52 protein-coding genes (2 of these 52 running past the window's edge) are annotated in these 55,844 nt (G+C 61.0%); 34 read left to right on the forward strand and 18 right to left on the reverse strand.

Going from position 1 to position 55,844, the window contains the following annotated elements:
• From ACS5RD_RS05935 to ACS5RD_RS05950, 4 genes are all read left to right on the forward strand, one after another.
• A protein-coding gene (locus tag ACS5RD_RS05935) for an SDR family oxidoreductase (RefSeq protein WP_489930415.1) crosses the window boundary here: on the forward strand, positions 1–458 show its 3' portion. Its footprint begins 319 nt before the window's first position; 458 of the gene's 777 nt are visible here — the last part of the coding sequence; the start codon falls outside the window, past its left edge; its stop codon occupies positions 456–458.
• A gap of 310 nt (positions 459–768) precedes the next feature.
• The gene (gene uvrC, locus ACS5RD_RS05940; protein WP_489930416.1) at positions 769–2,625 is read left to right on the forward strand and encodes an excinuclease ABC subunit UvrC; all 1,857 of its coding nucleotides are present in this window, start codon (positions 769–771) and stop codon (positions 2,623–2,625) included.
• Positions 2,626–2,851: 226 nt separating this feature from the next.
• Positions 2,852–3,934, forward strand: coding sequence for an alkene reductase (locus ACS5RD_RS05945; RefSeq protein ID WP_489930417.1), 1,083 nt, complete (start codon positions 2,852–2,854; stop codon positions 3,932–3,934).
• Between the two features lie 285 nt (positions 3,935–4,219).
• The gene (locus ACS5RD_RS05950) at positions 4,220–4,810 is read left to right on the forward strand and encodes an FMN-dependent NADH-azoreductase (RefSeq protein WP_054005408.1); all 591 of its coding nucleotides are present in this window, start codon (positions 4,220–4,222) and stop codon (positions 4,808–4,810) included.
• Positions 4,811–5,048: 238 nt separating this feature from the next.
• On the opposite strand, the gene ACS5RD_RS05955 is transcribed toward ACS5RD_RS05950, so the two are convergent.
• The 6 genes from ACS5RD_RS05955 to argH all read right to left on the reverse strand — a co-directional run bounded on the left by ACS5RD_RS05955 (position 5,049) and on the right by argH (position 10,980).
• Positions 5,049–5,255, reverse strand: coding sequence for a cold-shock protein (locus ACS5RD_RS05955; protein WP_054005407.1), 207 nt, complete (start codon positions 5,253–5,255; stop codon positions 5,049–5,051).
• Positions 5,256–5,439: 184 nt separating this feature from the next.
• Positions 5,440–7,887 carry a DUF4175 domain-containing protein gene (locus ACS5RD_RS05960; RefSeq protein ID WP_489930418.1) on the reverse strand — a complete coding sequence of 816 codons (2,448 nt, stop codon included), beginning with the start codon at positions 7,885–7,887 and terminating at the stop codon, positions 5,440–5,442.
• A 14-nt stretch (positions 7,888–7,901) separates the two neighbouring features.
• A complete protein-coding gene (lysA, locus tag ACS5RD_RS05965) occupies positions 7,902–9,167 on the reverse strand; it encodes a diaminopimelate decarboxylase (RefSeq protein ID WP_489930419.1) in 1,266 nt (421 codons plus the stop codon).
• 85 nt (positions 9,168–9,252) lie between these two features.
• Positions 9,253–9,387 carry a hypothetical protein gene (locus tag ACS5RD_RS05970; protein ID WP_489930420.1) on the reverse strand — a complete coding sequence of 45 codons (135 nt, stop codon included), beginning with the start codon at positions 9,385–9,387 and terminating at the stop codon, positions 9,253–9,255.
• A 9-nt stretch (positions 9,388–9,396) separates the two neighbouring features.
• Entirely contained in the window at positions 9,397–9,546 is a 150-nt protein-coding gene (locus ACS5RD_RS05975) for a hypothetical protein (protein ID WP_156317383.1), read from the reverse strand.
• A gap of 33 nt (positions 9,547–9,579) precedes the next feature.
• Positions 9,580–10,980 (reverse strand): argininosuccinate lyase, encoded by a 1,401-nt coding sequence (gene argH / locus ACS5RD_RS05980; protein ID WP_489930421.1) that lies wholly within the window; start codon positions 10,978–10,980, stop codon positions 9,580–9,582.
• An 18-nt stretch (positions 10,981–10,998) separates the two neighbouring features.
• Between argH and ACS5RD_RS05985 the strand changes: the two genes are divergently transcribed.
• On the forward strand, positions 10,999–11,529 hold the full coding sequence (locus ACS5RD_RS05985; protein WP_489931339.1) for a TlpA family protein disulfide reductase: 531 nt from the start codon (positions 10,999–11,001) through the stop codon (positions 11,527–11,529).
• Between the two features lie 65 nt (positions 11,530–11,594).
• On the opposite strand, the gene ACS5RD_RS05990 is transcribed toward ACS5RD_RS05985, so the two are convergent.
• Together ACS5RD_RS05990 and trpS are read right to left on the reverse strand one after the other, a co-directional pair.
• Positions 11,595–12,671 (reverse strand): hypothetical protein, encoded by a 1,077-nt coding sequence (locus ACS5RD_RS05990; protein ID WP_489930422.1) that lies wholly within the window; start codon positions 12,669–12,671, stop codon positions 11,595–11,597.
• Positions 12,672–12,684: 13 nt separating this feature from the next.
• Complete coding sequence (trpS, locus tag ACS5RD_RS05995) at positions 12,685–13,728, reverse strand: tryptophan--tRNA ligase (RefSeq protein WP_489930423.1); 1,044 nt, start codon at positions 13,726–13,728, stop codon at positions 12,685–12,687.
• Here trpS and ACS5RD_RS06000 point away from each other — a divergent pair.
• Positions 13,727–14,545: a rhomboid family intramembrane serine protease gene (locus tag ACS5RD_RS06000; protein WP_489930424.1), complete on the forward strand. Its 819-nt coding sequence runs from the start codon at positions 13,727–13,729 to the stop codon at positions 14,543–14,545. The genes trpS and ACS5RD_RS06000 overlap by 2 nt on opposite strands.
• Here ACS5RD_RS06000 and murJ read toward each other — a convergent pair.
• Entirely contained in the window at positions 14,542–16,080 is a 1,539-nt protein-coding gene (gene murJ / locus ACS5RD_RS06005; protein WP_489930425.1) for a murein biosynthesis integral membrane protein MurJ, read from the reverse strand. The genes ACS5RD_RS06000 and murJ overlap by 4 nt on opposite strands.
• A gap of 303 nt (positions 16,081–16,383) precedes the next feature.
• Between murJ and ACS5RD_RS06010 the strand changes: the two genes are divergently transcribed.
• The 4 genes from ACS5RD_RS06010 (at position 16,384) to ACS5RD_RS06025 (ending at position 18,566) form a co-directional block, all read left to right on the forward strand.
• Positions 16,384–16,878, forward strand: a complete 495-nt coding sequence (locus ACS5RD_RS06010) for a Dps family protein (RefSeq protein WP_489930426.1) — start codon at positions 16,384–16,386, stop codon at positions 16,876–16,878.
• A gap of 280 nt (positions 16,879–17,158) precedes the next feature.
• A complete protein-coding gene (locus ACS5RD_RS06015; protein ID WP_489930427.1) occupies positions 17,159–17,410 on the forward strand; it encodes a GlsB/YeaQ/YmgE family stress response membrane protein in 252 nt (83 codons plus the stop codon).
• 38 nt (positions 17,411–17,448) lie between these two features.
• Positions 17,449–17,940 (forward strand): YidB family protein, encoded by a 492-nt coding sequence (locus ACS5RD_RS06020; protein WP_489930428.1) that lies wholly within the window; start codon positions 17,449–17,451, stop codon positions 17,938–17,940.
• Between the two features lie 149 nt (positions 17,941–18,089).
• Positions 18,090–18,566 carry a YciE/YciF ferroxidase family protein gene (locus tag ACS5RD_RS06025; RefSeq protein ID WP_054005580.1) on the forward strand — a complete coding sequence of 159 codons (477 nt, stop codon included), beginning with the start codon at positions 18,090–18,092 and terminating at the stop codon, positions 18,564–18,566.
• 107 nt (positions 18,567–18,673) lie between these two features.
• Here the strand turns inward: ACS5RD_RS06025 and ACS5RD_RS06030 are convergent, their stop codons facing one another.
• Together ACS5RD_RS06030 and ACS5RD_RS06035 are read right to left on the reverse strand one after the other, a co-directional pair.
• Positions 18,674–21,457, reverse strand: coding sequence for a [protein-PII] uridylyltransferase (locus ACS5RD_RS06030; RefSeq protein WP_489930429.1), 2,784 nt, complete (start codon positions 21,455–21,457; stop codon positions 18,674–18,676).
• Positions 21,458–21,477: 20 nt separating this feature from the next.
• Positions 21,478–22,653 (reverse strand): penicillin-binding protein activator, encoded by a 1,176-nt coding sequence (locus tag ACS5RD_RS06035; protein WP_489930430.1) that lies wholly within the window; start codon positions 22,651–22,653, stop codon positions 21,478–21,480.
• A gap of 82 nt (positions 22,654–22,735) precedes the next feature.
• On the opposite strand from ACS5RD_RS06035, the gene rsmI reads away from it, so the two are divergent.
• Genes rsmI through gshB form a run of 3 tightly spaced genes read left to right on the forward strand, consistent with a single transcriptional unit; the run spans position 22,736 to position 24,958 of the window.
• Entirely contained in the window at positions 22,736–23,608 is an 873-nt protein-coding gene (gene rsmI, locus ACS5RD_RS06040) for a 16S rRNA (cytidine(1402)-2'-O)-methyltransferase (protein ID WP_489930431.1), read from the forward strand.
• Positions 23,605–23,958: a YraN family protein gene (locus ACS5RD_RS06045; protein WP_054005395.1), complete on the forward strand. Its 354-nt coding sequence runs from the start codon at positions 23,605–23,607 to the stop codon at positions 23,956–23,958. The genes rsmI and ACS5RD_RS06045 overlap by 4 nt, the downstream gene beginning before the upstream one ends.
• A gap of 55 nt (positions 23,959–24,013) precedes the next feature.
• Complete coding sequence (gshB, locus tag ACS5RD_RS06050; RefSeq protein ID WP_489930432.1) at positions 24,014–24,958, forward strand: glutathione synthase; 945 nt, start codon at positions 24,014–24,016, stop codon at positions 24,956–24,958.
• A 72-nt stretch (positions 24,959–25,030) separates the two neighbouring features.
• Here the strand turns inward: gshB and ACS5RD_RS06055 are convergent, their stop codons facing one another.
• Together ACS5RD_RS06055 and ACS5RD_RS06060 are read right to left on the reverse strand one after the other, a co-directional pair.
• Positions 25,031–26,545 (reverse strand): YifB family Mg chelatase-like AAA ATPase, encoded by a 1,515-nt coding sequence (locus ACS5RD_RS06055; RefSeq protein WP_489930433.1) that lies wholly within the window; start codon positions 26,543–26,545, stop codon positions 25,031–25,033.
• 69 nt (positions 26,546–26,614) lie between these two features.
• Positions 26,615–27,484 (reverse strand): glutathione S-transferase N-terminal domain-containing protein, encoded by an 870-nt coding sequence (locus ACS5RD_RS06060; RefSeq protein WP_489930434.1) that lies wholly within the window; start codon positions 27,482–27,484, stop codon positions 26,615–26,617.
• Between the two features lie 199 nt (positions 27,485–27,683).
• Here ACS5RD_RS06060 and ACS5RD_RS06065 point away from each other — a divergent pair, with 199 nt between their 5' ends.
• From ACS5RD_RS06065 to ACS5RD_RS06085, 5 genes are all read left to right on the forward strand, one after another.
• Positions 27,684–28,559: an RNA polymerase factor sigma-32 gene (locus ACS5RD_RS06065; RefSeq protein WP_489930435.1), complete on the forward strand. Its 876-nt coding sequence runs from the start codon at positions 27,684–27,686 to the stop codon at positions 28,557–28,559.
• A 74-nt stretch (positions 28,560–28,633) separates the two neighbouring features.
• Complete coding sequence (gene coaBC / locus ACS5RD_RS06070; RefSeq protein WP_489930436.1) at positions 28,634–29,830, forward strand: bifunctional phosphopantothenoylcysteine decarboxylase/phosphopantothenate--cysteine ligase CoaBC; 1,197 nt, start codon at positions 28,634–28,636, stop codon at positions 29,828–29,830.
• Between the two features lie 104 nt (positions 29,831–29,934).
• Positions 29,935–30,429 (forward strand): dUTP diphosphatase, encoded by a 495-nt coding sequence (gene dut, locus ACS5RD_RS06075; RefSeq protein WP_489930437.1) that lies wholly within the window; start codon positions 29,935–29,937, stop codon positions 30,427–30,429.
• Entirely contained in the window at positions 30,426–31,460 is a 1,035-nt protein-coding gene (locus ACS5RD_RS06080; RefSeq protein WP_489931340.1) for a HesA/MoeB/ThiF family protein, read from the forward strand. The genes dut and ACS5RD_RS06080 overlap by 4 nt, the downstream gene beginning before the upstream one ends.
• 141 nt (positions 31,461–31,601) lie before the next feature.
• On the forward strand, positions 31,602–31,976 hold the full coding sequence (locus ACS5RD_RS06085) for a DUF1761 family protein (RefSeq protein ID WP_489930438.1): 375 nt from the start codon (positions 31,602–31,604) through the stop codon (positions 31,974–31,976).
• Between the two features lie 42 nt (positions 31,977–32,018).
• On the opposite strand, the gene ACS5RD_RS06090 is transcribed toward ACS5RD_RS06085, so the two are convergent.
• Positions 32,019–32,813 carry a DODA-type extradiol aromatic ring-opening family dioxygenase gene (locus tag ACS5RD_RS06090; protein WP_489930439.1) on the reverse strand — a complete coding sequence of 265 codons (795 nt, stop codon included), beginning with the start codon at positions 32,811–32,813 and terminating at the stop codon, positions 32,019–32,021.
• Between the two features lie 179 nt (positions 32,814–32,992).
• Between ACS5RD_RS06090 and ACS5RD_RS06095 the strand changes: the two genes are divergently transcribed.
• The 5 genes from ACS5RD_RS06095 (at position 32,993) to ACS5RD_RS06115 (ending at position 38,005) form a co-directional block, all read left to right on the forward strand.
• Entirely contained in the window at positions 32,993–33,496 is a 504-nt protein-coding gene (locus ACS5RD_RS06095; protein ID WP_489930440.1) for a hypothetical protein, read from the forward strand.
• 100 nt (positions 33,497–33,596) lie between these two features.
• Positions 33,597–34,388, forward strand: coding sequence for a transporter substrate-binding domain-containing protein (locus tag ACS5RD_RS06100; RefSeq protein WP_489930441.1), 792 nt, complete (start codon positions 33,597–33,599; stop codon positions 34,386–34,388).
• 36 nt (positions 34,389–34,424) lie between these two features.
• On the forward strand, positions 34,425–35,216 hold the full coding sequence (locus ACS5RD_RS06105) for an amino acid ABC transporter permease (RefSeq protein ID WP_489930442.1): 792 nt from the start codon (positions 34,425–34,427) through the stop codon (positions 35,214–35,216).
• A 206-nt stretch (positions 35,217–35,422) separates the two neighbouring features.
• Positions 35,423–37,435: a M3 family metallopeptidase gene (locus ACS5RD_RS06110; RefSeq protein WP_489930443.1), complete on the forward strand. Its 2,013-nt coding sequence runs from the start codon at positions 35,423–35,425 to the stop codon at positions 37,433–37,435.
• Positions 37,436–37,495: 60 nt separating this feature from the next.
• The gene (locus tag ACS5RD_RS06115) at positions 37,496–38,005 is read left to right on the forward strand and encodes an MgtC/SapB family protein (protein ID WP_489930444.1); all 510 of its coding nucleotides are present in this window, start codon (positions 37,496–37,498) and stop codon (positions 38,003–38,005) included.
• Here ACS5RD_RS06115 and ACS5RD_RS06120 read toward each other — a convergent pair.
• Positions 37,943–38,920 carry a GlxA family transcriptional regulator gene (locus ACS5RD_RS06120; protein WP_489930445.1) on the reverse strand — a complete coding sequence of 326 codons (978 nt, stop codon included), beginning with the start codon at positions 38,918–38,920 and terminating at the stop codon, positions 37,943–37,945. The two genes, ACS5RD_RS06115 and ACS5RD_RS06120, sit on opposite strands and share 63 nt — an antisense overlap.
• 73 nt (positions 38,921–38,993) lie before the next feature.
• On the opposite strand from ACS5RD_RS06120, the gene bcoG reads away from it, so the two are divergent.
• The 7 genes from bcoG (at position 38,994) to ACS5RD_RS06155 (ending at position 46,850) form a co-directional block, all read left to right on the forward strand.
• Positions 38,994–39,908: a 3-dehydrocarnitine:acetyl-CoA trimethylamine transferase BcoG gene (gene bcoG, locus ACS5RD_RS06125; RefSeq protein ID WP_489930446.1), complete on the forward strand. Its 915-nt coding sequence runs from the start codon at positions 38,994–38,996 to the stop codon at positions 39,906–39,908.
• A gap of 446 nt (positions 39,909–40,354) precedes the next feature.
• Complete coding sequence (locus ACS5RD_RS06130; protein ID WP_489930447.1) at positions 40,355–41,821, forward strand: carnitine 3-dehydrogenase; 1,467 nt, start codon at positions 40,355–40,357, stop codon at positions 41,819–41,821.
• Positions 41,818–42,570, forward strand: coding sequence for an SDR family oxidoreductase (locus ACS5RD_RS06135; protein ID WP_489930448.1), 753 nt, complete (start codon positions 41,818–41,820; stop codon positions 42,568–42,570). The genes ACS5RD_RS06130 and ACS5RD_RS06135 overlap by 4 nt, the downstream gene beginning before the upstream one ends.
• A gap of 9 nt (positions 42,571–42,579) precedes the next feature.
• Entirely contained in the window at positions 42,580–43,743 is a 1,164-nt protein-coding gene (locus ACS5RD_RS06140; protein ID WP_489930449.1) for an acyl-CoA dehydrogenase family protein, read from the forward strand.
• A 15-nt stretch (positions 43,744–43,758) separates the two neighbouring features.
• Entirely contained in the window at positions 43,759–44,061 is a 303-nt protein-coding gene (locus ACS5RD_RS06145; protein ID WP_054005253.1) for an Rdx family protein, read from the forward strand.
• 3 nt (positions 44,062–44,064) lie between these two features.
• Positions 44,065–46,053, forward strand: coding sequence for an acetate--CoA ligase family protein (locus ACS5RD_RS06150; RefSeq protein WP_489930450.1), 1,989 nt, complete (start codon positions 44,065–44,067; stop codon positions 46,051–46,053).
• Positions 46,054–46,055: 2 nt separating this feature from the next.
• Positions 46,056–46,850: a carnitinyl-CoA dehydratase gene (locus ACS5RD_RS06155; protein ID WP_489930451.1), complete on the forward strand. Its 795-nt coding sequence runs from the start codon at positions 46,056–46,058 to the stop codon at positions 46,848–46,850.
• A gap of 1 nt (position 46,851) precedes the next feature.
• Here the strand turns inward: ACS5RD_RS06155 and ACS5RD_RS06160 are convergent, their stop codons facing one another.
• Both ACS5RD_RS06160 and sugE read right to left on the reverse strand, forming a co-directional pair.
• Positions 46,852–47,217, reverse strand: a complete 366-nt coding sequence (locus ACS5RD_RS06160) for a YciI family protein (protein WP_489930452.1) — start codon at positions 47,215–47,217, stop codon at positions 46,852–46,854.
• Between the two features lie 54 nt (positions 47,218–47,271).
• Positions 47,272–47,592 (reverse strand): quaternary ammonium compound efflux SMR transporter SugE, encoded by a 321-nt coding sequence (gene sugE / locus ACS5RD_RS06165; protein ID WP_054005249.1) that lies wholly within the window; start codon positions 47,590–47,592, stop codon positions 47,272–47,274.
• Positions 47,593–47,820: 228 nt separating this feature from the next.
• On the opposite strand from sugE, the gene ACS5RD_RS06170 reads away from it, so the two are divergent.
• Positions 47,821–49,434: a GMC family oxidoreductase gene (locus ACS5RD_RS06170; protein ID WP_489930453.1), complete on the forward strand. Its 1,614-nt coding sequence runs from the start codon at positions 47,821–47,823 to the stop codon at positions 49,432–49,434.
• Between the two features lie 257 nt (positions 49,435–49,691).
• On the opposite strand, the gene betC is transcribed toward ACS5RD_RS06170, so the two are convergent.
• Positions 49,692–51,200 (reverse strand): choline-sulfatase, encoded by a 1,509-nt coding sequence (betC, locus tag ACS5RD_RS06175; RefSeq protein WP_489930454.1) that lies wholly within the window; start codon positions 51,198–51,200, stop codon positions 49,692–49,694.
• Between the two features lie 181 nt (positions 51,201–51,381).
• Between betC and ACS5RD_RS06180 the strand changes: the two genes are divergently transcribed.
• The 3 genes from ACS5RD_RS06180 to ACS5RD_RS06190 all read left to right on the forward strand — a co-directional run.
• Positions 51,382–53,415 (forward strand): CocE/NonD family hydrolase, encoded by a 2,034-nt coding sequence (locus tag ACS5RD_RS06180; RefSeq protein WP_489930455.1) that lies wholly within the window; start codon positions 51,382–51,384, stop codon positions 53,413–53,415.
• 105 nt (positions 53,416–53,520) lie between these two features.
• The gene (locus ACS5RD_RS06185) at positions 53,521–55,110 is read left to right on the forward strand and encodes an ABC transporter substrate-binding protein (protein WP_489930456.1); all 1,590 of its coding nucleotides are present in this window, start codon (positions 53,521–53,523) and stop codon (positions 55,108–55,110) included.
• 7 nt (positions 55,111–55,117) lie between these two features.
• Positions 55,118–55,844 carry the 5' portion of an ABC transporter permease gene (locus tag ACS5RD_RS06190; protein ID WP_054005244.1) on the forward strand. The gene runs 230 nt beyond the window's last position, so the window shows 727 of its 957 coding nt (coding positions 1–727); the start codon lies at positions 55,118–55,120; the stop codon falls past the right edge of the window.

Below are 55,844 nucleotides of genomic sequence, written 5' to 3' on the forward strand. Positions count from 1 at the left end.
TGGAAAGCAACCTGCGCGCGCCCTTCGTGCTGATACAGGCGTTTGCCGCCCAAGTTCCCACGCCGAAACTCGACGATCATGGTGAACCTGTGGCCAGCGGCATGGTGCTGAACATGATCGACCAACGTGTGCATAAACTGACGCCCGAATTTCTGTCCTACACTTTGGCGAAAATGGGCCTCTGGGCGCTGACGCGTACCACGGCGCAGGGTCTTGCCCCGAGGGTTCGGGTGAACGGCGTCGGGCCGGGGCCGACCTTGCAAGGCAGCCGTCAAAGCGCCGAAAGCTTTGTGACGCAACGCAGCGCCACGATCCTGAAACGCGGTGCAAATCCTGCCGACATCACCGCAGCGCTAGGGTTTTTTCTCGATTCACCCGCTGTGACAGGGCAAATGATCTCCGTCGATGGCGGCCAGCATCTGGGTTGGAAAACCCCCGACGTGATGGATTTCGACTAGGCAAAATTTGGCCTCCCGTGAAAGTTGTCCACTTTTTGCATTTGCTTCACAGATGCGTTACAAAAAGTCCTGACTTATCAGGGATTTGCCAGATGGTCAGAAATCTTTCCATTGTTATCAATGCGTTATTATTTCGCCTAAAAAATAGGCAATACAGCGAATGGGGCCAAAAACAAGGGAAATTTGGCGGTTCTGAAATCTTCTCCGCAATGTTATCCACAGAAAGCGGGGATAGCTTTCCTCTTGTCCCAGCCTGACTATCATTGCAGGCAGCGTTAAGAATCAACGAATCCGAGGGCGATGTTTCTGCATGAGTGAAGTCAGTCTAACCGGGCACGATCTGATTCAGGATTACCTGAAAACGCTGGATGGCAGCCCCGGCGTTTACCGCATGTTGAACGCGGCCTCGGAAGTGCTTTACGTCGGCAAAGCCCGCAATCTGCGGGCGCGGGTGTCGAATTATGCCCGCCCCTCGGGTCATTCGGGCCGCATCGCGCGGATGATTTCCGAGACCGTCTCGATGATGTTCCTGACCACGCGGACGGAAACCGAGGCGCTGCTGCTGGAGCAAAACCTGATCAAACAGCTAAAGCCGCGTTACAACGTGCTGCTGCGCGATGATAAATCCTTCCCGAACATCTTGATCAGCACCGAGCACCCCTTCCCGCAGTTGAAAAAGCACCGTGGTAAGCGATCAGAGAAGGGCAGCTATTTCGGCCCGTTTGCCTCGGCTGGCGCGGTGAACCGCACGCTGAACCAGTTGCAAAAGGTGTTTTTGCTGCGCAACTGCTCGGATTCGATGTTCGATAGCCGCACCAGACCGTGCCTGCAATATCAGATCAAGCGCTGCTCTGCCCCCTGCACTGGGCGGATTGACGGGCCGGGCTATGCGGTTCTGGTGGCCGATGCCGAGCGATTTTTGCAGGGCAAGACCACCACTGTTCAATCCAATCTGGCCGCAGAGATGAACATCGCCTCGGACGCGATGGAGTTTGAGCGCGCAGCGGCTTTGCGCGACCGGATCAAGGCGCTGACCCAAGTGCAGCAATCGCAGGGGATCAACCCGGCGGGGGTGGCTGAGGCCGATGTGATCGCGCTGCATCTGGAGGGCGGGCAAGCTTGCGTGCAGGTGTTCTTCATCCGCGCCAATCAAAGCTGGGGCAACCGCGATTTCTACCCGCGCACCGGGGCGGGGGCGGAGGAGGCCGAGATTCTGGAGGCTTTCGTGGCGCAGTTCTATGACGACAAAGAGCCGCCCCGGCTGATCTTGCTGTCGCATCCGGTGGAGAACGAAGACTTGGTCAGCAATCTGCTGGCCGAGCGGGCAGGTAGGAAGGTCGAGCTTGCCGTGCCACAGCGGGGGGAGAAGGCGGAACTGGTCGAAAATGCGGTTAGGAACGCGCGGGAGAGCCTTGCGCGGAAAATGTCGGAAAGCTCCACCCAGAACAAACTACTGGCGGGGCTGGCCGAGGCATTTGATCTTGATGCGCCGCCAACCCGGATTGAGGTCTATGATAACGCCCATATTCAGGGTTCGGACGCTGTCGGCGGCATGATCGTCGCGGGGGCTGATGGCTTCCTGAAATCGCAGTATCGCAAGTTTAACATCAAGTCGGCGGCGGGGAAGAATTCGGACGATTTCGGCATGATGCGCGAGGTGATGACGCGGCGGTTTGAACGGTTGTTGAAGGAGGATCCTGACCGCAGTTCGGGGTCTTGGCCGGACCTGCTGCTGATTGATGGCGGGGCGGGGCAGGTGTCGGCTGTGGCGGGGATTCTGGCGGAACTTGGCGTCGATGATATCGCGATGGTAGGGGTTGCGAAGGGAATTGATCGCGACGCCGGCAAAGAGGAGTTTTACCGCACGGGGATGCCGGTGAAGGCGTTGCAGCGTAATGATCCGGTGCTGTATTTTATCCAAAGGCTGCGGGATGAGGCGCATCGCTGGGCGAATGGGGCGCATCGGGCGAAGCGGGCGAAACAGGTTTCGATCACGCCACTGGATGATATTCCGGGGGTGGGCGCGGTTCGCAAACGGGCGCTTCTGGCGCATTTTGGCTCGGCCAAGGCGGTGGCTCGGGCGGGGATTTCCGATCTGATGGCGGTGCCGGGGGTATCGGAGGCGATGGCGAAGGCGATCAGCGATTTTTTCAGTGCCAGGGGGTAGTGTCCACGCGTGGACATCTGTGCGGTCTTATATTTATCAATGATTTAGCGGGGGATCATTTACGAGTTGTTAAGATAGTCCGCCGCTTGACCTGCTTTGCTGCCACAGTTTCAAGGGCGCGCAGGCCTGCATTTCCGCACAGGGGGGAGGGCGGAAACAGGCGTGGTCTCTGCTGGGAAAGTGGCTAAACTTCCGGGTTCAGATTTCTGTCAAAGGACGCGAAACAATGACTGCTTCGATTTTTGACCCGACCTCGATGGGGCCGCATAAGCTGCAAAACCGGATTGTGATGAACCCGATGACCCGGTGCCGTGCTGACGTTGATGCGGTGCCAACGCCGATCATGGCGGACTATTATGGCCAACGTGGCGCGGCTGGTCTGATCGTCACTGAAGGCACGGCCCCCAGCCCGAACGGTCGCGGCTATGCCCGCACGCCGGGGCTGTGGAGCGACGCGCAGGTGGCGGCCTGGAAGCCTGTCACCGCGGCGGCACATGCCAAAGGCGCGGTGATTTTCGCGCAGATCATGCACACCGGGCGGGTCAGCCATCCGGGGAACATGCCTGCAGGCGCGAAGATCGTGGCCCCTTCTGCGCTGGCCTTGGCGGGTCAGATGTATACCGACGCCGAGGGCATGCAGGACTATCCGGCGCCGCAGGAAATGACCGAGGCTGATATTCAGCAAGCCAAGACGGAGTTCGTGACGGCGGCTAAGAATGCGATTGCGGCGGGGTTCGATGGGGTCGAGCTGCACGGTGCGAATGGGTATTTGCTGGAGCAGTTCCTGTCGCCCGATACCAACAAGCGGAGCGATGCTTGGGGTGGGTCGGTGGCGAAGCGGTTGCGCTTTGTGACCGAGGTCGCGCAGGAGGTTGTGGCGGCGATTGGTGGCGACAGGGTCGGCATCCGGCTCTCGCCCTATGGCACGGCGTCGGGGATGGCGGCTTATCCGGAGGTGGATGAGACGTATCTGGCGCTGATGGCGAGCTTGGCTAAGATCGGTCTGGTCTATGTGCATCTGGTCGATCATGCGGCGATGGGCAATCCGGCGATTCCGGCAGAGTTCCGGGCGAAGTTGCGCGCGGCTTGGCCTCGGACGTTTATTGTCGGTGGCAGCTTGGATGCGGCTTCGGGGCAGGCGGCTGTGGATGCGGGTGCTGCGGATCTGGTTGGGTTTGGCCGGGCATACCTTGCCAACCCGGATCTGGTGGCACGGATGAAAGCGGGGGCGGAGTTGAACGCACCGGATTTTGCGACGTTCTACACGCCGGGTGAGAAGGGCTATACGGATTATCCGGCTTTGGGGTGATTTTGGTTTTGAGTTTGGAGGGGCCGCGCAGGTTGCGCGGCCCTTTTTCTTTGGTCCCGACTCGGGACCAATTTGAGATACTTTAAGATCAACGACTTAGAAGGCAGCGTTCAGGAAGTTTTAACGAATGGGGGTGGGAAGCGGGGAAGGTGTCAGTGCGGGTGTGTCCCTTAGTTGTGTGCGTAAATGCGCAACTTAGGTGCGATTCCTCTAATTGCGCAGAGATAGGAAAAGGCGCATCTAAGGCGCATAGAATTCCTCCTCATCCTGAACTGGACCCTGAAAATGACCAATATCTTGCGCGTAGAATCCTCGATCAAACCCGCTGGCGCTGTGTCGCGCCGCCTGACCGATCGGATCATGGAGCGTGTGCTGGCTGCCAATCCGGGCGCTACTGTTGTGACCCGTGACCTGTCGGCTGGCGTGCCCGCGATTGACGGCGCTTGGCTGGGCGCTGTGTTCACCCCGGCGGACGCCCGCAATGACGATCAGAAAGTGACTGCAGCTTATGCCGATGCTTTGCTGGCCGAAGTCAAAGCCGCTGACCTGCTGGTCATCGCGCTTCCGGTGTACAACTTTGGCGTGCCGTCGCAGTTGAAGTCGTGGATTGATCAGCTGGCCCGCAAAGGCGAGACCTTTAACTACACCGAAACCGGCCCGATTGGCCTGTTGACCGGCAAACGCGCGATCGTGGCCTATACCTCGGACGGCACCAAGATTGGGTCGGAAATCGACTTCGCGTCGGGCTACGTGCGCCATATGCTGGGCTTCTTCGGCATCACCGACGTGCAGTTTGCAGCGGCGGACGCGATGGCTTACGGCGTGGATGCAGCGATTGCCAAGGGTGAAGCTGAAGTGGACGCACTGGCCGCTTGAGGTTTGCTTTGCTGGCCCCGGAGGGTTTCACACCCTCCGGACCTCCCGTGGGATATTTAGGCCAAGATGAAAGCAAATTTTAGACTAATTTGAAGGAAAGGCCCTGCGGTTTCGTGGGGCCTTTTGTTTTGGGGCGGAGTGCCTGCGCGTTGCGCGGATGGCTTGCAAAGCAAAACGGGGGCAGCTTGCGCTCCCCCCGTTTCAAATCTCGATGGGCGGTGTGAACCGCCCGGTTGGCTTATGCCAGAGCGAGGTTGATCGCCGACTCGCGGCCATCACGGCCTGCTTCGATGTCGAAGGTCACTGCTTGGCCGTCATTCAGTTGACGGATGCCAGCGCGTTCCATTGCGGAAATGTGCACGAACACGTCTTTGTTGCCGTTTGCCGGGGCGATAAAGCCGAAGCCTTTGGTTGCGTTAAACCATTTCACGGTGCCGTTAGCCATCGTGTGTCTCCTAGTTTTGGTGTGCCATCCGCGGAATGCGATGACGTGGCTCAGTCGTAGCAATCGAGAACTGAGGCCTAGAGAGGAGACAGATGTTCGATAGATAGCGTTTCGCCCTGCCTACATGCGCCATTTTGGCTGGCAAAACAAGGGGGGCGGAAAAAGAATCAGTCCGGTCGGCGGGTTAGAACAAATCAAGCAAGCGGTTGAGGTAGCTGCGTTCCTGATCGGTGCGGGATTGATCGGCGGAGCGTTTGCGAATCTGGTCGAGCAGTTCCTGCGCGCGTTTGTAGATGTCTTTGTTCTCGGCGAGGTTGCCATCCGAGCCGATGTGCAGGCCGTTTTCGCGGCCCAAGGGATCGCGCGGACCGCCGGACTGCGGGTCTTCGGTCTTTTGCGTGCCATCGGGGGATGCGCCCTGCTGGCGGTCTTGATCGGCCAAAGCATCGCCGAAATCGCGCAGACCTTCGCGCATTTTGTCCATCGCTTCGGCTTGCTTGTCCAACGCGCCGGGCAGATCGCCTTGTTTCAGCGCGTCTTCGGCGTCTTTCATCGCCTGTTCGGCGTCGTTCAGGGCTTGCTTGCCGTCTGCGTTCTTGTCGCCACCTTGGCCGGGGAGTTTGCCGCCCTCGCGCAGCTCTTTCAGCTTTTCGCGCAGCTCTTGCTGGCGTTGCGACAGCGTCTTGCCGTCTTTGCCGGGGCCTTCTTGGCCATCTTGCAGATCGCGGAAGCTGTCGTCGGACAGGCTTTGCTGGCCGCGCAAAGTGTTGCCGAGGTCTTTCATCGCCTGTTTGCCGGGGCTGCCTTTGCCGCCAGTGCCATCGCCTTGCTGGACCTTCATGTTGTTCATAAGGTCTTGAAGTTGCTTCATCAACTCGGCGGCTTCGGCGGTTTTGCCTTCTTCCATCAGCTTTTGCAGCTTATCCAGCATCTGGTCGATCTGGTCTTGGGTGATGCTCGGGCCTTTTTGCTGCGGCGAGGTTTCGTCGTTGGGATCAGCCGGGTTTTTCTTGGCTTCTTCCGCCATGTATTCATCCAACGCGTCGCGCATCTCATCCATCAGTTTTTGGATTTCCTCGGGCGAGGCCCCTTTGCGGATGGCTTCGGCGAGGCGTTCTTGCGCGCGCATCATGCGGTCTTTGGCGTTGTTCAGCTTGCCGTCTTCGATCATCAGCGAAATCGCCCAGAGTTCCTTGGCGATCTCATCCCGCGCTTTCGGGGTGAGGGTTTTTGCTTCGGCATCCAGCCGTTTGATCACGGCTTTCAGGCTGTTGTAGGAGGTGTCATCGGGGAAGATATCGCCGGGTTGGTTGGAGACGGCTTTGAGGATTTCCAGCGAGGTCGGGGCGTTGCTGCGCGACCACAGGATATCGCGGCGCATCTCGATCATCGCATCGGCGAGCGGGTCGAAGAAGCGTTTGCCAGGCAGGATCAGGTGGATCGGTTCGGCGGTGCCGGTGTTGCCTGCGGCGTCGGTGACGGCGTAGGTGAGGGTGACGGGCAGGTTGGAGAGCACGGATTCCGAGAGGTCATCGACGAGGGTGGTTTTAATGTCGGCGCGGCTGCCTTTGAACGGCAGCGGCAGATCAAGGGTGACGGGGGCGATGGAGTCGGGGTCGGTTTTCAACCCGTAGGTGCGGGTGACGGCGGCAAGGTCTAGGGCGATTGTGACTTCGCCTTTGGTGACGCCGTAATCGTCTTTGGCTGCGAATTTTTGCTTGAAGCGGCCTTCGCCGTCGCGGGTGATCTCGGCCGCCGGGGTGATGCTGGGAGCTTTGTCGGGGGTGGCGATGATTTTCCATGCGCGGCCCGCAGCGCCTTCGATGGCGAGTTTGCCGGAGGTGGTGACGGTGAAATCTTGGGTAGGTTGGCTGGCGGGGGGGGCGTCGGTGCGGCCCGAGACGGTTTCCGACACGATCAGCGCGCCGGGTTCGCCGTACAGCCTGATTTGCAGGCGGGTGCCGGTGGGCAGGGTCAAAGCGTCGGCGGTTTGGTCGTTGAGATACAGCGCGGGTTTGCCGGTATAGCTGGGCGGCTGTGCCCAGCCTTCCCATGCTGGGCCTGCGGCGGCGTTGGCGGTGCCGCCAGGGGTGAGGCCTGCGACGGAGGTGACGCGCCAGATCGAGCCGAACAGCAGCGCCATCACCAGCGCCGTCAGGGCGACGTAGCGCAGCGCGAAGGGGTCGCGGGAGGACAGTTGCAGGTCGGGCTGCACCGGTTTCGCGCCGGAAGCGCGGGCGGCCATGCGGGTGCGGTGGGCGGCCCAGACGGCTTTTGAGGCCTCATCCGTGATGCCGATGGCTTGGGTGTCGCGCAAAGCCGCGATGGGTTGGCCGGGGAGTTTGCTGTCAAGCCGGACCAGCGCCTCAACGCGGGTGGGGCGGCGGAAGGCGCGGATGCCGTGGATCACCCCCCAGATCAGGCCGAGGGTGGCTGTGACCATGCCGAACCATGCGGCCTCAATCGGTAGCAGGTCTTGCAGGCCGAAAGCGGCGGCGGAGAGGCTGGTGATGGCGATGGTCCAGAACGGCCAGAAGGCGCGGGTGATGCGTTCAGCCCAAAGCCCCGCCCACGTTATCCGCAGCGGGGTCTCAATGCGTTTTAATGCTTGCGCTTCGGTGCTTTCGGTCATCGGCCTCTACAGTTTCAAAGCCACAAAGGAATGGTATCGCGGTTCAGGATGTCTTCATAGCTGGGGCGGGCGCGAATGACGGCGAATTGATCATCTTTCACCAGCACTTCGGGGATCAGCGGCCTTGTGTTGTATTCCGACGCCATCACCGCGCCATAAGCGCCTGCCGAGCGGAAGGCGATCAGATCATCTGCTTTCAATGGGGCCAGCGGGCGCGCTTTGGCGAAGGTATCGCCGGTTTCGCAGACCGGGCCGACCACGTCATAGCTGTGGGATTCGGTGGCGGCTTTGGCTTCGGTAACCGGGATGATGTCGTGATGCGCGCCATACATAGAGGGGCGCACAAGGTCGTTCATCGCGGCATCGACGATCAAGAAATCGCTGATCTCGCCGTTTTTGACATAGATGACCTTTGAGACGAGCAGGCCGGAGTTGCCGGAAATCAGGCGACCAGGTTCGATCTCGATCTCGCAGCCGAGGTGGCCGACGGTGCGTTTGATCAACGCGCCGTATTCTTGCGGCAGCGGCGGGGCGGTGTTCGAGCGCTCATAGGGGATGCCCAAGCCGCCGCCGAGGTCGAGGCGGGAGATGACATGGCCTTCGCTGCGCAGGCGCAGGGTCAGGTCGGCGACCTTTTTGTAGGCTTGTTCAAAGGGTTCAAGCTCGGTCAACTGGCTGCCGATATGCACGTCGATGCCGATCACCTGAAGGCCGGGAAGCTTCGCGGCCTCGGCATAGACCTCAGAGGCGCGGCTTATCGGGATGCCGAATTTGTTGTCTTTCTTGCCGGTGGCGATTTTCTCATGCGTGCGGGCATCGACATCCGGGTTGACGCGGATGGTGATCGGGGCGGTGGTGCCCATCGCGCTGGCCACTTCGGAGAGGGCGCGCAGTTCGGGTTCGGATTCGACGTTGAACTGGCGGATGCCGTTCTCTAAGGCGAGGCGCATTTCCTCACGGGTCTTGCCGACGCCGGAGAACACGATGCGGTTGCCGGGAACGCCAGCGGCCAAGGCCCGGCGGTACTCGCCGCCAGAGACCACATCCATGCCCGCACCGAGGTCGCCCAGCAGTTTGAGGACAGCCACGTTCGACAGCGATTTGATCGCGAAGCAGACGAGGTGCGGCAGGGGGGAAAGCGCCTCGGTGAACAGGGTGTAATGCCGGGTCAGGGTGGCGCTGGAATAGACGTAGAACGGCGTGCCGACTTGCGCGGCAATATCGGCCACGGCCACATCTTCGGCATGCAGGATGCCGTCACGATATAGGAAATGGTCCATTCGGCGGCCCCTTATGAAATCAGTCGCTTGGGGTATAGCAGAAGCCGAAGCTTGCGCAATTCGACGCAGTCGGGCTTTGCGGTGATTACGGGGTTTCGTCCGATGAGATGCCAACGCGGGCATCGCCGGACATGGTTATCCCGGTTTCCGGGGCAGTGGGAGGGCCATCGGCTCCGCAGGCGGTGAGGACAAGCAGGGCGATCAGGGGAAGGAGTTTCATGTCTTGTCCTCAAGGCGAATAGCTGATGCGGCCGCCGCCGGGGATAGCGCCGGAAATCACTGGGCGGATGGTTGCGCCGTGCGGTCCGATGCCTATGCCTGCGCCAAGACGGGGCTCGGTGCAGGCGGTGAGCAGGAGGGCGAGGATCAGCAGGCGCATGTTTGCTTTCGGGGTTGCTGGCCGGAAGGTGCCTTAGGCCAGCAGGGTTTTCCAGCGGGCGACTTGCTCGGCGACGCGGGTGGGCGAGGTTCCGCCGTAGGACATCCGGCTGCGGACGGAGTTTTCGACGCCTAGGACGGAATAGACTTCTTGGATGATGCCGTCATGCACCGATTTCATCTCGGTGATGGACAGGTCGGGCAGATCGCAGGCTTTGGATTCAGCGAGGGCGACGAGGGTTCCGGTGACGTGGTGGGCGTCGCGGAACGGCAGGTTCAGGGCGCGCACCAGCCAATCGGCGAGATCGGTGGCGGTGGAGAAGCCACTCGCTGCCGAGGTTGCCAGCACGTCACGGTTGGCGGTCATATCGCCAACCATGCCTGTCATCGCGGCCAGCGCCAGCATCAGGGTGTCAGCGGCGTCGAAGACCTGCTCTTTGTCTTCCTGCATGTCTTTGGAATAGGTCAGCGCCAGACCCTTCATGATGGTGAACAGCGCGACGGTTGCGCCCAGGATCCGGCCAAGTTTGGCGCGCAGCAGTTCGGCGGCGTCGGGGTTTTTCTTTTGCGGCATGATGCTGCTGCCCGTCGTCCATTTGTCGGACAGTTTGACAAAGCGAAATTGGGCGGAGGACCAGATCACCAACTCTTCGGCAAAGCGCGACAGGTGCATGGCGCAGATGGAGGAGGCGGACAGGAATTCCAGCGCGAAGTCGCGGTCGGAGACTGAGTCGAGGCTGTTGGCGGTGGGGCGGTCGAAACCTAAGGCGGCGGCGGTCATGTGGCGGTCGATGGGGAAGGAGGTTCCGGCGAGGGCGGCGGCCCCGAGCGGGCATTCGTTCATGCGACGGCGGGCGTCTTCAAAGCGGGATTTGTCACGGGCGAGCATTTCGACATAGGCCAGCATATGGTGGCCCCAAGTCACGGGCTGCGCGGTTTGCAGATGGGTGAAGCCGGGCATCACCCAATCGGTGCCAGCCTCGGCTTGGGCGAGGAAGGCGCGCATCAGGGCATTGAGGCCTTGGATCGCGGCATCGCATTGATCGCGCACCCAAAGGCGGAAATCGACGGCGACTTGATCGTTGCGCGAACGGGCCGTGTGCAGGCGGCCCGCGGGCGCGCCGATCAGGTCTTTCAGCCGGGATTCGACGTTCATGTGAATGTCTTCGAGCGCTACGGAAAAGGTGAAATTCCCGGACTCAATTTCTGACAACACCGTGAGCAGGCCTTCCCCGATGGCCTCGGCATCACTAGAAGTCAGGATACCCGTGGCGGCCAGCATGGCAGCATGGGCGCGAGAGCCTGCAATGTCTTGTGCGTAAAGCCGTTGGTCAAAGCCAATCGAGGCGTTGATCGCGGTCATGATCGCGTCAGGGCCAGAGGCAAAGCGGCCGCCCCACATCTGGTTGGCGGTGGTTTTTGGGGAATTGGTCATGGAAGGGCCTTCGACATGATGCGCAAGATGCTGTTGGTGGCTCTGTATACGGCCTTTGCCTGTGGTGCAAATGCGGGCAGCGTTGAGGGGCTTCTGACGGGTGACATGAAAAAGCTGGCTCTGGTCGCGCCTGTGGCTTTGCCCGAGGCAGTGTTGCTGGATGGCGCGGGGCTTGAGACGTCACTGGCACCGTATCAGGGCAAATGGATGGTGCTGAACTTCTGGGCCACATGGTGCGCGCCGTGCCGCAAGGAAATGCCCGCGTTGCAGCGGTTGGCGGATGCGATGCCGGAGATTGCGGTGGTTCCGGTGGCGACCGGACGCAATGATGTGGCGATGATCGTAAAGTTCTATGGCGAGGCGGGGGTGACTTCGCTGCCGGTATTGCGCGATCCGAAATCGGGGCTGGCGCATCAGATGGGGGTGATGGGGCTTCCCGTGACGTTGATCGTCAATCCTGCGGGCGAGGAAGTGGCGCGGTTGATTGGCGATGCGGAATGGGATTCGGTTGAGGCTCAGGCGGTGTTGAAAGCGATGATGGCGGAGTGACGGGATGCGAGGCGATTTTCGCGCGAAAATCGTGGACGGAATTCGCGCGAATTCCGGGCGTGGGGTCAGGCGGTGCGTTTTATGCTGCGGCGCAGGCGTTTGATCAGGGCGTGTTGGATCACGCTGCTGATCAGGGTGGCGGTGGAGAGCAGCAGGCTGACGAGGCCCGCGCCTAAGGCCCAAGCGGTTTCGGAGAATCTTAGGGTGGCGCGGAACAGGCGGGCTTTGCCGAGGACTTCGGCGCGGCCGACGAGTTTGGGGCCGAGGGCTTCGGCGGCATTGGCAAGGCGGCGGGCGTCATTGGCATCATCAACCATCGGCAGCAGGTGCAGGGCGGTGGTGGCGTCTGTTGCGGTGTTCAGGCGGCTGAGGTCGGTGAGGGTGTTGGTCAGCGGCAGGAAGGCTTCGGTGCGGATCGCGGCGGTGAGATCGTCGAGACTGCGCACGGCGGGGAGGGCGGCCCAATTTACGCCTGCGCGGGCGGCGTCTATGGCCATTTCGACCAGCCGAGGCGACAGGCGATCCATTTTTCGGGCAAGTTTGGCGAGGCTTGCGCCTGCTTTGACCACTCCGCTGGAGCCGCCCGAGGCGAGGATGGCGGCGGTGGCTCCTAATCCTACGACCGAAAGAGCGAGGTCGATTTGGTCTACGTCGTCGCCGCTGGCGTAGGCCACTCCGGCGCGGGTGATGCCTGCGATATCGCCGATGGGGGTGAGGGCGATGGGGGCTTGGCAGATCATCACTTCGGACAGGCTGCATTGCGTGGGATCATAGCCGCAGGCGGCGCAGGATGTGACGGTGGCGTAATAGCTGTGATCATCCTCGCGCGCGGTTTGCACGGCGGCGTTTAGGGCCGAGGGCAGTGAGATTTTCCGCTCGTAGGCGAGATCCACCAATGCATCGAGGGCCAGCCAGTTGCGCGGGGATTCGGCGAGGCGGTTGGCGATATGGGCGCTGAGGGTTTCGGGCGTGGCAGCGGTTATCAGCATACGTTCGGTTGCGGCTTCGATCTGATCTTTGCTGGCCTCGACAAACGGGGCGAGCAGCGGATCAGAGGCGATGCGGGCGGCGGTGAGGCTGGTCCCGGCAAGTGAACCTGCCAGAACCAGTAACAAAATCAGTCGGGTAAGCCCCCTCCACATCAGGCTTGCGCCATCAGATTTGACGCGACCGGATCATGCCGATGATGTCGTAGACCTGATCGACAATGGGCCGCGCTATGGCATTGGCGCGGGTGGCACCTTTGCCCAAGATGCGGTCGATCTCGGCGGGGTCTTGCATCAGATGGCTCATCTTGGTGGTGATCGGTGAGAGTTTCGCCACTGCCAGATCAGCCAGTGCGGGCTTGAAGGTGCCGAATTGTGCGCCTGCGTATTCGGTGATCACGGCTTCGGGGGTCATATCGGCCAAGGCCGCGTAGACGTTGATCAGGTTGCGGGCGTCGGGGCGACCGGACAAGCCCTCAAGATCGCTGGGCAAGGGTTCGGCATCGGTTTTGGCTTTGCGGAACTTCTTGGCGATAGTGTCGGCGTCATCCGTGAGATTGATGCGGGATTGATCGGAAGGGTCTGATTTTGACATCTTTTTCGTACCATCGCGCAGGGACATCACGCGGGTCGCAGCGCCTTCGATCACCGGTTCGGTGATCGGGAAGAAATTCACCTTATAGTCATTGTTGAACTTCAGCGCGATGTCGCGGGTCAGTTCGATATGCTGCTTCTGGTCCTCGCCCACCGGGACATGCGTGGCCTTGTAGGCCAGAATATCGGCGGCCATCAGGGCGGGGTAGGCGTAAAGGCCAAGCGAGACGTTCTCGGAATTCTTGCCGGCTTTGTCCTTGAACTGGGTCATCCGGCTCATCCAGCCCATGCGGGCGACGCAGTTGAAGATCCAGCCAAGCTCGGCATGGGCGGTGACTTGGCTTTGGTTGAACAGGATCGAACGCGCAGGGTCGATGCCTGCGGCGATGAAGCCAGCGGCGGCTTCGCGGGTTTGTTGGCGCAGTTTCGCCGGATCTTGCCAAGTGGTGATCGCGTGCATATCGACAAGGCAATAGATCGTCTCAATGCCCTCATCCTGCTTTTGCACGAAGCGTTTCAGGGCTCCGAGGTAATTGCCAAGGGTCAATCCGCCGGAGGGCTGGATGCCCGAGAAGATGCGGGTGGGGAAAGTCTGAGGCGTTTGGACCGGCTCGGACATGGGATACTCCATCTGGAAAAAGCTGCGCTTTGGGCTTAACGCTGCGGGGCGGGGGCGTCAATCAGTGGTGCCGGAAGGGAATGCGATGCAGGACGATGTGAGAGCTGACCAGATTGCGCCGATCAATCCGTTGCCGGGGGTGGTGTGGCTGTTGGCGCTGCCGATGATCGCGTTGGAGATCGCGTTTTCGCTGGCGGATGCCGGGGTGATTGGGGGACCGCAGGCGGTGGGCTGGCGGATAACTGCGATCGAGGGCTACGGGGTGTTCCCCGAGTATTGGCGGCAGAATTGGGCGGCGGGGGCGGTGGATATGCCGTTGCTGCGGCGGTTTTTGAGTTTTGCGTTCATCCACGGCTCGGCGACGCAGGCGCTGTTTGGCATCGCGATGACGATGGCTTTGGGTAAGTTCGTCGGCGAGGTGTTCAAAGGCTGGGCGGTGGGAGTGGTGTTTCTGGGGTCGGGCGCGGTGGGGGCGTTGGTTTATGCCTATGCGGTGCCGAACCAACCGTTGTTTGGCGCGTTTCCGGGGGTCTATGGTCTGATCGGGGCGTTTTCGTTTCTGATCTGGGTGAAGCTGGCGGGCACTGGAGTGAACCAGTTGCGTGCGTTCAGTCTGATTGGCGCGCTGATGGTGTTTCAGGCGATTTTCGGCGCGTTTTACACGCTGCTGCCGATGCTGATGCCGAGCATGGGCGAGGTTGGGCATGATTGGTCGTGGGTCGCGGATTTGCCCGGCTTTGCTGCGGGGTTTTTGCTGTCGTTTGTGGTCAGCCCCGGTGGGTTTGTGCGGGTGCGCGAACGGATCAGGGGGCGTTAGCGTCGGCGCAGTTTGCGGAAATCGGAGAGTTTGAACGCGCCGATGGCGGAGCCTGCGGCGTAGTAGCTTAAGATGCCGGTGGCGATCAGCAAAGCGAGGCCTGCATAGCGCCAGCCGTGGCTGGCCAGCATCTCGCCGAGGGCGACTTGTGCGCCGTAGAGCGCTGCTCCCATCACTATGGCGGCGATGATGATGCGGGGCGCGCGGCTGCGGAAGCGGGTATCGAAGCGGGCGGCGTCGCCCATGCGTTTGGTGCCAAGCCAGAGTTGGGCGGCCATCATCCAGCCTGCGAGCGTGGTGGCAAGGGCTGCGGCAGCAAAGCCGATGTAGGGCATCAGGCCTACGGCGATGACGGCGTTGATGATCATCGAGACTATGGCGAAGCGGAACGGGCTGCGGCTGTCTTCGCGGGCGTAATACAGCGGCTGGTAGACTTTGTGCAGCACGAAGGCGGGCAGACCGGCGCCGTAGATCGCCAGCACAAGGGCGGTGGCGGCGGTGTCGTCGGCGGTGAAAGCGCCGCGTTGGTAGAGCACTTGGGTGAGCGGCAGGGCGATCACCATCAAAGCGACGGCGCAGGGGAAGGTCAGCGCGAGGGCAAGTTCGGTGCCGCGGTTGAAGCTTTCGCGGCCTCCGGCTTCGTCGCCTGCGCGGAGGCGGCGGGAGAGGTCTGGCAAGAGGACGGTGCCGATGGCGATGGCGACCACGCCGAGTGGGAGTTGGTAGAGGCGGTCGGCGTAGACCAGCCACGACACCGCGCCCTCTGTGTAGGAGGCGACTTGGCGGCCTACCAGCATGTTGATCTGCACAACGCCGCCAGACAGGATCGCCGGGCCTGCGATGATGGCGAGGCGTTTGAGTTCGGGGGTGATCTTGGGCCAGCGGGGGGCAAAGGTGAGGCCGAGTTTGGCGGCGGAATACCAGGTGAAGGCGAGTTGGGCGACGCCAGTGATCGGGACGGCCCAAGCGAGGGTCAGGCCCATATCCCAGCCGAATTTGGCGGCGAAGAACATCATGGCGATGAAAATCAGGTTCATCAGGACGGGGACGAAGCCTGCCTCGGTGAAATGGCCGTAGGCGTTCAGCACGCCGGACAGCAATGCCACGAGGCTGATGAACAGAATGTAGTTGAAGCCGATCTGGCCGTAGAGGATGGCGAGATCGAAGCGTTGATCGTTTGCGAAACCGGAGGCCATCGCCCAGACCAGCCATGGCATCGCGAAGGTGCCGATGATCGAGAAGAGGATCAGGATCGCGGCGAGGCCGTTGAAGGCGTCGCGGGCGAAGCCGTTGGCATCTTCGCCACCCTCCAGCTTTTTGGCGAACATCGGTACGAAGGCCATGTTGAAGGCCCCCTCGGCGAAGAAGCGGCGGAACATGTTGGGCAGGGAAAACGCGACGTTGAAGGCGTCGGCGATCGGGCCTGCACCGAGATAGGCGGCCATCATCATGTCGCGGGCAAAGCCTGCGCCGCGCGAAAGTAGGGTCCAGCCGCCGACGGTGAGGATGGAGCGCAGGAGGCTGATCGGTTTCATGGGCGGCCCTTTGGTTTGGGCAAGGCTTACAGGGGAATGCGGGCGGGGTGAAATGGGAAATTTGAGGGGGTGAGGGTGGGCACGCAGATGTGTCCGCGCGTGGCCAGCGGAGTGGGGTGTGGGATTTCAAGGGGTTAAGAGGGGGGCGTTAAGGCGTTGTTAAGGGTCTGAGCTGGGGCGAAGGGTTGGCGCGTGGCATCACGCCCCCTACGGCGGATGGCGGCGGGGAACCATTGGGCGGGGTGGGCGTTGGTTTCGCGACGCTCATGCAGCTTGCGCTGCCAGATCAGGAGAGGACACCAGATGACCGAGCAAATGAAAGTTGTGCCGAAGGCCGAGCGGGTTCAGACCGGAGTGAAGGACACCAAGGCGTTGGCGGCGGCGTTGACCAAGGCAGTGGCGGATACCTATCGTTTGATCTTCAAGACCCACGCCTATCATTGGAATGTCGAGGGGCCGTTGTTCTACTCGATCCATCATCTGACCGATGAACAGTATAAAGAAATGTTCCCCGCCGCTGATGATTTGGCCGAGCGCATCCGGGCTTTGGGCCAGTTGGCCCCGTTCTCTTTTGCCGAGGTGATGAAGGTGTCTGGGATCAAGGATCTGGAGGTGCTGCCCTCGACTTTGGAAATGGTGGATGATCTGGCGCAGGATCACGCGGCGGTAGCAGTCGGGTTCCATGCGTTGTTCAAGCTTGCCGAGGAAAACAGCGATCCGGTGACGGCTGATCTGGCAACGCGGCGGTCTGCGTTTCACGAGCAGGCGGCTTGGATGTTGCGGGCAACGGCGAAGTAGCGGGCTTGACGGCGGCGTGTTGCTGGGCTGGCGTCTGGGGGTTTCGCACCCCCAGACCCCTGCGGGATATTTGAGCCAATGTGAAAGATCGAAGGAATGATGGCCGTGGCCTTTCACGGCGGGCGTTCCCGTGAGCCAGGGCCAAGTCCGCGCAATGGGGCACCGCCAATCTGCGAGGTGGCGAAACATTTTCTGCGCAGGAAATGGAACGGATTGCAGCCTTGGTCGTTTGCATCTTGGCAGCCGTAACCACTGCCGTCGCAGCAAAGTGGGGAATCAAATGGGCATCGTCTGGACAATTCTGATTGGTTTCGTCGCGGGTGTGGTGGCGAAGTTTGTAACGCCGGGCAGCAATGAGCCTTCGGGTTTCATCCTGACCACCATTCTGGGCATCATCGGCGCTTTTGTCGCGACCTATCTGGGGCAAGCGATGGGCTGGTATGCGCCGTATGAGGGCGCGGGCCTCATCGGGGCGGTTGTGGGCGCGGTGATCGTGCTGTTGATCTGGGGCTATGCGTCGCGTCGGACCTGAAGGCCGCGCGCTTTGCAAATATACTGAGGAGAAGTACCATGGGTAGAGGTTCACCATCTATGACGGCGCTGCTGGCTTTGCTGGCGGTGGCAGGATACCAGAATCGCGACAAGATCAGCGATCTGCTGCGCAAGGCCGGTGGTTCGGGCGATCAGCCTGCGACCGGTTTGGATTCGCACAACAGTCAGTCGATCTCGAATGTTTTGTCGGAGATTGGCTCGTTCTTCACCGGATCTTCGGGTGGCGGCGCTTTGTCGGGTGGGTTGGCCGGGTTGGTCGATCAATTCCGTGGCAATGGTCACACCGAGGCTGCCGACAGTTGGGTAGCCTCCGGCGAGAACAAGACCGTGGCGGGGCATGATCTGGCTGCGACCTTGGGCGAGGATACACTGGCGGAATTGTCGGTGAAAACCGGGCTGAGCCGCGAGATGTTGCTGGAGCGGTTGGCTCGGGTGATCCCAGAGGCGGTGCATGGCATGACGCCGGACGGGCGGTTGCCAACGCCAGAGGATGCGCAACGCTACATCTGATACCGGGCTTAGTTGAACGGGCGCACCGCTTTTGCGGCGCGGGAGACGACAGAAAACCGGACGCAGCTTGGCTGCTACGGTCGGTTTTCTTTTGCCGAATTGACGCGGGATTTGCGCAATTCACTTCAATCAACCTGATGGAGACTATCATGAAAACTCTGGCTGAAGCGTTTCATCACACACTGCAAGACATCTATTATGCCGAAACCGCGCTGACCAAAGCGTTGCCGAAAGTCGCGGCTGCAGCGGGCAATGCTGAGCTGAAAAAGGCGGTGACGCATCACTTGGACGAAACCAAACAGCAGATCGTTCTGCTGAAGCAGGTGTTCGCGGTGATTGGCGAGAAGGCCGAGGGTGTCAAATGTGATGCGATTGAGGGTCTGATCAAAGAGACCGAAGGCATCATTGCTGAGGCCAGCGGGGCGGCCTTGGATGCGATGCTGATTGGGGCAGCCCAAGCGGTGGAGCATTACGAGATCGCGCGCTACGGCACGCTGCGGGAATGGGCGAAGGTTTTGGGCCATACCGAGGCGCATGATCTTTTGTCGCAGATTCTGGACATGGAGAAGGCGGCCAATGCCAAGCTGACCAGCATGGCGGTCGAGTCGGTGAACGGTAAGAAGTAGGGGCGCTGCGGTTATGTGATCGTCGGGAGACTGACGCGGTGGCTGGGGGTTTCACACCCCCAGATCCCCGTGGGATATTTGAGCCAAGATGAAAGTTGGCGGTTTTTTCAGGCGGAATTCTGCGCCCGCTCGGCACCTTCGGTGATGGCTTGGCGGAGTTTGCGGTCGAGGGCTTCTTGTTTGCTTTTGGTGTGCAGTTTCAGGCCGAACATGTCTTTGACATAGAAGCTATCGACCACCTGTGCGCCGTAGGTCGCGATCACGGCGGAGGCGATGTAGATGTTGTTGGCGGCTAGGGTGCGGGTCAGATCGTAGAGCAGGCCGGGGCGGTCGCGGGTGTCGACCTCGATGATGGTGTAGATCTCCGAGCCTTCGTTATCAAAAGTGATATGGGTCGGGAAACGGAACTCGCGTTCGCGTTTTTTGACCTTGTCGCGGCCAGCGAGGGCTTCGCGCGGCAGCACTTCGCCGCGCAGGGTTTTTTCGATCATGCCGCGCAGGCGGGGCAGGCGTTCGACGTCATAGGGCCGACCATCAGCGTCTTGAATCCAGAACACTGGCGTCGCGTAGCCGTCTTTCGAGGTGTAGGTGCGCGCATCCACCACATTTGCGCCGACGAGTGCCAAGGCTCCGGCGAGGCGGGAGAAAATGCCGGGGTGATCGCCCAAGGCAAAGCAGGCGCGGGTGGCGTCGCGGGCGGGTTCGGGGTGCAGATCAATACGGATTTCATCATCGCCAAGGCCGCGCAGCAGGCGGGCGAACACCTCTTGCGTGTCGGTTTGCAGGCCCTGCCAATAGGGCGCGTAGTGGCGGCCTTGCTCGGTCGTGATCTCGGACTCGGGCCAGTCGTGCAGGCGCAGACGCAGCGCAGCTTTTGCCTCATCCTCGCGCTTGTCGCGGTTGATGGTTTCCAAGCCACCTTGTAGCGCTTCGGCGGTGAGGCTGTAGAGCTGGCGCAGCAACATGGCCTTCCAGTTGTTCCATGTGGTGGGGCCGACGCCGCGAATGTCGCAGACCGTCAGCACCGTCAGCAGATCAAGGCGTTTGCGGGTTTTCACCGCTTTGGCGAAATCGCGCACGGTGCGGGGATCGCCGATGTCACGCTTTTGCGCCATGTCGGACATCAAGAGGTGATAGCGCACCAGCCATTCGACGGTTTCGGTTTCTTCCTGATCCAGCCCCAGACGGGGCGCGATGCGGCGGGCCATTTGCGCGCCGATGATGGAATGGTCTTCGGGGCGGCCTTTACCGATGTCGTGCAGCAGCAAGGCCACATAGATCACCCGGCGGTTGATGCCAGCCTTCAGGATCGAGGACGATAGCGGCAGGTCTTCGACCAGTTCGCCGCGCTCGATCTGGGCCAGAACAGAGATGGTCTGGATGATGTGCTCGTCGACCGTGTAGTGGTGGTAAACGTTGAATTGCATCATGGCGACGATGTTTTCAAACTCGGGGATGAAGGCCGAGAGCACGCCCAACTCGTTCATCCGGCGCAAAGCGCGTTCGGGGTTGCCGTGCTTCAGCATCAGATCGAGGAAGATGCGCTGGGCTTCGGGAGTGTCGCGCAGGGTGTCGTCGATCAGGTCGAGGTGGCTTGCGATCACCCGCATGATGTTGGGGTGCAACAAATAGCGCGAGCGCAGGGCTTCTTCAAACACCCGCAGCATGTTCAACGGATCCGCAAGGAACTGCGCCGGGTCAGCGACGTCGATGCGGCTTTGCACCAGTTTATAGGGCGGCTTGACCTTGCGGCGGTTGAACATGCCAAGGATGCGAGCCTCGGGCTTGGCGTGACGGGCTTCAAGTTCGGTCAAGAAAATCCGCGTCAGTTCACCGACATGGGTGGCGTGGCGGAAGTAGTCTTGCATGAACAATTCTACGGCGCGGCGGCCCGTGGTGTCGTGGTAGCCCATGCGAGTGGCGACATCGACTTGTGCATCGAAGGTCAGCTGATCGACGGCGCGGTGGGTGATGTAATGCAGATGGCAGCGCGCCGCCCAGAGAAAATTCTCGGCCCGTTCAAACTGGTCGTATTCCTCGCGGCTGAGCAGGCCAGCGGCGACAAGGCCTGCCGAGGAGGAGACACGCAGCAGGTATTTGCCGATCCAATACAGCGTTTGCAGATCGCGCAAGCCACCCTTGGCCTCTTTGACGTTGGGTTCCAGCACATAGCGCTGGCCGCCTTGGCGTTTGTGCCGCTCGGCGCGTTCCGCAAGTTTGGCCTCGATGAATTCGGGGCCGGAATTGCGGAACAGGTCGGACCACAGGCGTTCGTTGAGTTCGGCGGCGAGGGAGGCGTCGCCTGCGATGAAGCGGTGCTCCAGCAGCGCGGTGCGGATGGTGATGTCTTCGCGACCCAAGCGGATGCAATCGGCAACGGTGCGGCTGGAGTGGCCGACTTTGAGTTTCAAATCCCACAGCATGTAGAGCATGGATTCGATCACCGATTCCGCCCAAGGGGTGATTTTCCATGGTGTGAGGAACAGCAGGTCTACGTCGGAATGCGGGGCCATCTCGGCGCGGCCAAAACCGCCGACCGCCAGAACTGTCAGGCGCTCGGCGGTGGTGGGCGATTGTGCGCGGTGCAGATGGTCGCGGGCGATCATGAGAGCGGTGGTGACCAGCACATCGGTGAGGTGAGACTGGGCCGAGACAAGCGCGCGGGCTTTCAGTGGGTTCAGCAGGAAGGCAGCCTCTAGGGCCGCATTGGCGCGGTTCTTCGCGAGGGTCATATGGCGGACGGCGACGGCTCGACCTGCGCGGGCATCCGCTGCGGGAAGCTCAGCGAGGATCGCGGCCAAGAGCGCCCCGCCGTCGATCAGATCGGCGGCGGGGATCAACAGATCGGGTGCTGCCACAGGGCCAGCCGCTGGGGCCACGGCGCGTTTCATGCCGGACTCCCGTTTCTGCCTTAAGACCCAAAGCCGCCGAAGCTGCGCGGGGCGGGATCAATGACCACGGCACGTCCGCCTTGGATTTGCGCAATGGCCAGACCGCGCTCATTGGTGCCATCCGAGCGCAGCCGGAAGATGCCGTTGACGCCGACAAAGCCCGCGCCTTGGGTCAGGGCTTGTTTCGACAATGGTCCGGGGCCTGCTTTTTTCATCAGCGCCCCGATGGCCGCGATGCCGTCATAGGCGAGGCCGGAAATCGGATGCGGCGGCTCGTTGAAGGTGGATTGGTAGCGGGCTTGGTATTGCGCATAAAGTGCGGGATCAGGCAGCGCGAACCAGCCGCCCTGCACGCCAGGCAGGCCAAGAGTGGCAGCCGGAATATCCCAACGGGTCAGGCCGATGAACTGCGCCGAGGCGCTGGACAGCCCGTTGTCGGCCAGCAGTTGGCTGACCAAGGGCAAAGCGCCTGCGGTATCGGCGGTCAGGAACACCGCCTGCGCGCCTGCGGATTTTGCAGCCGCCGCGATGCCGGGGGCCGCCGCCACCACGCCGTTTTGCGAGAATTCGTAATTGCCGGTGGCGACAACCGAGCCACCCGCTTGCGTCACGGCCTGCGCGATCGCGGCACGGCCCAATTCGCCTGCGGTGTTGCGATCATGCACGATCATGATCTGGGATTTGCCTTGGCGCACGGCATAAGACGCCAGACGGCTGGCGGTGTTGCTGAAGGTTGGGCCCAGCACGAAGACGTTGTTGCCGGCAATATCGGGGTTGTTTGAGAACGCCAGCACATTGACGCCAGAGCCTGCCAAGGCCACGCCGGCGGCATTGGCCTCTTGCGCGAACACCGGGCCAAGGATGACCTGCGCGCCATCGGCGACGGCTTGGGTCGCCATCGCAGCGGCTTGGGCGGGCTGACCTGCGGTGTTGTACACCCGCAGATCGACGCGGGCGGCACCGCCAAGATCAGAAATCGCCATGCGGGCGGCGTTTTGCAACGAGCGGGCGAGAAGTTCATCGCTGGCTTGGCCGGAGCCTGCGGGCACCAGAAGCGCCACTTGAATTTTGCCCGAAGCGTTGCCTCCGCCTACGGTTGGGCCAGAGGAGGGCACGCAAGCGGCCAAGACCACTGCGGCGGCTGCAATAACTATTTGGCCCAGCGACTTGCGGGCCCGCATCAAAACGGACAACATAGAACTCCCTCACCCTTGGCGGACTGGTGTTCAGGTTAAGCGCATCGGGGCGGGAAGTAAACTTATCAGGGAGGCCATCCGGGTGACGATCAGCAGAGCGGCGCCGGAAAAACAGCGTCTTGTGGCGGGGCTGTATTTTTTGGCCACACCGATTGGGGCGGCACGGGATATCACCTTGCGCGCGCTGGATATTCTGGCCTCGGCGGATGTGCTGGCGGCAGAGGATACCCGGACCCTGCGGCATCTGATGGAAATTCATGGGGTTAGCCTTGGGGACCGCCCGTTGGTGGCCTATCACGAGCATAACAATGATGCCGCCTTGCCGCGCCTGCTGCGCGCGATAGCGGAAGGCAAGTCGGTGGCCTATGCCTCGGAAGCCGGAACGCCGCTGATTTCGGACCCCGGTTTTCAACTGGCGCGTGCCGCGATAGCAGAAGGTTACCCCGTGCTGTCCGCGCCGGGGGCCTCGGCGGTTCTCTGCGCGCTGACGGTGTCGGGGCTGCCGTCGGACCGGTTTTTGTTCGCAGGCTTTCCGCCAGCGGCCAAAGGGGCGCGGCAGACGTTTATACGCGAACTGGCACAGGTGCAGGCGACGGTGATTCTTTATGAATCGCCGAAGCGCGTTAAGGCATTATTAGATGATTTGGTGCAAGGGTTAGGGGAAGGGCGTAAATCTGTGGTGTGCCGGGAGTTGACCAAGCGATTCGAAGAAGTCTCGCGCGGGACGTTGGGCGAATTGGCGGCGGCATTTGACGGGCGCGCTGTGAAGGGCGAGATCGTCGTGTTGATTGATCGCGCGCCGGAACAGGCGGCAGATGCGGCAACGGTGGAACAGGCTTTGGATCAGGCTTTGACGCATATGACGATGAAAGATGCGGCGGCGGCGGTGGCGCAGGCTTATGGGCTGGCGCGGCGCGATGTGTATCAACTGGCATTGAAAAGGGCAGGCGGATGAGCGGAGCACGGTCTTATCACGCAGGGTTTGCCGCCGAAGAACAAGTGGCGCAGCTTTATGACCGTTCGGGTCGTGTCGTGTGTGCGCGGCGCTGGCGTGGCTCGGCGGGGGAGATTGATCTGATTGCACGCGATGGCGCTGAGGTGATCTTCATTGAGGTCAAGCAAAGCAAAACCCATGCGCTGGCAGCGGAACATCTGACGGCGCAGCAGATGGCGCGGATTTATGGCGCGGCTTCAGAATTTCTGGCGGGGGAACCTGCGGGGCAGTTGACCGATGTGCGGTTTGACGTGGCATTGGTCGATGCGGTGGGGCGGATCGAAGTGTTGGAAAACGCTTACGCCGCCTGATTGCATCCGGTGCGGGCTTGCGGCATCAAAGGCGCAATGGTTTCCGGAGAGTCTAATGCCCCTCAAAGTCGCGCTACAGATGGACCCAATCGGGTCGGTCAATATCAACGGTGACAGCACGTTCCGCATCGCACTTGAAGCGCAAGCGCGCGGACATTCGTTGTTTTTCTATACGCCTGACAAGTTGGCCTTTGTTGAGGGTCGGGTGATGGCACGCGGGTTTCCGATCACCTTGCGGCGTGAGCTTGGTAATCATGTCAGCTATGGGCCGGAGACCGAGGTCGATCTGAGCGAGTTTGACGTGGTTTGGCTGCGGCAGGATCCGCCGTTTGACATGGGTTACATCACCACGACGCATCTGCTGGATATGATTCATCCGAAGACTTTGGTGGTGAATGACCCGTTCTGGGTGCGGAATTATCCTGAGAAATTGCTGGTTCTGCGGTTTCCTGAGCTGACGCCGCCCACTGCGATTGCGCGGGATCTGCAGACGATTCGGGAATTTAAGGCGCAGCATGGCGATATTATTCTGAAGCCGCTCTATGGCAATGGCGGCGCGGGGGTGTTCCGGCTGGACCCGAATGATCGCAATTTGGCCTCGCTGTATGAGATGTTCACCGGGATGAACCGCGAGCCGTTGATTGTGCAGAAGTTTCTGCCGGACGTGTCCAAAGGCGATAAGCGGGTGATTTTGGTCAATGGCGAGCCTGTTGGTGCGATCAACCGGGTGCCGCAGGCGGGGGAAACCCGGTCAAACATGCATGCGGGGGGGCGGCCGGAGAAGATCGGGCTGACCGCGCGCGATTTGGAGATTTGTGCGGCGATTGGGCCGACCCTGCGCGAGCATGGCCAGATTTTTGTCGGCATCGACGTGATTGGCGATTATCTGACCGAGATCAACGTGACCTCACCGACGGGGATACAAGAGTTGGAGCGGTTTGATGGCACCAACACCGCCGAGCGGATTTGGCAGGTGATTGAGGCCAAACGCGAGGTGTAAGCGGGCGCTCATCAGGCCTTGCGGCCTTCTTCGCTTCAGCGAGGAGAGCCGCAAGGCTTGAGGAACGGATGGCTAGTTTTTCACGCCCACAGCCAGACGGTAGCTGACGGCTTCGGCGATATGCGGCAGGCGGACGCCGGGGGAGGCGTCTAGGTCGGCGATGGTGCGGGCGACGCGCAGCACGCGGTGGTAGCCGCGCGCCGATAGGCCGAAGCGTTCGGCGACTTTGGCGAGCAAAGCGCGGCCTTCGGGATCGGGGGCGGCCACTTGTTCCAGCAGGCTGCCCTCCATATCGGCGTTGACGCGGGTGTTCTCATGGCCTTGGAAGCGTTTGGTTTGCAAAGCGCGGGCGGCTTGTACGCGGGCGGCGACCGTTGCCGAGCTGTCGCCGGAGGAGGGCAGGTCGAGGTCGGTATAGGCCACCGGGGGGACTTCGACGCGCAGATCGAAGCGGTCCATCAGCGGGCCCGATATCCGGCCAAGGTAGTCTTCGCCGCAGATCGGGACTTTCGCGCAGGCGCGGGCGGGGTCGGACATATAACCGCATTTGCACGGGTTGGCAGCGGCGATCAGCAGGAAACGGCAGGGATAGCGGATATGGGCGTTGGCGCGGGCGACCATGATTTCGCCGGTTTCAATCGGCTGGCGCAGGGTCTCTAAGACGGCGCGGGGGAATTCGGGAAATTCGTCCATGAACAAAACGCCGTTATGGGCGAGGGAAATCTCGCCGGGTTTGGCCCCTTTGCCACCGCCCACGATGGCGGCCATTGAGGCGGTGTGATGGGGTTCACGGAACGGGCGGGAGCGGGAGATGCCGCCTTCGGATAGCAGGCCCGCGAGGGAGTGAATCATGGAAGTTTCAAGGGCTTCTTGGGCGGAGAGTGGTGGCAATATGCCGGGCAGGCGGGCGGCGAGCATGGATTTCCCTGACCCCGGCGTGCCGACCATCAGCGCGTGGTGACGGCCGGAGGCGGCGATTTCCAACGCCCGTTTCGCGCGTTCTTGCCCCTTCACATCGCGGAAATCGCGGCCGGTGGCTTGCGGTGCAACCTCGCCTGCCTCTGCCGGGGTGATCGGGATTTGCCCGGTGTAGTGGCGCACCACGTCGTTGAGGGTGGCGGCGGCGAGGACTTGCGTGGCGCCGACCCACGCTGCCTCGGCACCGCAGGCTTTCGGGCATAAAAGCACGCAGTCTTGTTCGGCTGCGGCGATGGCGGCGGGGAGTGCGCCGAGCACGGCGATCAGGCGGCCATCGAGGGAGAGTTCGCCGAGGGCGACGGTGGCCTCAACCGCATCTTTCGGGATGATTTCCAATGCGGCGAGCAGCGCCAGAGCAATCGGCAGATCAAAATGCGAACCCTCTTTCGGCAGGTCGGCGGGCGAGAGGTTCACCATGATGCGCTTGGATGGCAGCGCGATGGACATCGAGGCCATTGCGGCGCGGACGCGCTCTTTCGCTTCGGACACCGCTTTGTCGGGCAGGCCGACGACGCCAAAATACGGCATGCCGGGGGCGATGGCGCATTGCACCTCGACGATGCGGGCCTCCACGCCTTCAAAGGCGACTGTGTAGGCCCGTGCGACCATTGCGCCCCTCCCCGTTCATCTTCGTTAACGGCTAGGGGGCAATGGTTTACGAATGGTAAAGATCAGGCTTCAGGGCTGATAAATCGCCATAAACTTCGGCCATGCTTCGGGATCGGCCACGGTTTTATCGCGACAGAAGGCGTTGCAGAAGCCGATGCGGCGGGTAGCGATTTCAAGCACATGTGTGATGGGCTTGCCGGAATAGGGGCAGGCGGTGTTTTCAGATGCGCTGCCTTCGACCGGGCGCGCGGCGAAGGGGACCGGGCCGGGCCACGGGCGGCGGGGGTAGGGGCGACGGTAGAAATCCTGATCCGCGCCGTCGATCAGGCCCATCGCGCGCCAGCGGCGGAACGATGGGTGCGCGAGATGGGCGTGGACATAGGCCGCAGCTGCAGGGGCGAGGGGGAGGTTATAGCTGGCGACGCGGGCGGCGACGGGGGCGAAGAAGGCATCGGCGGCGGAGTAGGCACCGCAGAGCCAAGTGCTTGATCCGGTTTCATTTTGCGCCCAGGCCCAGATGGTTTCGAGGCGTTTGAGATCGGCCAGAACCTCAGGCGTGGGCGCGCAATCGGTATAGCTGACACGCAGGTTCATCGGGCAATGCTCGCGCAGGGCGGCAAAGCCCGCGTGCATTTCGGCGGCGAGCACGCGGGCGATGGCGCGGTGTTTGGGATCGCTGGGCCAGAGGCCAGCCTGCGGGTGGCGGGAGGCGAGTTCTTCGGCGATGGCGATGGTTTCTGGCACCACCACACCGTCGGGCGTGCGCATGGTGGGGGCGGTTTTGGCGGGGTAGAAGTCTTTGAGAAGATTGGGAAGCTCGTCGGTATAGAGGCGGGCGGTGTGCAGTTTGACGGGGATGTTGAAGGCATCGAACAGCAGCCAGCCGCGCAGGCTCCAACTGGAATAGGCGCGGTCGCCGATTACGAGATCATAGGTCATTAGAGGCTCCGGGTTTGGGTTGAGCGCAGGCTAGGCGATGCACGGGCGCGATGGAAAGCGGTGATTTGTGCGCAGGTTCATCACGGGAAGTGATGGGTGAAGATAATTCACCTTTGTAGGAAGCTGCGAGGGATCCAAATGGGCTCGGGCTGCGTATGCCTTCTGTCAGCCGCAAATGCGCGGGGCATTGGGGGATCAGATGGCACTTGACGCACCCTATCAGCAGGTTTTGTCGCGGCAGGCGCGGGCGGCGGAGTTGCTTGACGCTGAGACTGAATTGCGACTGGCCTATGCGTGGCGCGACCAGCGCGACGAGGCGGCGCTGCATCGGTTGATCACCGCCTATATGCGGCTGGCGATTTCGATGGCCTCGAAATTTCGCCGCTATGGCGCGCCGATGAATGATCTGATTCAGGAGGCGTCGCTGGGGTTGATGAAGGCGGCGGAAAAGTTTGACCCGGATCGCGGTGTGCGGTTTTCGACCTATGCGGTGTGGTGGATCAAGGCCAGCATTCAGGATTATGTGATGCGGAATTGGTCGATGGTGCGGACGGGCAGCACCTCGGCGCAGAAGTCGTTGTTTTTCAACATGAAGCGGGTACAGGCCAAAATGGAGCGTGAGGCTGCGGCGGAAGGGTTGGTGCTGGATCAGCATCAGTTGCGCGAGAAAGTCGCGCAGGAAATCGGCGTTCGGGTGGCGGAAGTTGAGATGATGGAGGGGCGACTGGCGGGCTCTGATGCGTCTTTGAACGCGACGCAGGCGGCGGACGAAGATGGTCGCGAGTGGATTGACGCGCTGGAAGATGACGGCCCGCAGGCGGCGGAGCGGGTGGAGTTTTCGCATGATACCGAGCGATTGCGCGGCTGGTTGGTGGCGGCGCTGCGGGGGTTGAGTGCGCGCGAGCGTCATATCGTGGCGGAGCGAAGGTTGCGTGATGAGCCGAGGACGTTGGAGTCTTTGGGGGTGGAACTGGGCCTGTCGAAAGAACGCATCCGGCAGTTGGAGGCGGCGGCCTATGTGAAGCTGCGCCGCGCGCTAGAGGCGCAATCGCCGGAAGTACTGGCTTTGCTTTGAAACCTCTGCCGCTTTAGGGCGTTGAGTTTGGTCCCGGTGCCGCCTACATCTATGGGGGGCCAAGGGAGTGGGCGATGCTGGCGAACAAGCGGATTTTGCTGATCATTGGCGGCGGTATCGCGGCGTATAAGTCTTTGGCTTTGATCCGGCTTTTGAAGCGGGCGGGGGCGGCGGTGACTCCGGTTCTGACGCGCGCCGGGGCGGAGTTTGTCACACCCTTGTCGGTCAGTGCCTTGGCGGGAGAGAAGGTGTATTCCGCTTTGTTCGATCTGACCGATGAGGCCGAGATGGGGCATATTCAACTTTCGCGCGTGGCGGATCTGATCGTAGTGGCCCCTGCGACGGCGGATCTGCTGGCGAAAATGGTGCAGGGGCGGGCGGATGATCTGGCCTCGACGTTGCTTTTGGCCACCGATACCCGCGTGCTGGTATCTCCGGCGATGAATGTGCGGATGTGGCAGCATCCGGCAACGCAGCGCAATGTGGCGCAGGCGCGGGCGGATGGCGTGCTGGTTATCGGGCCGAATGCGGGCGAGATGGCGTGCGGCGAGTTTGGGCCAGGGCGGATGGCGGAACCAGAGGAGATTCTGGAGGCTATTTCTGGCGCGCTGTCGGAGGGTCCGTTGCGGGGTAAACATGTGCTGGTGACCTCGGGGCCGACGCATGAACCTATTGATCCTGTGCGCTATATTGCCAATCGGTCGTCGGGCGCGCAGGGCACGGCGATTGCGGTGGCGCTGCGGGATTTGGGCGCGCGGGTGACGTTTGTGACAGGCCCTGCAAGCGTGCCTGCTCCTGCGGGGGTGGCGGTGGTGCGGGTGGAGACGGCGGTAGACATGCTGGCGGCAGTTGAGGCGGCGTTGCCTGCTGACGCGGCGGTGATGGCGGCGGCGGTGGCGGATTGGCGGGTGGCCAATGCGAGCGGATCGAAGATGAAGAAGGATGGCTCGGGGAAGGCACCGAGCCTGGAGTTTGCCGAGAACCCGGACATTTTGGCGCGTGTTTCCAAGGGGATGCAGCGGCCAAAGTTGGTGGTGGGGTTTGCGGCTGAGACGGATCGCGTGGAAGAATATGCGGCGGCGAAACGGTTGCGCAAGGGCTGCGATTGGATCGTGGCCAATGATGTCTCAGCTGCCACCGGGATCATGGGCGGGTCTGAAAATGCGGTGACGTTGATTACCGATGCGGGGGCCGAGGTTTGGCCGCGTATGGGTAAAGATGCGGTTGCGCGGGCTTTGGCGGAGCGGATCGCGGCAGTTTTGCTGGAGTGAAGCCAGAATTTTGCGGAAAGTTCCGTGGGATAGGGTCTGAAGCGGTGGTTTTGGTAGATGGGTCGGATGCCTCCGGCGGGGATATTTTTACACAGAGGATGACCATGACGCTGGTGCAAGTGATGTGGGAGGAATGGGCGGATCGAACGGTGGCTTTGCCCAGTTATCAGACGGCTGGGGCGGCGGGGGCGGATGTTTGCGCCAATTTACCCGAGGCGGATCGGGCGGGAGGTATTGTGATTGCGCCGATGGAGCGGGTGATCGTGCCGACCGGGATTCGGGTGGCGGTTGCAGTGGGATATGAGATGCAGATCCGGCCTCGGTCGGGGTTGGCTGTGAAATTTGGCATCACTTTGCCAAACACTCCGGGGACGATTGATAGCGATTACCGTGGGCCGTTGGGGGTGGCTTTGGTCAATTTGGGCGCGGAGCCCTATGTGGTGCGGCACGGCGACCGGATTGCGCAATGTGTGGTGGCACCTGTTGTGCAGGCGGGGTTTCAGGTGGTTGAAAGTTTGGATGAAACCGCGCGGGGTGCGGGCGGGTTTGGCTCCACGGGCTTTGGCCAGGCTGCCCCGCGTTCGGGTGGAAAAGACTGATGCTTGTTGTCGCGCTCGCCTTTGCACTGTGGGTTTTGGGCTGGGTTTTGGGCACACCAAAGCGGGTGCGTTGGGGGGTGATTGCGGCTTTGTGGCTGGCGGCGGTTTGGGTGAATTTGCTGCTGCCTGCGGGGCATCCGTTGCGCGAGATGACCGGGGGGGATGCGCGGGTTTGGCTGGCGGTGGCCTTGGGGTTTGGTGCGGTACTGGGTTATCGGGTTCTGCTTAAGAGATTGAAAAGGAGGGTAGAATTGGCGGCTCCGGTGATCAGGCCCACAGCGTTTTCCAGTGGTGAGGTGGAGCGCTATGCCCGGCATATTCTGCTGCGCGAGATTGGCGGGCCGGGGCAGCGTAAGCTGAAGGATGCGAAGGTTTTGGTGGTGGGGGCGGGGGGGTTGGGCTCTCCGGTTCTTTTGTATCTCGCGGCGGCGGGGGTGGGCGAGATTGGGGTGATCGACGATGACACGGTTGATCCTAGTAATTTGCAGCGGCAGATTATTCATAGCGATCAACGCATTGGCATGGATAAGGTGCGTTCGGCGGAAATCGCGATGCGGGCGTTGAACCCTTATATTGTGGTGAAGCCTTATATGCGGCGGTTGGATGCGGTCTCGGGCGGGTTGATCGCGGAATATGATCTGGTGCTGGATGGCTCGGACAATTTTGACACGCGGTATTTGGTCAATCGGTTGTGCGTGGCGGCGGGTAAGCCCTTGGTGGCGGCGGCGATCACGCAGTGGGAGGGGCAGCTTTCGGTCTACGATCCAGTGAAGGGAAGCCCTTGTTATGAATGCGTTTTCCCGGTGAGGCCAGCGCCGGGCACGGTGCCAACTTGTGCCGAGGCTGGGGTGGCGGCCCCTTTGCCGGGGGTGATTGGTAGCATGATGGCGATGGAGGCGGTGAAGCTGATCACCGGGGCGGGGGAGCCGCTGCGGGGGCGGTTGCTGATCCACGATGCGCTGTATGGTGAGACGCGGGTGATTGGGGTGAAATCACGGGCGGATTGCGCGGTGTGTGGGGTAAGGCATTGAAGGCGCTGTGGAAATTTCTTGGGATCTGAGAAATTGACGAATGGAAAAGGGTGTGAGCCGATACAGAACAGGGCAATATGTTTTGCCATTTGCGGCGGGTTAACCATTCTCAACTAAGATGGCCGAATCGGGGAGGTCGTGATGTTCGAGGGGGTGGATTGGCTGGGCGTGGGGGTGGGGGTCATCGCCGCCTTTATTGCCGGGTGGTTTTGGTATTCGCCGAAGGGGTTTTATCCGGCGTGGAGCGCCTCGACCAAAGTGCAGCATGCGCCCGGCGATCCGATGGGGCCAGCGTTTGGCTCGCTGGTGCTGGGGCTGGTGCTCTATGGGTTGTTCGTTGGCGTGATGATGGCGCGCGGACTTTGCGGGCCTCTGGTTTTGGGCATCGTGGCCTTCATCGTGATGGGATATTCCAACAATGCTTTCAAGAAGTTGGGACCCGTCAGCCGCTTGGTCGATGCGGGCAGTTGGGCCGTGTCAGGGGCGCTGATGATTTTGGCGCAGTGGCTGATTTAGCGCGTAGCGGGGACTGAGTTTAACCCAGCCCCCGCAGGCGTCTTAACCAATACGGTAGCTGGAGGCGGTAACACCGCCGAAGACATTTTTGTCGTGATAGACCATGGTGGCGTCTTCGTTTTCGGCAGCACCTAATGCGGCGAACAGCGGCACGAGATGGTCTTCTTGTGGGTGGCAGATGCGGGCGGAGGGGGCGTTTTCCCAATCCAGCAAGGCTTTGGTGCGTTGGCCGCCGGGCAGAGCCATGGTGTCTGACAGCCAAGCATCGAAAGCGGCGGAGGGGGCTTTGGCGCCGGGGCCGAACAGGCGCAGGTTGTGGTAGCTGAGGCCGGAACCGACGATCAACACGCCTTCATCGCGCAGCGGGGCTATCGCGCGGCCGAGGGCGAAATGGGCGGCGGGATCGTAGCTGTGTTGCAGCGAGACTTGGAAGATTGGGATTTCGGCATTGGGATACATCACATAGGCGGGTGCGAAAGTGCCGTGATCAAAGCCGCGCTTGGGATCTAGGTGGGTGGGCAGGCCTGCGGATTTAATCAGATCGGCGGTGCGCTGGGCCAGTTCTGGTGCGCCGGGGGCGGGGTAGGTGATTTTATAGGTCTCGGGCGGGAAGCCGCCGTAATCATAGAGCATGCCGGGATGGGCTGCGGACATCACGGCGAAATCGTCTTCCTCCCAATGGCCGGAAATCATCAGGATGGCTTTCGGCGTGGTGCCGATCTCGGCGGGCATCCGGGCGAGCGAGACCTCCAAACTGGCGAGCATCTGCCGCATGTTCGGTAGCCACGGCCACGGGCCGCCGCCGTGCGAGATGAAATAGGTGGGAAGTTTGGGCATCTGGGCCTCCTGTGGTTATAGGGAAGATGAGGCCGGGGGCGGGTTGGCGCAATGGGGCGAAGTGGCGGGGTTTTGGGGGCGGGGTGTGCGGGGATGCACAGGTCAAAAGGAGGCAGAAATTTACCGCCCGTTCATCTTTTCTGGGTTACAGTTGTTATGACAAATAGAGGTGATTGGCTGTGTCAGTCGTTCGGATTGTCTTACAGAGGATTACGGCGCTTGGATTTCTTTTCGTCCTTTGGGCAGTCGTGGCCGTGGCGGCGCCAAGGCCGTCAGATGGCATACTTTTCGTTACAGTCCTTTCTGTGAGCGGCAGCTACGCAAACAACGTCGAATATGCCGTGGCTGGCAGTTCTCATGTGCCGGACACTGTCCAGTGGTGGATTTCACCGGAGGGCATTTGGCGGATCAGAACCTTTGGCGTTGATCACGATATTCACGTCTATAAGGTAGAGGGCGATCTAAAGGATCCGCTTGAGTTTGCGAAAGCAAATACGTTGAAGCATTTTGAGGATGTTGTGGCTTCGCAGAATTTGCTGACCATTGAAGGCGAAGCGGATTCTGAGATGATTGCTGGACGCTTCGCTGATGAAGGGCTGGCACCTTACTTTGACGTTGCTCCTGCAGGCTTTATCTTTTGGCGACCAGATGCAGTGCATTACTTCTCCCAAACGGTGCCGTAGCTCTGCGCTAAGCAACCGATTTAGAATATTTGCCCCCCTTGCCCCCGCCCCCCTGCCACTGTCATAAACGCGCATCCACTCTGTGACAGGGAGTTCACATATGAAGATTGCTGCTGCCCTTGCGGGCCTTGCTTTGAGCGTTTCCGGGGCTTTTTCTGCAGCTTTTGCGGGCGATTTGCCCGATCTGGGCGGCAAAGAGATCACCATTGTGACCGAGAACGCCTATCCGCCGTTGCAGTTTGTTGACAAATCGGGGGCTGCGGTGGGCTGGGAATATGACGCGGTGGCGGAACTCGCCAAGCGGCTGAATTTCACGGTGAAATACGCCAATATCTCGTGGGATGCGATGATTCCGGCGGTGTCGGAGGGGCAGTTCGACATGGGGATGACGGGGATCACCATTAAGGATGATCGCAAAGAAAAGGTCGATTTCTCGGACCCCTATATGCGCTCGGAAAGCATGATGCTGGTGCGTGGCGATGAGACACGGTTCAGCGATGCCGCGACTTTTGCCGCCAATGCGGATTTGCTGGTGGGCGCGCAGGCCGGGACGACGCCGTTCTACACGGCGGTGTATTCGGTGCTGGATGGCAATGAGGCGAACCCGCGGATCAAGCTGTTTGAGACCTTTGGTGCCAGTGTTGAGGCGTTGAAGGCGGGCGATGTCGATACGGTGCTGACCGATATGACGGCGGGCAAAGGCTATGTGGATGCCTCAAACGGCGGACTGAAACTGGTGGGTGCGCCGCTGGGGTCGGAAGATTTCGGGTTTATTTTCCCCAAGGGATCAGACTGGGAAGCGCCGATCAATGCCGGGATTGCGGCATTGAAGGCGGATGGCACCTTTGAGGCGCTGAACAAGAAGTGGTTCTTGGATTACAAGGCTGAGTGAAGTGAGCGGCCCCGGCGGGTGTCGGGGCCATTTCCGATGAAGGCATTGAAAGATCAGGATTTTCCGTGGTGGCTGGTGGCGCTTGGCGGCATCGGGGCTGTGCTGTTTTACCAAGTTTGGGCGAGTGAGGTTTACTCCTCGGCGATGCGGTTGCTGGCCAAGGGGATTTGGCTGACGATTTTTGTGACCGTGGTGGCTTATGCGATGGCCTGCGTGTTGGGGCTGTTGCTGGCGCTGGCGGGGCTGTCGCGGTTTCGCGCGATCCGGCAGGTGGCGCGGTTTTACATCGAGGTCGTGCGCGGCGTGCCGATCATGGTGCTGCTTTTGTATGTGGCGTTTGTGGCGGCACCGGGGGCGATTTATGGTTGGAACTGGCTGGCGGCACATTTGGGGTTGGAACCGGTGAAGACGCGGGATTTTCCGCTGTTGTGGCGGGCGATTATCGCGCTGACTTTGGCCTATTCGGCGTTTCTGGCCGAGGTGTTCCGGGCCGGGTTGCAGGCGGTCGATAAGGGCCAGATCGAGGCGGCGCAGGCTTTGGGGTTGTCGGGCTGGCAACGGTTCCGGCACGTGGTGTTTCCGCAGGCGTTTCGGATGATCCTGCCGCCTTTGGGCAATGATTTTGTGGCGATGGTGAAGGATTCGTCCTTGGTGTCTGTGCTGGGGGTGGCGGATATTACGCAGTTGGGCAAGGTCACGGCGGCGGGGAATTTCCGCTATTTTGAGACCTATAATCTGGTGGCGCTGCTGTATCTGACGATGACGGTGGGGTTATCGCTGGTGCTGCGGCGGATTGAGGCGCGGTTGAAGGCGCGCGATCAGCGGTAAGGGGCGTGATCTGATTGCGCGCGTGCCGCGCAAGTCTCTTGAGCGCTTACGCGCGGTGGGTGCTTTGTCCATAGGTGGGGTTGGGTTTGCGAGGCGGCGGTGGACCCGTCTGGCGAAGCCTCCGGCGGGAGTATTTCAAAAAGAGCAACTGCGAGGCTGGACCTTATCCAGTGCGGTGCCTAGCTTTGGCCCAAAGGAGATTTGCGATGAATGTTTTGCTGAGCGCTTGGGATGGGGAATTTGGGCTGCCACCGTTTGCGCAGATTAAGGACGCGGATTTTGCCCCGGCGTTTGAGGCGGCGCTGGTCGAGGCGCGGGCGAATATTGCGGCGATAACCGAGCAGGCTGAGGTGAACTTTGCCAATACTATCGAGGCGATGGAGCTGGCGGAGTGCGCGTTGGACCGGGTCGGTGGGGTGTTTTACAATCTTGCCGGGGCGGATTCGACGCAGGCGCGCGAGGCGTTGCAGATGGATCTGGCGCCGAAGATGTCGGCTTTTGCCTCGGAGGTGACAAATAATACGGCGCTGTTTGGGCGGATCGAGGATCTGTGGCAGCGGCGGGAAGGTTTGGGGCTTTCGGCGGAGCAGTTGCGGGTTTTAACGCTGTATCGGCAGATGTTCGTGCGCTCGGGCGCGTTGTTGCAGGGCGAGCAGGCCGAGCGGTTGACGGCGGTGAAATCGCGGTTGGCGGTGTTGGGCACGCAGTTCAGCCAGAACCTACTGGCGGATGAGCGGTCTTGGTTCATGGGATTGTCAGAGGCTGATCTGGAGGGATTGCCGGAGTTTGTGGTGGCCTCGGCCCGTGCTGCGGGGGTGGAGAAGGGTGCGGCTGGGCCGGTGGTGACGCTGTCGCGGTCGTTGATCGTGCCATTTTTGCAATTTTCGCCTCGGCGTGGTCTGCGGCAGAAGGCGTATGAGGCTTGGGGATTGCGCGGGGCGAATGGCGGGGCGACCGACAATCGGGCGGTGGCTGCGGAGATTTTGGCCTTGCGGGCGGAGCGGGCGGCTTTGCTCGGCTATGCCAGTTTTGCCGATTACAAACTGGAGCCGGAGATGGCGAAGACGCCTGCTGCGGTGCGGGATTTGCTGATGCGGGTTTGGGCGCCCGCCAAGGCCAAGGCGTTGGAGGATGCAGGCGTTTTGGAGACGCGGTTGCACGCGGATGGCATCGCTGGGCCGCTGGAACCTTGGGATTGGCGGTATTATTCTGAGAAGCGGCGGGCGGCGGAGCATGATTTGGATGAGGCGATATTGAAGCCTTATCTGGGGTTGGAAGCGATCTTGGCGGCTTGCTTTGATTGTGCCAATCGGCTGTTTGGGTTGGAATTTCGCCAGTTGGACATCCCACTTTATCACGCCGATGCAAGGGCTTGGGAGGTCACACGCGACGGCGCACATATCGCGGTGTTCATTGGGGACTATTTCGCTCGGGGATCAAAACGCTCGGGCGCTTGGTGTTCGGCGATGCGGTCGCAGCGCAAATTGGGCGGCGATCAGCGGCCCGTGGTGGTGAATGTTTGCAACTTTGCCAAGGGCGATCCGGCGCTGCTGTCTTATGACGATGCGCGGACCTTGTTTCACGAATTTGGCCATGCGTTGCATCAGATGCTGTCGAATGTGACCTATGGCTTTATCTCTGGCACCTCGGTGGCGCGTGATTTTGTTGAACTGCCGAGCCAGCTTTATGAGCACTGGATGGAAGTGCCCGAGGTGCTGGAAAAGCACGCGCGGCATTGGCAGACTGGCGCGGCGATGCCCGCCGATCTGATCAAGCGGCTGTTGGATGCCGGGACCTATGATCAGGGCTTCTCGACGGTGGAGTTTATCTCGTCGGCCATGGTCGATCTGGCGTTTCACGAGGGGGCGGCGCCTGCCGATCCGATGCAGAAGCAGGCGGAAGTGTTGGAGGCTTTGGGGATGCCGCGTGCGATCAGGATGCGGCACGCGACGCCGCATTTCGCGCATGTGTTTTCGGGGGATGGCTATTCGTCGGGGTATTATTCTTACATGTGGTCCGAGGTGATGGACGCTGATGCGTTTGCGGCCTTTGAGGAGGCGGGGGATGCGTTTGATCCGGGCGTGGCGGCACGATTGGAGAAGTTCATCTTGTCGGCGGGCGGCTCGGAGGAGCCGGATGTTTTGTACACCAAATTCCGCGGCCGGATGCCGGGGGTGGAGCCTTTGTTGAAGGGGCGTGGTTTGGTGGAGGTCGTTTAGGAACCAAAGCCAAATCAATGCGTTATCGCCGGATGTTTCAGCCCAGGAGTTGGCCCGGCGATGATGGATTATTTCGACCTGACGTTCAACGCGCAGGAAACCGCGTCGCATTTGATCAAGCTGGTGCTGGCCTATCTGCTGGCTTTGCCGATTGGTTGGAACCGCGAGAAGGAAGAACGCAGCGCCGGGATTAGGACGTTTCCACTGGTGGCGATGGCGGCTTGTGGTTTTGCGATCATCGCGATTGGGGTGTTGGGTAAGGACAGCCCGGAGCAGGCCAAGGTTTTGGAGGGGTTGATCACCGGGGTTGGTTTTATCGGTGGTGGCGCGATTTTGAAGCAGGGCGTGCAGGCGCGTGGCACGGCGACGGCGGCGAGCCTGTGGGGCACCGGGGCTTTGGGCGCTGCGGTGGGCTATGGGTTGGTCGATATTGCGGTGATTTTGAGTGCGGTGACTTATGTGGCTTTGCGAATTCTGTCGCCCCTGAAGGATGTGGTGCGCAACGATTCAGCGACGCAGGCTGCTGGGGGTGAGGTTGAGCTGAGTGCGGAAGGCACGGGCAAGGCTTGAAGCCGAGGAAAAGCCGCAGCGCAGCGCCACTTCGGCAAGCGGGTGGCGGGTGTCGGTGATCATCCGGCGGGCGGCGGCGAGGCGTAGGGTCAGGGCGTAGGTCGCGGGCGGGAGGCCTAGGTTTTCTTGGAAGATTTGCTCAAGGCGGCGCGGCGATAGGCCGATGGCGGCGGCGGTTACTGCTGTGGTTTCAGGGGCGTCTAGCGTGGCTTCCATGCGGGCGATGGCAGTGGAAACGCGCGGATCTAGCCTTGGATCGGGGATTGTGCGGGTCATTTGTGGCTCGGACCCATCGCGGGCGGTGGTGATGAAAGAGGCCGCGACTTGCAGGGCCAAGGCGGGGCCGTGGCGGGCGCGGATCAGGTGCAGCATCAGATCGCAGGCAGGTGCCGCGCCGCCTGCGGTGAAGCGGTTGCGGTCGATCACAAAGCGGTCGGGGGCGGTGTCGATCTGCGGATGGGTGGCGGCGAAATCCTCAAGGTCTTCCCAGTGAACGGTGGCCTTAAAGCCGTTCAATAGCCCTGCGCGGGCAAGCACCCAGGCGCCTGCGTCGATGCCACCGATGGCTTTGAAGCGGGGGGCGGCGCGGGAGAGGTCGCGGATCAGGGGCTGGGTGGCAGAGTGGGATTGCTGGAACCCAGCGATGACGATGAGGGCGTCGGCACCCTCGGCGACCGTCAGCGGGCCGTTGGAGGGCAACTCAATACCGCAGGTGAGCGGCACGGCTTGGCCGTCGGGGGTGACGACCCGCCAGCGGTAGGCGTCGTGGCCGAGGTGGCGGTTGGCGGAGCGCAAGGGGTCTAGGGTGGAGGCGACTTCAAGGATTGAGGATTGTGGGAGGACCAATAGGGCTAGGGTCAGCGGCGCAGCTGAGGCTGCGAAGATGGATGCGTCGATTTTTGCGGGTTTTGTCATGAATATTGCGTAAATCGTCAAGCGTGGCGCTGCAAGCCCGCTATGCTGCCCGCAATCGAATTGGAGGATTCCCATGCCCTTGGCCATGAACCGCGAAGTTTTCATCACCGCCGCCATCACCGGATCGGGCGGCACGCAGGATCGCAGCCCGCATGTGCCGCGCTCGCCTGAGCAAATTGCGAAATCGGCGATTGATGCGGCGAAGGCGGGGGCGGCTGTGGTGCATTGCCATGTGCGTGACCCGGAAACCGGCAAGCCTAGCCGCGATTTGGCTTTGTATCGCGAGGTCACTGAGCGTATCCGCGATTGTGGCACCGATGTGGTGCTGAACCTGACGGCGGGGATGGGCGGCGATTTGCTGTTTGATGGCACCGAAAAGATGGGCCAGATGGCGGGCCATTCCGACATGATCGGGGCCACCGCGCGGGTGGCGCATGTGGTGGAATGTCGGCCCGAGATTTGCACGCTCGACTGCGGCACGATGAACTTTAATGAGGCCGATTATGTGATGGTCAACACCCCCGGCATGTTGCGGGATATGGCCAAGCGGATGACGGCGGCGGGGGTGCGGATTGAGATTGAGGCGTTTGACACCGGGCATCTCTGGCTGGCGAAAGAGCTCGCGCGTGAAGGCGTGATCCCGGCGCCGACCTTGGTGCAGCTGTGCATGGGCGTGCCGTGGGGCGCGCCGGACGATCTGAACACCTTCCTTGCGATGGTGAACAATGTCCCCACCGATTGGCATTGGAGCGCCTTTGCGATTGGCCGCAACCAAATGCCCTATGTCGCGGCCTCGGTCTTGGCAGGCGGCAACGTCCGGGTCGGGCTGGAAGATAACCTGTGGCTGGACAAAGGTGTGCTGGCCACCAACGCGCAACTGGTGGAGCGGGCAGTGACGATCATCTCGAACCTTGGGGCGCGGGTGATCACGCCTGCGGAGGTGCGGGCGAAACTGAAGCTGGAGAAGCGCGCGCCGTTGGCGAAATGAGGGTGGTTTGGTCCAAGGCCAAGTTGACGGCTGTCGCTGTCTGCATTGTGCTCGCAGCCTGCGTTTCCACGGTTAACTGGGTGACGCCGAATGGTCAGCCTTTGGGTGGCGTCAAATGTCTCTGGGAAGCAACTTCCGCCGTAGCTGACGGGCCTAGCGTTTGCCGTTCTAGGGAGATCAGAGAAACCCCCAAAGACATCGCGCAATGCAAGGCAGAAGGAGGTCGGGACGGCATTTATTCGATGCTAGATCCCGGAACTTACGCCTGTGACTATCCCGCTGCTGACGCTGGTAAAGCCTGCAAGACATCAGCAGATTGCGACATTGCTTGTGATGCAGACGATCATCAGTGCCGCGCATATTCTTCCTTAGGAAGAACGATCAATGAAGACGGCTATGTCCAAGACGCTGTGGAATGACCAATCAGCCAAAATGAAGGAAAGACGATGACAAAAAAAGCAGCGATCATTGGTGGTGGGGTTATTGGCGGCGGCTGGGCGGCTCGGTTTTTGCTCAACGGCTGGAATGTATCGGTGTTCGATCCCGATCCGCAGGCAGAGCGTAAGATCAGCGAAGTGATGGCGAACGCGCGGGCGTCGCTGCCTGCTCTGAGTGATATTCCGATGCCTGCCGAGGGTAAGCTTTCCTTCGCGCAGACCATCACCGAAGCCGTGGAAGGCGCGCATTACATTCAGGAATCGGTGTCAGAGCGGCTGGATTTGAAGCATCGGGTGTTTGCACAGATCCAACAATCGGCGGAATTGGGCACTCCGATCGGGTCTTCGACCTCTGGCTTCAAACCTTCCGAGTTGCAGGAAAACGCGGCGAACCCGGCGACGATTTTCGTGGCCCATCCGTTCAACCCGGTTTACCTGCTGCCGCTGGCCGAAGTGGTGCCGTCGCCGAAATCTGACCCTGCAGTGATCGAGAATGCCAAGCTGATCCTGAAAGAGATCGGCATGTTCCCGCTGCATATCAAAAAGGAAATCGACGCCCATATCGCCGACCGTTTCCTTGAAGCGGTGTGGCGCGAGGCGTTGTGGCTGGTGAAGGATGGCGTGGCGACCACGGAAGAAATCGACGAGTCGATCCGCATGGGCTTTGGTCTGCGCTGGGGTCAGATGGGGCTGTTTGAGACCTATCGCGTCGCGGGTGGCGAGGCGGGCATGAAGCATTTCATGGCGCAGTTCGGGCCGTATCTGACCGCCCCTTGGACCAAGCTGACCGACGTTCCCGAGTTCAATGACGCGTTGGTTGACCTGATCGCGGGCCAGTCAGATGCGCAATCGGGGATGCACTCGATCCGCGAGTTGGAGCGGATTCGCGACAGCAACCTGATCGGCTTCCTGCGTGCGTTGAAGGATCGCAACTGGGGCGCGGGCAAGGTTCTGCGCGAACATGACGCCGCCCGCGCGGTGGCGTTCCATGCGGAAATCGACAGCGCCCCGAAGGATGCGCCCTTGGTGATGGCGCAGATGCAGGTGTTGCCGGGATGGATCGACTACAATGGCCATATGACCGAGAGCCGTTACTACTTCGCCAACTCGGAAACCGTCGATGCCTTCCTGCGGCTGATCGGGGCTGGGATGGACTATGTGGCGGCGGGGAACTCGTTCTACTCGGCAGAAACCCATATCCGGCATCTGGGCGAGGCCAAGCTTGGCGACAAGCTGACGGGCACGTTGCAGATTATTTCGGCGGACGAGAAGCGGTTCCGTAGTTTCGTGCGGATCATGAAGGGCGAGGAATGTGTCGCCACGATTGAGCAGTTGTGCCTGCATGTGAATATGGCTTCGGGCAAATCGGCGCCTGCCTCGGCTGAGGTTTGGGCGAAGTTGAAGTCGATTGCCGAGGCGCAAGCCGGGCTGTCATTGCCGGAAGGTGCAGGTCGGGCTGTGGGGCAGAAGAAATGAAAACCGTTCTGATCACCGCAGGCGCGAATGGCATTGGTCTGGTGATGGCGAAAGCCTTCGCCGAGGCGGGCTATCGCGTCTGGGTGACGGATGTGGACGCAGCCATGGTGGCCGCATTGCCGCCGGGCATTCGCGGCTCGGTCTGCGATGCCAGTCTTGAGCCGGGGATGCAGGCTCTGTTCGAGCAGATCGCAGCGGAATGGGGCGGGCTGGACGTGCTCTGCGCCAATGCCGGGATCAAGGGGCCGACGACGGCGATTGAAGATATGGATTTGGCGGCGTGGCATCAGTGTCTTGCCGTCAATCTCGATGGCGCGATGCTGGCGGCAAAACATGCCGCAAGGCTGATGAAACCAGCGGGCAAGGGCGTGATGATCTTCATGTCCTCGACTGCTGGGCTTTATGGCAACCCATTCCGCGCGCCCTATGTGGCGGCGAAATGGGGCGTCATCGGCTTGATGAAAACCGTGGCGATGGAATTGGGTCCGCATGGCATCCGCGCCAATGCGATCTGCCCCGGTTCGGTGAATGGCCCGCGCATTGACCGGGTGATTGAGGCCGAGGCGGTGGCCAAGGGCATGACGCCCGATGCGGTGCGCCAAGGCTATGCTTCTGGCACCGCTTTGAAACGGCTGACCGACCCCGAAGATGTGGCGGCGATGGCGCTTTATTTGGCCTCTGACGGCGCGCGCATGGTTTCAGGCCAAGCTCTGGCGGTCGATGGCATGACCTACAACGTTGATCCGTAAGGAAATAAGATGAATTTCGGCCTGTCTGAAGAACAGCAGATGATTATCGACACCACCCGCGCCTTTGTGGAGAACGAGTTGTTCCCGCATGAGGCCGAGGTGGAGCGCACCGGGGTTTTGCGGCATGATCTGATGAAGGAAATCTCCAAAAAAGCCGTCGAGGCGGGGCTTTATGCGGCCAACATGCCGGAGGATGTCGGCGGGGCTGGCCTCGATACCCTGACGTGGCTTTTGTATGAAAAAGAGTTGGGCAAGGCGAACTATGCTTTGCACTGGAACTGTGTGGCGCGCCCTTCAAACATCCTTCTGGCGTGCACGCCAGAGCAGCGCGAGAAATATCTGTTCCCTTGCATCCGCGCCGAAAAGCACGACTGTCAGGCGATGACGGAGCCCGGATCGGGGTCTGATCTGCGCAGCATGAAGGCATTTGCGAAGGCGGACGGCGGCGATTATGTGCTGAACGGCACCAAGCATTTCATCAGCCATGCTGACGTCGCGGATTTCGCGATTGTCTGGGTAGCGACGGGCGAGGAAGACACGCCGCGCGGCAAGAAAAAGCTGATCACCGCGTTTCTGGTCGATAAAGGCACGCCGGGATTCACCGTGCGCGAGGGCTACCGCAACGTCAGCCATCGCGGCTACAACAACATGATTTTGGAGTTTGATGACTGCCGTTTGCCGTCCAGCCAGATCCTCGGTGAAGTCCATAAGGGCTTTGAAGTGGCGGGGAAATGGCTGGGTGCAACCCGACTGCAAGTGGCCTCGACCTGCTTGGGCCGTGCGGAACGTGCGTTGGGCCATGCGATTTCCTATGCGGCAGAGCGTAAGCAGTTCGGCCAGCAGATCGGCAAATTCCAAGGCGTCAGCTTCAAACTGGCCGATATGGCGATGGAGTTGAAAGCGGCGGAATTGCTGACACGCGAGGCCGCTTGGAAATACGATCAGGGCACGGTGACGGAAGCCGATATGTCGATGGCCAAGCTGAAAGCCAGTGAAGTGCTGGCGATGATCGCGGATGAGGCGATCCAGATTCATGGCGGTATGGGCTTGATGGACGAGTTGCCGCTGGAACGCATCTGGCGCGACGCGCGGGTGGAGCGTATCTGGGAAGGCACTTCGGAAATCCAGCGCCATATCATCAGCCGCGAGTTGTTGCGGCCCTATGGCGCCTAACGAAAGTCCAGATTTATGAGCGATATCAAGCGGCCGGTGATCACCCTGAGCTATTGCACGCAATGCAACTGGCTTTTGCGCACGGCTTGGATGGCGCAGGAACTGCTGTCTACCTTCGGGCAGGACATCGCCTCGGTCACGCTGATCCCGGCGACGGGCGGGCTGTTTCAGATCACGCTGGACGGTGAGGTGATCTGGGATCGCAAAGAGCGCGGCGGTTTCCCGGATGTGAAAGTGTTGAAACAGATGGTGCGGGATCGGGTGTGGCCAGAGCGGGATCTGGGCCATATCGACCGCGCTGGTAAGACCGAAGGATAGTGAATGGCCAATCTTGACCGCCTGCTGCGACCCCGCAGCATTGCCGTGCTGGGCGCAGGTTGGGCGCTGAACGTGATCGAGCAATGCCGCAAGATGGGGTTTGCCGGGGATATTTGGCCGGTGCATCCGACCAAGGCCGAGATTGGCGGCTTGCGGGCCTATGCGTCGCTGGCCGATCTGCCCGAAGCGCCGGATGCCACGTTTATCGGGGTCAACAGGTTTGCGACGATTGAAGTGGTGGCGGAACTGGCGGCGATGGGGGCGGGCGGGGCGATTTGCTTTGCCTCTGGCTGGACCGAGGCTGGCGAGCCGGAGTTGCAGGCGCGGTTGATCGCGGCGGCTGGCGATATGCCGATTTTGGGGCCGAACTGCTATGGGGTGATCAATTACCTCGACGGCGCGCTGCTTTGGCCGGATCAGCACGGCGGGATTCCGGTGCAGACCGGAGTGGCTTTGGTCAGCCAATCCTCGAACATCGTGATCAATCTCGGTATGCAGAAGCGGGCTTTGCCGGTGGCTTATGTGGCATGTCTGGGCAATGCGGCGGTGGTGGGTTTGGCCGATCTGGCGGGCGCATTGCTGGACGATCCGCGCGTGACTGCCTTGGGGATGTATATCGAGGGCATTGACGATGCGGTGGCCTTTGCCGCTTTGGCGGAACGTGCGCGGGCGATGGGCAAGGGGGTTGTCTGTATTAAGTCCGGCAAGACGGAGTTGAGCCGGACGGCGGCGGCTTCGCATACCGCATCCTTGGCGGGGGGTGGAGCGGCGTCGTCGGCGTTTCTGCGCCAGATCGGCGTGGCCGAGGTGAATACGCCGTCGGAACTGATTGAGACTTTGAAGATTTTCCATGTGCATGGGCCGCAGATTGGTTCACGGATTTGCAGCCTGTCGTGCTCGGGCGGCGAGGCGGGGTTGGTGGCGGATTTGGCGGCACCTTATGGCATTGATTTCCCGCCCGTGCCGCAGGCGACGCATGACCGGCTGTTCAAGGTGCTGGGCGAAATCCCGACGATCTCCAACCCGCTGGATTATCACACGTTTATCTGGGGTGACGGGCCGAAAACCACCGAAGTTTTTACCGCGATGCTAGAGGCTTACGACGCAGGCCTCTATATCATCGACCCGCCGAGGAATGACCGCTGCGATCCGGCGGGCTATCAGCCTGCCTTGGAGGCTATTGTGTCGGCGCAGAAAACCAGCGGCAAGATTGCTTTGCCTGTGGCTTCGATGCCCGAGAATTTCGATGAGCGCCAAGCGATTACCCTGATGGATCAGGGTATTGTGACGCTGATGGGGCTGGAGACGGCACTGGCTGCGGTGAAGGCGGCGCAGGTGGCCCCGGGCGTTTCGGGGTGGCGGCCTGCCAAGGCACTGCCACCGCGCGACAGCCGGATGTTGTCGGAGGCCGAGGGGAAAACTTTGCTGGCGCAGGCGGGCGTCGCGGTGCCACGGGCGGTTTCGGGGACGTTGGCCGAGGTGGTTGCGGGGGCGGCGGGGTTGACCGCGCCCTATGCTTTAAAGGGGCTGGGGTTTGCGCATAAGACCGAAGCGGGGGCGGTGCGCTTGGGGCTGTCTTCGCTGGAAGGGCAGGCCGAGATGCCGGGGGCCACGGGCTATCTGGCCGAGGAGATGGTGACGGGCGCGGTAGGGGAAATCCTGCTGGGGCTGCGGCGTGATCCGATTTATGGCGTCAGTTTGACCTTGGGCATGGGCGGGGTCACGGCAGAAGTGCTGGCCGATACGGTGACGTTGATCCTGCCTGTGAGCGTGCCGCAGGTGCTGGAGGCAATGCGTGGCTTGCGGCTGTGGCCGCTGCTGGATGGCTACCGGGGGCGCACCAAGGCTGACATGCAGGCGGTGGCCGAGATTGCCGTAGCCTTGGGCGATCTGATGCTGGCCGATGCGCGTTTGGAAGAAATTGAGATTAACCCGATCCTCGTGCGGCCCGAAGGGGCGGTTGCGGTGGATGCATTGGTAAGGATGGCTTGAAGATGGAAATGCGAACCGAAGGCCCGATCAAGACCCGGCGCGAGGGGGCCATTCTGGAGGTCACGCTGGACAGCCCGAAAGCCAACGCGATCAGCCTGAAAACCAGCCGGGTGATGGGGTTGGTGTTCCGCGATTTCCGCGACGATGACTCTTTAAGGGTATGTATTCTGCGCGCGGCGGGGGAGAAATTCTTTTGCCCCGGTTGGGATTTGAAGGCTGCCGCAGAGGGCGACGCGGTGGATGGCGATTACGGCGTGGGCGGCTTTGGCGGCTTGCAGGAATTGCCGAACCTGAACAAGCCGGTGATCGCGGCGGTGAACGGGATTTGCTGCGGTGGCGGTTTGGAACTGGCGCTGTCAGCTGACCTGATCCTGTGTTCGGCCAACGCGACCTTTGCCTTGCCGGAAATCCGCTCGGGCACTGTGGCCGATGCCGCCAGCATCAAGCTGCCCAAGCGCATCCCCTATCACGTCGCGATGGATTTGCTGCTGACCGGGCGTTGGTTTGATGCCGAGGAAGCGCATCGCTGGGGAATTGTGAAGGAAATCACCTCATCCGCGGATCTGCTGCCGAAGGCTTGGGATCTGGCGCGGTTGTTGGAATCTGGCCCGCCGCTGGTCTATGCAGCGATCAAAGAAGTGGTGCGCGAGGCGGAAAACATGCGCTTCCAAGACGCATTGAACCGCGTCACCAAGCGGCTGCTGCCGACGGTGGATCGCTTGTATGCGTCCGAGGATCAGTTGGAAGGGGCAAAGGCTTTTGCCGAAAAACGTGATCCGGTTTGGAAGGGCAAGTAAGCTACATATCGGAGAAATCCGCATCCTCATAGAATGGGCGGATTTCGATTTCCGACGGGCCGGGCATCGGGTTGGGGCAGCGTGTCACCCAATCCACCGCCTCGGCCATATCTTTGACCTCCCAAATCCAGAAGCCCGCGATCACCTCATTGGTGGCGGCGAAGGGGCCATCGGCGATCGTGCGTCCGGTGCCGTCAAAGCGAACCCGTTTGCCGAGTTTCGATGGCTTTAGCCCACCCATCGCGCGGGTGATGCCTGCGGCTTCGAGTTCGTCGTTGAACGCCCCCATGGCCGCCCATGCCTCGGGTGTGGGCATCAGGCCGAGTTCGCTGTCTGCGGTGGATTTGACGATCACCATGACGCGCATTTGACACCTCCGTTCGCGCCAAAGCATAGCAAACTTGCTGCAAAAAACTGCGCGCTAATGCGTGCTGGACAGTTTCATCAGCACCAAGCCGCTGACGATCAACGCGGCGGCGATCAGGCGCATCGGGGTCGCAGCCTCACCCAAGAACACGATGCCAAGGATGAAGGCGCCAACGGCACCGATGCCGGTCCAGATTGTGTAGGCGGTCCCTAAGGGTAGGCTGCGCATCGCCACAGCCAGCAGGCCAAAGCTGGCTGCCATCGCGACCAGCGTGATCAAGCTGGGGGTAAGTTGGGTGAAGCCTTCGGATTTCTTCATATAATAGGCCCAGACGACCTCAAGAACTCCGGCGATTGTCAGATAAATCCAAGCCATAGGGCCCTCATCAGCAAACCGGGCCGTCCCGAAGCGGTGCAGATGCCGCAGGCCGTCCTGCGCTTGGTGAATATGGCGGCGCGGGTGCTGGGATGCAAGAGTTGTGGGATGCAAGAGCGGGGCGTTTAGAAATACCGACATATTTTGTCGTATCTTGGCAAGGGGCCGCGTCATTGCCCAGTTACAAACGCAAGGCCCACCCCCCGGTGCGGCGCGAAGGGGCCGGATATGCAGGATACGGATTACATCATTGTGGGCTCAGGCTCGGCAGGCTCGGTGCTGGCCGAGCGTTTGACGGCATCGGGGAAACACAAAGTCACCGTGCTGGAAGCTGGCGGCACCGATCGGCGATTTTATGTGCAGTTGCCGTTGGGATACGGCAAGTTGTTCTACGATCCGGCGGTGAACTGGATGTATCAGACCGAGCCTGATCCGGGACTGAACGGGCAGCGCGATCACTGGCCTCGGGGGAAACTGCTGGGGGGGTCATCGAGCATCAACGCGATGGTCTATATTCGCGGCCATAAGGACGATTACGCCGAATGGGGGGCAGAGAATCCGGGCTGGGGCTGGGACGAATGTCTGAGCGCCTATAAGGCGATGGAGGATACCGAGGCAGGCGGGGATGATTGGCGTGGCAAGGGCGGGCCGTTGTTTATCTCGGAAAACCGCAAGGGGCTGCATTGGCTGGTTGACGATTACATCAAGGCCTGCGGGCAGGCGGGGCTGGCCTATAACCGCGATTTCAACGGCGCCGAGCAGGAAGGTGCCGGCACCTATCAGATGACGATCAAGAATGCTCGGCGCAATTCGGCGGCGCGGGCGTTTTTGCGGCCTGCGATGAAGCGGTCCAACTTGCAGGTTATCACAAACGCACAGGTGACGCGGGTGCTGTTTGAGGGCAAGCGCGCGGTGGGGGTGGAATATCTGCGCGAAGGCGTGCGCTGCGCGCTGCGCTGCAATGCTGAGGTGATTTTGGCCGGGGGGGCGATCAACTCGCCGCAGTTGTTGCAACTGTCAGGCGTGGGGCCGGGGGCATTGCTGGCGGGGCTGAATATCCCAGTATTGCTCGACAATCCGAATGTCGGCGACCATCTGAGCGACCATCAGGGCATCAACTACACATGGCGGATGAAAGTCGCGACCTACAACGATTTGCTGCGGCCGTGGTGGGGCAAGTTGTTCGTCGGCGCGCAGTATTTCCTGACCCGGGGCGGGCCGCTGGCGAAGTCGATCAACCACGCGGGCGGGTTTTTCAAGACCAGTGCCGATTTGGACCGGCCGAATATGCAGTTGTATTTGCAGGCGTTCTCGACGCTATTGCCGAAGGCGGGGGAACGCCCCTTGCTGACGCCAGACCCATTTCCCGGCCTGTCGATCGGGCTTTCGAACTGCCGCCCGACCTCGCGCGGGCGTATCTATATCAACTCAGCCGATCCCTTGGCGCATCCGGTGATCACCGCAAATGCGTTTTCAACCGAACATGATGTGGCCGAGATGCTGGCGGCGGTGAAATACCTGCGCCATATCGCGGCGCAGCCTGCTTTGGCGAGCATGATTGCTGAAGAACTGCGCCCCGGCCCCGCTGTGCAAAGCGATGAAGATCTGATCGCCGATTTCCGCCAACGCTCTGGTACCGTCTATCACCCCAGTTGCACGGCGCGGATGGGGCGCGATGCGGCGACGTCGGTAGTGGATGCAGGGTTGAAGGTGCATGGCGTGCAAGGCCTGCGGGTGATTGATGCCAGCGCCTTCCCGAACCTGATCGCAGGCAACACCAACGCGCCCGCCATGTTGATGGGCTGGGAGGGTGCGGAGCGGGTCTTGGCCGACGCGCGCTGAACCTAAAACAGGGTGCCGCCTCGGGGCCCATCGAGGGCCCTCTCTGCGGCGCTGCCGGGGAATGGGTCTGGGGCGTTGCGTGGGATTTCAGGTTGGACGCTCCGCGGGGAGTATTTCAAAAAGAGCAACTGCTTTGGATTTGCTCTTTTCGAAATACTCCCGCCGGAGGCTTCCACAGAGGAGCCGATACAGTCGTATCAGATTAAAATCCAACAGCGCCGCCACACGAATTTCGTCGTCTTTGAAATTCGCCTTGGTTACTCCCCGCGCGGGAAGCGTTTGTTGTCTTCCAGCACGTTCAGATCCATGTGGTTGCGCATATACCGCTCGGATGCTGCACGCAGGGGCTGGTGATCCCAGGGGTAATAGGCCCCGTTGCGCAGGGCCTCGTAGACCACCCAGCGGCGGGCTTGGCTCTGGCGGACTTCGGCGTCATAGGCGGGAATGTCCCAGCGGTCTTGCGTGAGGGTTTGGAAATGGGCGAGGACTTCGGCAGCGCGGGGGTCGGCTGCCAGATTGAGGTTTTCTTCTGGGTCCGATGCGAGATCGAAAAGCTGATCGGGGTCAGAGGGGCAGTGGATGTATTTCCATGCGCCCAGACGCAGCGCGACCATGGGGGTGATGCTGCCTTCGGCGGCGTATTCCATTGCTACGGGGCTGGTGCGCGGGGCGCCTTTGGCCAGAGGCAGCAGGCTTTCGCCGTCGGTCCAAGGCATGACTTCCTCCATCGAGATGCCCGCCAGATCGCAGAGGGTTGGCGTCAGGTCGATGGTCGATACCGCCGTGTCGATGCGTTTCGGCTCCAGACCGGGGGCTGAGATCATCAGCGGGACGCGGGAGGCGCCTTCAAAGAAGTTCATTTTGAACCACAGGCCTTTGCGGCCCAGCATCTCGCCATGGTCGGAGACGAAGATCACAATGGCTTCTTGGCGGGTGGCCTCAAGCGCCTCAAAAATCTCGCCGATTTTGGCATCGACGTAGGAGATATTGGCGAAATAGCCTTGGCGGGCGCGGCGGATATGCTTGGGCGTGACTTCAAGCCCGCGCCAGTCGCAGGCGTCCATCAGGCGTTGCGAATGCGGGTCCATGTCTTCATAGGCCAGCGGTGTTGGCGGTTCTAGTTCCGGCGCGTCGTTGTAGAGATCCCAGTATTTCTTGCGGGCGACGAAGGGGTCGTGCGGGTGGGTGAAACTGGCGGTCAGGCACCATGGGCGGGGATCGAGGCCGCGCGAGAGGTCGTAGATTTTCTGCACCGCTTGGTGGCAGACGTCATCATCGTATTCGAGTTGGTTGGTGATTTCGGCGATGCCTGCGCCGGTCACTGATCCGAGGTTGTGATACCACCAGTCGATCCGCTCACCCGGTTTGCGGTAGTCTGGAGTCCAGCCGAAATCGGCAGGGTAGATGTCGGTGGTCAGGCGTTCCTCAAACCCGTGCATCTGGTCGGGGCCGACGAAGTGCATTTTACCCGAGAGACAAGTGTAATACCCCGCGCGGCGCAGATGGTGGGCGTAGGTGGGAATATCCGAGGCAAACTCGGCGGCGTTGTCATAGACGCGGGTGCGACGTGGCAAAGCACCGGACATGAAGGCGGCACGGGCCGGGGCGCAGAGCGGCGAGGCGGTGTAGGCATTGGCAAAGCGCACCGAATGATCGGCGAGGCGCTTCAGGTTGGGCGCGTGCAGGAAGGCGGCGGGGCCATCGTCGAACAGCGTCCCGGTCAGCTGATCTACCATGACAATCAGGATATTTGGGCGGCTGGGCATGGCGGATCCTCTGCAGTTTTCGGGGTTGCGCCAAAGTGGTGCCGCGCTTGGGTTTGCCTTGCAAGGGGCATTTGACGCGAATGTGACGCGACGTCGCAAACGGGGTCTAAAGCGCCGCTTGAAGGACGGATTTCAACACCTTAGCATCGCCTGATACGCGCGCAGCGCATGAGGGATCTGGATGAAAATTGTAACCGAGTTTCCCTTTGCGATCACCGACGATCCCGACATGGGAATCGTGCTTTCCGACGGCTGCCGTTTGTCGGCGAGGGTGTGGCGGCCCGAAGGTGCGGGGCCCGTGCCTGCGGTGCTGGAATATATCCCCTACCGCAAACGCGATGGTACTTTGCCGCGCGACGAGATGATGCATGCCTATGTCGCAGGCCACGGCTATGCCTGCGTGCGCGTCGATATGCGCGGCAATGGCGACAGCGATGGGCTGATGACGGACGAGTATACCATTCAGGAACTCACCGACGCGTGTGAGGTGATTGAGTGGCTGGCGGCGCAGGAGTGGTGCTCGGGCGCGGTGGGGATGATGGGCAAAAGCTGGGGCGGCTTTAACTGCCTGCAGACGGCGTTTTTGCAACCCCGGGCGTTGAAGGCGGTGGTGTCTGTGTGCTCGACCACCGACCGTTTTGCCGATGATATTCACTACAAGGGCGGCTGTTTGCTGGGCGAGAATTTCGGCTGGGGGGCGGTGATGCTGTCTTATTCCAGCCGTCCGTCGGACCCGGTGCTGCGGCCTGACTGGCGCGCGGAGTGGTTGAAACGTTTGGAGAATGAGCCTTGGCTCGCGCCGCGCTGGGCCGAGATGCAAGAGAAGAACGATTACTGGAAGCATGGCTCGGTGTCCGAGGATTACAGCCGCATGACGGTTCCGGTGCTAAGCTGGGGCGGTTGGGCGGATAACTATATGAACACCGTGGCGCATCTGGTCGAGAATGTACCAGCGCCCGTGCAGGGCATTGTCGGGCCTTGGGTGCATCAATATCCGCATACGGCGGTGCCGGGGCCGGCGATTGGGTTTCTGCAGGTGGCTTTGCGCTGGTGGGATCGCTGGTTGAAGGGGATTGAGAATGGCGCGGAGCATGATCCGGCCTATCGCGCCTATATGATCCATTCTGAGGCACCGGATGCATCGGCGAAGCATCGGGCGGGGCATTGGGTGGCGGAGGCGGCTTGGCCTTCGGCGCGGGTGTCGCGGGTTGTGTTGGCGCTTGGCGCTGGCGCTGGGGAGAGCGGGGCGCCCTCCCCAGACCCCTCCGGCGGTGTGCTGGGGGCTGTGGTTGGGCAGGGCTTCTCGGTTCGGGTCAACACGCCGCAGCAGTTGGGGATGCACACGGGGGAGTTCTTCCCGATGGGCCTAAATGCTGAGATGCCGGGGGATCAGGCGAGCGATGATGCGTTGTCGGTGTGCTTTGATGGTACGGTTCTGAGCGCGCCGCTCGATCTGCTGGGCGCGGCGCGGTTGTCGCTGACGCTGTCCAGCGATCAACCTTTGGGCTTCGTGGTGGCACGGTTGTGCGATGTAGGGCCGGATGGATCATCGGTGCGGATCGCGCATGGGATGTTGAACCTGTGTCATAGGGGTGGTATGGAAGACCCAGCGCCAATGCCTGTGGGGCAGGTGGTTGAAGTGGCGTTTGACATCGACCAGATGGCGTATCGCTTGGCTGCGGGGCATCATCTTCGCTTGGCTTTGTCCACAACTTATTGGCCGTTCCTTTGGCCCTCGCCCGAGGCTGCTTTCTTGACCGTGACGGCGGGCAGTCTTGATTTGCCGGTGCATCAGGGCAGCGAAAATGAATGGACGCCGCCAAGTCCTGAAGGCGCAAAGTCGTGGGCGCATCGGGTGCTGCGTGCGGGTAAGACCACGCGCAAGATTGAAACTGACTTGATTTCGGGCACAACTGCCTTGGTGATCAGCGATGATCTGGGCGATGTGGAGAACCTCTCGCACGGGCTTTGCACCGGGGAGTCTATGACGGAACTGTGGGAAATCCACCCCGATGATCCGTTGTCGGCGCGCGCTGTGCATACTTGGGAGCAGCGGCAATCTCGGGGCGATTGGTCTGTGAAAACAAACGCTTGGGCCGAGATGACCGCCACTGCCAGCCATCTGCATCTGAAAGCCAGTCTGACCGCTTGGGAAGGCGACACCAAGGTGTTTGAACGCCACTATGACGACAAGGTGCCACGCCGATTTGTTTAACCCGCGCAGGGCAAGAATCGTTGCCAGAACGGAAATGCACGGGTTACTGATTGGGTAATCAACAAAAAACGGCCCACAAAACCGGGGCCTTCTAGGGAGACTAAAATGTCGAATGAGCTGAACTATCTACTCGCCCGTGCCGCCAAAGGTCTGATGAGCCGTCGTGAATTCGTCGGCCGTGCGGGGGCTTTGGGCGTGTCTGCGGCTTTGGCCTCGACCTTGCTCGCCTCAGCTGCCCGTGCGGAAGAACCGAAAAAGGGCGGTCTGTTGCGCGCAGGGATGCAGGGAGGCGAGAGCACCAACTCGCTCGACCCAGCGCTGGCGGCCTCGGAAGTGCCTTTCGCGGTGAACATGATCTGGGGCGAAATGCTGCTGGACGTGAATGCCAAGGGCGAGCTGGATTACCGGATTGCTGAAGAAGTCTCGTCCAGCCCGGACGCGATGGAGTGGAAGTTCAAGATCCGCAAGGGCGTCGAATATCACGACGGCAAGACCGTCACCGCCGATGACGTGGTCGCCACCCTGAAACGTCACACCGATGAGAAATCGCAGTCGGGCGCTTTGGGTATCGTCAAGGACATCATCGACATGAAGGCCGAGGGTGACATGGTCACGCTGAAGCTGAAGTCGGGCAATGCCGACTTGCCGTTCCTGATGGCGGATTACCACCTGATCATCCAGCCCGGCGGCGGTATTGATAACCCGACCGCAGGCATCGGCGCTGGTCCCTATAAGATCGTCGCCAACGAGCCGGGCGTGCGCCATACCTTCACCAAGCATGCCAATTATTTCGACAGCACCATGGGCCATGCCGATGATGTCGAGATCATTGTGATCAACGACAACACCGCCCGCACCTCGGCTTTGCAGGCCGGTCAGATCCATATGATGAACCGGGTTGATCCGAAGATTGTCGAACTGCTGAAAGGTGCGCCGGGGATTTCGATTCAAGCCGTAGCTGGCCGTGGTCACTACGTCTTCATCATGCATTGCGACAAGGCACCGTTTGACAACAACGACCTGCGGATGGCGTTGAAACTGTCGGTCAACCGGCAGGAAATGGTTGACAAGATCCTTGGCGGCTTGGGTTCGCGCGGCAACGACTTCCCGATCAACGCGGCGTATCCGCTGTTTGACGACACCATTCCGCAGCGCGAATATGATGCGGCAGCGGCGGCTGAGGCCTATAAGAAATCCGGCCATGATGGCTCGCCCATCGTGCTGCAAGTGGCGGCGGGTGCCTTCCCCGGCGCGATTGAAGCAGCCCAACTGTTCCAGCAATCGGCCAATGCGGCGGGTATCCCGTTGGAAGTTAAGCGCGAGCCGGATGATGGCTATTGGTCGAACGTCTGGAACGTCGCGCCTTTCTGCGCCAGCTATTGGGGCGGGCGTCCGGTTCAGGATCAGATGTATTCCACCGCGTATCTGTCGACGGCGGATTGGAACGATACCAAGTTCAAAGACCCGCATTTCGATGAGGTGTTGGTTGCAGCTCGCGCCGAGTTGGACCAGACTAAGCGCAAGGCGGAATATTCGGAACTGGCAAATCTGGTGCGCGACAACGGCGGTTTGATCTGCCCGATGTTCAACGATTTCGTTGAGGCCAAGCGTGAGGAAGTTGGCGGCTGGCAGGCGGACCCGAACGGTGAATTGATGAATGGCCGCGCACTTGCCAAGTGCTGGCTGAACACCTGATCGCCGCATGCACCCGGTCGTAAAACTCGTGACCCAGCGTTTGGCGCTGGGTCTGCTGCTCATGCTGGCAGTCTCGGCGCTGATCTTCTTTGGCGTTGAGGCTTTGCCGGGCGATACCGCGCAAGCCATGCTCGGCCAATCGGCGACGCCCGAGGCTTTGGCCAACCTGCGCGAGAAAATGGGGCTGAATGAGCCGGTGCTTTGGCGCTATGGCCATTGGCTGTATGGGTTTGTCACCGGGGATATGGGCGTCGCGTTGACCAATGGCGAGGATATCGCCAAGTCGATCGGTTCGCGTCTGGGCAACACGCTGTTTCTGGCGTTCTGGGCGGCGCTGATTTCGGTGCCTTTGGCTATTTTGCTGGGGCTGCTGGCGGCCCGCTATAATGGGCGCTGGCCGGACCGGTTGATTTCCGGCGTGACGCTTGCCACCATCAGCTTGCCCGAGTTTGTGGCGGGCTATCTGGTGCTGTATTTCCTTGCCGTGAAACTGCAACTGTTCCCCGCCATGTCGATGGTGTTCCCCGGCATGGGAGTGTTTGAGCGGTTGCAGGCGATCATCCTGCCCGTCATCGTTTTGGTGATGGTGGTGCTGGCGCATATGATGCGGATGACCCGGGCGGCCATTCTGAACGTGATGCAATCGGCCTATATCGAAACCGCCGAGTTGAAGGGCCTGTCGCCGCTGACGGTGATCTGGCGGCACGCGTTTCCGAATGCGATTGCGCCCGTGG

This window comes from Cypionkella sp. PAMC25878, from assembly GCF_058135695.1.

Excerpts from the sequence above, each read along its gene's own strand:
- uvrC (WP_489930416.1), top strand. The coding sequence starts at position 769 with ATGAGTGAAGTCAGTCTAACCGGGCACGATCTGATTCAGGATTACCTG.
- ACS5RD_RS05945 (WP_489930417.1), top strand. The coding sequence starts at position 2,852 with ATGACTGCTTCGATTTTTGACCCGACCTCGATGGGGCCGCATAAGCTG.
- ACS5RD_RS05950 (WP_054005408.1), top strand. The coding sequence starts at position 4,220 with ATGACCAATATCTTGCGCGTAGAATCCTCGATCAAACCCGCTGGCGCT.
- ACS5RD_RS05955 (WP_054005407.1), bottom strand. The coding sequence starts at position 5,255 with ATGGCTAACGGCACCGTGAAATGGTTTAACGCAACCAAAGGCTTCGGC.
- ACS5RD_RS05960 (WP_489930418.1), bottom strand. The coding sequence starts at position 7,887 with ATGACCGAAAGCACCGAAGCGCAAGCATTAAAACGCATTGAGACCCCG.
- lysA (WP_489930419.1), bottom strand. The coding sequence starts at position 9,167 with ATGGACCATTTCCTATATCGTGACGGCATCCTGCATGCCGAAGATGTG.
- ACS5RD_RS05970 (WP_489930420.1), bottom strand. The coding sequence starts at position 9,387 with ATGAAACTCCTTCCCCTGATCGCCCTGCTTGTCCTCACCGCCTGCGGA.
- ACS5RD_RS05975 (WP_156317383.1), bottom strand. The coding sequence starts at position 9,546 with ATGCGCCTGCTGATCCTCGCCCTCCTGCTCACCGCCTGCACCGAGCCC.
- argH (WP_489930421.1), bottom strand. The coding sequence starts at position 10,980 with ATGACCAATTCCCCAAAAACCACCGCCAACCAGATGTGGGGCGGCCGC.
- ACS5RD_RS05985 (WP_489931339.1), top strand. The coding sequence starts at position 10,999 with ATGCGCAAGATGCTGTTGGTGGCTCTGTATACGGCCTTTGCCTGTGGT.
- ACS5RD_RS05990 (WP_489930422.1), bottom strand. The coding sequence starts at position 12,671 with ATGTGGAGGGGGCTTACCCGACTGATTTTGTTACTGGTTCTGGCAGGT.
- ACS5RD_RS06000 (WP_489930424.1), top strand. The coding sequence starts at position 13,727 with ATGGGATACTCCATCTGGAAAAAGCTGCGCTTTGGGCTTAACGCTGCG.
- trpS (WP_489930423.1), bottom strand. The coding sequence starts at position 13,728 with ATGTCCGAGCCGGTCCAAACGCCTCAGACTTTCCCCACCCGCATCTTC.
- murJ (WP_489930425.1), bottom strand. The coding sequence starts at position 16,080 with ATGAAACCGATCAGCCTCCTGCGCTCCATCCTCACCGTCGGCGGCTGG.
- ACS5RD_RS06010 (WP_489930426.1), top strand. The coding sequence starts at position 16,384 with ATGACCGAGCAAATGAAAGTTGTGCCGAAGGCCGAGCGGGTTCAGACC.
- ACS5RD_RS06015 (WP_489930427.1), top strand. The coding sequence starts at position 17,159 with ATGGGCATCGTCTGGACAATTCTGATTGGTTTCGTCGCGGGTGTGGTG.
- ACS5RD_RS06020 (WP_489930428.1), top strand. The coding sequence starts at position 17,449 with ATGGGTAGAGGTTCACCATCTATGACGGCGCTGCTGGCTTTGCTGGCG.
- ACS5RD_RS06025 (WP_054005580.1), top strand. The coding sequence starts at position 18,090 with ATGAAAACTCTGGCTGAAGCGTTTCATCACACACTGCAAGACATCTAT.
- ACS5RD_RS06030 (WP_489930429.1), bottom strand. The coding sequence starts at position 21,457 with ATGAAACGCGCCGTGGCCCCAGCGGCTGGCCCTGTGGCAGCACCCGAT.
- ACS5RD_RS06035 (WP_489930430.1), bottom strand. The coding sequence starts at position 22,653 with ATGTTGTCCGTTTTGATGCGGGCCCGCAAGTCGCTGGGCCAAATAGTT.
- ACS5RD_RS06045 (WP_054005395.1), top strand. The coding sequence starts at position 23,605 with ATGAGCGGAGCACGGTCTTATCACGCAGGGTTTGCCGCCGAAGAACAA.
- gshB (WP_489930432.1), top strand. The coding sequence starts at position 24,014 with ATGCCCCTCAAAGTCGCGCTACAGATGGACCCAATCGGGTCGGTCAAT.
- ACS5RD_RS06055 (WP_489930433.1), bottom strand. The coding sequence starts at position 26,545 with ATGGTCGCACGGGCCTACACAGTCGCCTTTGAAGGCGTGGAGGCCCGC.
- ACS5RD_RS06060 (WP_489930434.1), bottom strand. The coding sequence starts at position 27,484 with ATGACCTATGATCTCGTAATCGGCGACCGCGCCTATTCCAGTTGGAGC.
- ACS5RD_RS06065 (WP_489930435.1), top strand. The coding sequence starts at position 27,684 with ATGGCACTTGACGCACCCTATCAGCAGGTTTTGTCGCGGCAGGCGCGG.
- coaBC (WP_489930436.1), top strand. The coding sequence starts at position 28,634 with ATGCTGGCGAACAAGCGGATTTTGCTGATCATTGGCGGCGGTATCGCG.
- dut (WP_489930437.1), top strand. The coding sequence starts at position 29,935 with ATGACGCTGGTGCAAGTGATGTGGGAGGAATGGGCGGATCGAACGGTG.
- ACS5RD_RS06085 (WP_489930438.1), top strand. The coding sequence starts at position 31,602 with ATGTTCGAGGGGGTGGATTGGCTGGGCGTGGGGGTGGGGGTCATCGCC.
- ACS5RD_RS06090 (WP_489930439.1), bottom strand. The coding sequence starts at position 32,813 with ATGCCCAAACTTCCCACCTATTTCATCTCGCACGGCGGCGGCCCGTGG.
- ACS5RD_RS06100 (WP_489930441.1), top strand. The coding sequence starts at position 33,597 with ATGAAGATTGCTGCTGCCCTTGCGGGCCTTGCTTTGAGCGTTTCCGGG.
- ACS5RD_RS06105 (WP_489930442.1), top strand. The coding sequence starts at position 34,425 with ATGAAGGCATTGAAAGATCAGGATTTTCCGTGGTGGCTGGTGGCGCTT.
- ACS5RD_RS06110 (WP_489930443.1), top strand. The coding sequence starts at position 35,423 with ATGAATGTTTTGCTGAGCGCTTGGGATGGGGAATTTGGGCTGCCACCG.
- ACS5RD_RS06115 (WP_489930444.1), top strand. The coding sequence starts at position 37,496 with ATGATGGATTATTTCGACCTGACGTTCAACGCGCAGGAAACCGCGTCG.
- ACS5RD_RS06120 (WP_489930445.1), bottom strand. The coding sequence starts at position 38,920 with ATGACAAAACCCGCAAAAATCGACGCATCCATCTTCGCAGCCTCAGCT.
- bcoG (WP_489930446.1), top strand. The coding sequence starts at position 38,994 with ATGCCCTTGGCCATGAACCGCGAAGTTTTCATCACCGCCGCCATCACC.
- ACS5RD_RS06130 (WP_489930447.1), top strand. The coding sequence starts at position 40,355 with ATGACAAAAAAAGCAGCGATCATTGGTGGTGGGGTTATTGGCGGCGGC.
- ACS5RD_RS06135 (WP_489930448.1), top strand. The coding sequence starts at position 41,818 with ATGAAAACCGTTCTGATCACCGCAGGCGCGAATGGCATTGGTCTGGTG.
- ACS5RD_RS06140 (WP_489930449.1), top strand. The coding sequence starts at position 42,580 with ATGAATTTCGGCCTGTCTGAAGAACAGCAGATGATTATCGACACCACC.
- ACS5RD_RS06145 (WP_054005253.1), top strand. The coding sequence starts at position 43,759 with ATGAGCGATATCAAGCGGCCGGTGATCACCCTGAGCTATTGCACGCAA.
- ACS5RD_RS06150 (WP_489930450.1), top strand. The coding sequence starts at position 44,065 with ATGGCCAATCTTGACCGCCTGCTGCGACCCCGCAGCATTGCCGTGCTG.
- ACS5RD_RS06155 (WP_489930451.1), top strand. The coding sequence starts at position 46,056 with ATGGAAATGCGAACCGAAGGCCCGATCAAGACCCGGCGCGAGGGGGCC.
- ACS5RD_RS06160 (WP_489930452.1), bottom strand. The coding sequence starts at position 47,217 with ATGCGCGTCATGGTGATCGTCAAATCCACCGCAGACAGCGAACTCGGC.
- sugE (WP_054005249.1), bottom strand. The coding sequence starts at position 47,592 with ATGGCTTGGATTTATCTGACAATCGCCGGAGTTCTTGAGGTCGTCTGG.
- ACS5RD_RS06170 (WP_489930453.1), top strand. The coding sequence starts at position 47,821 with ATGCAGGATACGGATTACATCATTGTGGGCTCAGGCTCGGCAGGCTCG.
- betC (WP_489930454.1), bottom strand. The coding sequence starts at position 51,200 with ATGCCCAGCCGCCCAAATATCCTGATTGTCATGGTAGATCAGCTGACC.
- ACS5RD_RS06180 (WP_489930455.1), top strand. The coding sequence starts at position 51,382 with ATGAAAATTGTAACCGAGTTTCCCTTTGCGATCACCGACGATCCCGAC.
- ACS5RD_RS06185 (WP_489930456.1), top strand. The coding sequence starts at position 53,521 with ATGTCGAATGAGCTGAACTATCTACTCGCCCGTGCCGCCAAAGGTCTG.